Annotated in this window: 49 protein-coding genes (1 of these 49 running past the window's edge); 25 read left to right on the top strand and 24 right to left on the bottom strand. The window is 59.7% G+C overall.

The window, feature by feature from the left end:
* Positions 1–627 carry the 3' portion of a response regulator gene (locus ACRER8_RS19815; protein WP_431747899.1) on the top strand. Its footprint begins 33 nt before the window's first position, so 627 of the gene's 660 nt are visible here — the last part of the coding sequence; its start codon lies beyond the left edge, outside the window; the stop codon is at positions 625–627.
* A 143-nt stretch (positions 628–770) separates the two neighbouring features.
* Here ACRER8_RS19815 and yegS read toward each other — a convergent pair whose 3' ends face one another.
* Positions 771–1,679 (bottom strand): lipid kinase YegS, encoded by a 909-nt coding sequence (gene yegS / locus ACRER8_RS19810; protein WP_431747898.1) that lies wholly within the window; start codon positions 1,677–1,679, stop codon positions 771–773.
* 511 nt (positions 1,680–2,190) lie between these two features.
* Between yegS and ACRER8_RS19805 the strand changes: the two genes are divergently transcribed.
* On the top strand, positions 2,191–3,645 hold the full coding sequence (locus ACRER8_RS19805; RefSeq protein WP_431747897.1) for a mannose-1-phosphate guanylyltransferase/mannose-6-phosphate isomerase: 1,455 nt from the start codon (positions 2,191–2,193) through the stop codon (positions 3,643–3,645).
* 221 nt (positions 3,646–3,866) lie between these two features.
* A complete protein-coding gene (locus tag ACRER8_RS19800) occupies positions 3,867–5,180 on the top strand; it encodes a cellulase family glycosylhydrolase (RefSeq protein WP_431747896.1) in 1,314 nt (437 codons plus the stop codon).
* Between the two features lie 137 nt (positions 5,181–5,317).
* Here the strand turns inward: ACRER8_RS19800 and ACRER8_RS19795 are convergent, their stop codons facing one another.
* The 4 genes from ACRER8_RS19795 to moaB form a co-directional block, all read right to left on the bottom strand.
* On the bottom strand, positions 5,318–5,695 hold the full coding sequence (locus ACRER8_RS19795; RefSeq protein WP_431747895.1) for a VOC family protein: 378 nt from the start codon (positions 5,693–5,695) through the stop codon (positions 5,318–5,320).
* A gap of 19 nt (positions 5,696–5,714) precedes the next feature.
* Entirely contained in the window at positions 5,715–6,905 is a 1,191-nt protein-coding gene (locus tag ACRER8_RS19790; protein ID WP_431747894.1) for a CaiB/BaiF CoA transferase family protein, read from the bottom strand.
* Positions 6,906–7,106: 201 nt separating this feature from the next.
* Positions 7,107–8,315, bottom strand: coding sequence for a molybdopterin molybdotransferase MoeA (locus tag ACRER8_RS19785; RefSeq protein ID WP_431747940.1), 1,209 nt, complete (start codon positions 8,313–8,315; stop codon positions 7,107–7,109).
* 12 nt (positions 8,316–8,327) lie between these two features.
* Positions 8,328–8,867: a molybdenum cofactor biosynthesis protein B gene (moaB, locus tag ACRER8_RS19780; RefSeq protein WP_110947195.1), complete on the bottom strand. Its 540-nt coding sequence runs from the start codon at positions 8,865–8,867 to the stop codon at positions 8,328–8,330.
* Positions 8,868–8,945: 78 nt separating this feature from the next.
* On the opposite strand from moaB, the gene mobA reads away from it, so the two are divergent.
* Both mobA and ACRER8_RS19770 read left to right on the top strand, forming a co-directional pair.
* Positions 8,946–9,539 (top strand): molybdenum cofactor guanylyltransferase MobA, encoded by a 594-nt coding sequence (mobA, locus tag ACRER8_RS19775; protein ID WP_431747893.1) that lies wholly within the window; start codon positions 8,946–8,948, stop codon positions 9,537–9,539.
* 145 nt (positions 9,540–9,684) lie between these two features.
* Positions 9,685–9,909, top strand: a complete 225-nt coding sequence (locus tag ACRER8_RS19770; RefSeq protein WP_431747892.1) for a YgdI/YgdR family lipoprotein — start codon at positions 9,685–9,687, stop codon at positions 9,907–9,909.
* A 249-nt stretch (positions 9,910–10,158) separates the two neighbouring features.
* On the opposite strand, the gene ACRER8_RS19765 is transcribed toward ACRER8_RS19770, so the two are convergent.
* Complete coding sequence (locus tag ACRER8_RS19765; protein ID WP_431747939.1) at positions 10,159–12,300, bottom strand: TonB-dependent siderophore receptor; 2,142 nt, start codon at positions 12,298–12,300, stop codon at positions 10,159–10,161.
* A gap of 320 nt (positions 12,301–12,620) precedes the next feature.
* Here ACRER8_RS19765 and ACRER8_RS19760 point away from each other — a divergent pair, with 320 nt between their 5' ends.
* Positions 12,621–14,366 carry an OPT family oligopeptide transporter gene (locus tag ACRER8_RS19760; RefSeq protein ID WP_431747891.1) on the top strand — a complete coding sequence of 582 codons (1,746 nt, stop codon included), beginning with the start codon at positions 12,621–12,623 and terminating at the stop codon, positions 14,364–14,366.
* Positions 14,367–14,731: 365 nt separating this feature from the next.
* On the opposite strand, the gene ACRER8_RS19755 is transcribed toward ACRER8_RS19760, so the two are convergent.
* Positions 14,732–15,658 (bottom strand): Gfo/Idh/MocA family protein, encoded by a 927-nt coding sequence (locus tag ACRER8_RS19755; protein ID WP_431747890.1) that lies wholly within the window; start codon positions 15,656–15,658, stop codon positions 14,732–14,734.
* A 244-nt stretch (positions 15,659–15,902) separates the two neighbouring features.
* On the bottom strand, positions 15,903–17,081 hold the full coding sequence (locus tag ACRER8_RS19750; protein ID WP_431747889.1) for a XylR family transcriptional regulator: 1,179 nt from the start codon (positions 17,079–17,081) through the stop codon (positions 15,903–15,905).
* Positions 17,082–17,241: 160 nt separating this feature from the next.
* Between ACRER8_RS19750 and xylA the strand changes: the two genes are divergently transcribed.
* The 4 genes from xylA (at position 17,242) to ACRER8_RS19730 (ending at position 22,616) form a co-directional block, all read left to right on the top strand.
* Complete coding sequence (xylA, locus tag ACRER8_RS19745; RefSeq protein ID WP_431747888.1) at positions 17,242–18,558, top strand: xylose isomerase; 1,317 nt, start codon at positions 17,242–17,244, stop codon at positions 18,556–18,558.
* Between the two features lie 217 nt (positions 18,559–18,775).
* Positions 18,776–19,777 carry a D-xylose ABC transporter substrate-binding protein gene (xylF, locus tag ACRER8_RS19740; RefSeq protein ID WP_431747887.1) on the top strand — a complete coding sequence of 334 codons (1,002 nt, stop codon included), beginning with the start codon at positions 18,776–18,778 and terminating at the stop codon, positions 19,775–19,777.
* Between the two features lie 130 nt (positions 19,778–19,907).
* Positions 19,908–21,479: a D-xylose ABC transporter ATP-binding protein gene (xylG, locus tag ACRER8_RS19735; protein WP_431747886.1), complete on the top strand. Its 1,572-nt coding sequence runs from the start codon at positions 19,908–19,910 to the stop codon at positions 21,477–21,479.
* Positions 21,480–22,616: a sugar ABC transporter permease gene (locus ACRER8_RS19730; protein ID WP_431747885.1), complete on the top strand. Its 1,137-nt coding sequence runs from the start codon at positions 21,480–21,482 to the stop codon at positions 22,614–22,616.
* Between the two features lie 161 nt (positions 22,617–22,777).
* Here the strand turns inward: ACRER8_RS19730 and dusA are convergent, their stop codons facing one another.
* A complete protein-coding gene (gene dusA, locus ACRER8_RS19725; protein WP_431747884.1) occupies positions 22,778–23,779 on the bottom strand; it encodes a tRNA dihydrouridine(20/20a) synthase DusA in 1,002 nt (333 codons plus the stop codon).
* 540 nt (positions 23,780–24,319) lie between these two features.
* Here dusA and tal point away from each other — a divergent pair.
* Positions 24,320–25,246, top strand: a complete 927-nt coding sequence (tal, locus tag ACRER8_RS19720) for a transaldolase (RefSeq protein ID WP_431747883.1) — start codon at positions 24,320–24,322, stop codon at positions 25,244–25,246.
* 96 nt (positions 25,247–25,342) lie between these two features.
* On the opposite strand, the gene rssC is transcribed toward tal, so the two are convergent.
* Both rssC and rssB read right to left on the bottom strand, forming a co-directional pair.
* Positions 25,343–25,825, bottom strand: coding sequence for an anti-sigma factor antagonist RssC (rssC, locus tag ACRER8_RS19715; RefSeq protein ID WP_074749420.1), 483 nt, complete (start codon positions 25,823–25,825; stop codon positions 25,343–25,345).
* Positions 25,825–27,006 (bottom strand): two-component system response regulator RssB, encoded by a 1,182-nt coding sequence (gene rssB / locus ACRER8_RS19710; RefSeq protein ID WP_431747882.1) that lies wholly within the window; start codon positions 27,004–27,006, stop codon positions 25,825–25,827. Before rssB ends, rssC begins: the two co-directional genes overlap by 1 nt.
* A 268-nt stretch (positions 27,007–27,274) precedes the next feature.
* Here rssB and ACRER8_RS19705 point away from each other — a divergent pair, with 268 nt between their 5' ends.
* The gene (locus tag ACRER8_RS19705; RefSeq protein ID WP_431747881.1) at positions 27,275–27,574 is read left to right on the top strand and encodes a PilZ domain-containing protein; all 300 of its coding nucleotides are present in this window, start codon (positions 27,275–27,277) and stop codon (positions 27,572–27,574) included.
* 99 nt (positions 27,575–27,673) lie between these two features.
* Here ACRER8_RS19705 and ACRER8_RS19700 read toward each other — a convergent pair whose 3' ends face one another.
* Positions 27,674–28,375, bottom strand: a complete 702-nt coding sequence (locus ACRER8_RS19700; RefSeq protein WP_431747880.1) for an MlaA family lipoprotein — start codon at positions 28,373–28,375, stop codon at positions 27,674–27,676.
* A 216-nt stretch (positions 28,376–28,591) separates the two neighbouring features.
* Between ACRER8_RS19700 and ACRER8_RS19695 the strand changes: the two genes are divergently transcribed.
* The 3 genes from ACRER8_RS19695 to ACRER8_RS19685 all read left to right on the top strand — a co-directional run bounded on the left by ACRER8_RS19695 (position 28,592) and on the right by ACRER8_RS19685 (position 31,041).
* Complete coding sequence (locus ACRER8_RS19695; protein ID WP_431747879.1) at positions 28,592–29,227, top strand: HAD family phosphatase; 636 nt, start codon at positions 28,592–28,594, stop codon at positions 29,225–29,227.
* A gap of 108 nt (positions 29,228–29,335) precedes the next feature.
* Positions 29,336–29,599, top strand: coding sequence for a DUF4404 family protein (locus tag ACRER8_RS19690; RefSeq protein WP_431747878.1), 264 nt, complete (start codon positions 29,336–29,338; stop codon positions 29,597–29,599).
* Between the two features lie 197 nt (positions 29,600–29,796).
* Positions 29,797–31,041: a glycosyltransferase gene (locus tag ACRER8_RS19685; RefSeq protein ID WP_431747877.1), complete on the top strand. Its 1,245-nt coding sequence runs from the start codon at positions 29,797–29,799 to the stop codon at positions 31,039–31,041.
* Positions 31,042–31,167: 126 nt separating this feature from the next.
* On the opposite strand, the gene queF is transcribed toward ACRER8_RS19685, so the two are convergent.
* Positions 31,168–31,998, bottom strand: coding sequence for an NADPH-dependent 7-cyano-7-deazaguanine reductase QueF (gene queF, locus ACRER8_RS19680; protein WP_431747876.1), 831 nt, complete (start codon positions 31,996–31,998; stop codon positions 31,168–31,170).
* Positions 31,999–32,082: 84 nt separating this feature from the next.
* Complete coding sequence (locus ACRER8_RS19675) at positions 32,083–32,595, bottom strand: cupredoxin domain-containing protein (protein WP_431747875.1); 513 nt, start codon at positions 32,593–32,595, stop codon at positions 32,083–32,085.
* Between the two features lie 173 nt (positions 32,596–32,768).
* Between ACRER8_RS19675 and ACRER8_RS19670 the strand changes: the two genes are divergently transcribed.
* The gene (locus ACRER8_RS19670) at positions 32,769–33,449 is read left to right on the top strand and encodes a heavy metal response regulator transcription factor (protein ID WP_431747874.1); all 681 of its coding nucleotides are present in this window, start codon (positions 32,769–32,771) and stop codon (positions 33,447–33,449) included.
* Complete coding sequence (locus ACRER8_RS19665) at positions 33,449–34,813, top strand: heavy metal sensor histidine kinase (protein WP_431747938.1); 1,365 nt, start codon at positions 33,449–33,451, stop codon at positions 34,811–34,813. Before ACRER8_RS19670 ends, ACRER8_RS19665 begins: the two co-directional genes overlap by 1 nt.
* 858 nt (positions 34,814–35,671) lie before the next feature.
* Here the strand turns inward: ACRER8_RS19665 and ACRER8_RS19660 are convergent.
* From ACRER8_RS19660 to ACRER8_RS19650, 3 genes are all read right to left on the bottom strand, one after another.
* The gene (locus tag ACRER8_RS19660; protein ID WP_431747873.1) at positions 35,672–36,916 is read right to left on the bottom strand and encodes a lipoprotein-releasing ABC transporter permease subunit; all 1,245 of its coding nucleotides are present in this window, start codon (positions 36,914–36,916) and stop codon (positions 35,672–35,674) included.
* Positions 36,917–36,981: 65 nt separating this feature from the next.
* The gene (gene lolD, locus ACRER8_RS19655; protein WP_431747872.1) at positions 36,982–37,665 is read right to left on the bottom strand and encodes a lipoprotein-releasing ABC transporter ATP-binding protein LolD; all 684 of its coding nucleotides are present in this window, start codon (positions 37,663–37,665) and stop codon (positions 36,982–36,984) included.
* A 7-nt stretch (positions 37,666–37,672) separates the two neighbouring features.
* On the bottom strand, positions 37,673–38,923 hold the full coding sequence (locus tag ACRER8_RS19650; protein ID WP_431747871.1) for a lipoprotein-releasing ABC transporter permease subunit: 1,251 nt from the start codon (positions 38,921–38,923) through the stop codon (positions 37,673–37,675).
* Between the two features lie 126 nt (positions 38,924–39,049).
* Here ACRER8_RS19650 and ACRER8_RS19645 point away from each other — a divergent pair, with 126 nt between their 5' ends.
* Both ACRER8_RS19645 and ACRER8_RS19640 read left to right on the top strand, forming a co-directional pair.
* Positions 39,050–39,637: a PilZ domain-containing protein gene (locus ACRER8_RS19645; protein WP_431747870.1), complete on the top strand. Its 588-nt coding sequence runs from the start codon at positions 39,050–39,052 to the stop codon at positions 39,635–39,637.
* A 36-nt stretch (positions 39,638–39,673) separates the two neighbouring features.
* Positions 39,674–40,396, top strand: a complete 723-nt coding sequence (locus tag ACRER8_RS19640) for a glycerophosphodiester phosphodiesterase (RefSeq protein WP_431747869.1) — start codon at positions 39,674–39,676, stop codon at positions 40,394–40,396.
* A gap of 42 nt (positions 40,397–40,438) precedes the next feature.
* On the opposite strand, the gene sthA is transcribed toward ACRER8_RS19640, so the two are convergent.
* The 3 genes from sthA to ACRER8_RS19625 form a co-directional block, all read right to left on the bottom strand.
* Positions 40,439–41,833, bottom strand: coding sequence for a Si-specific NAD(P)(+) transhydrogenase (sthA, locus tag ACRER8_RS19635; protein ID WP_431747868.1), 1,395 nt, complete (start codon positions 41,831–41,833; stop codon positions 40,439–40,441).
* 160 nt (positions 41,834–41,993) lie between these two features.
* Positions 41,994–42,254: a hypothetical protein gene (locus tag ACRER8_RS19630; protein WP_431747867.1), complete on the bottom strand. Its 261-nt coding sequence runs from the start codon at positions 42,252–42,254 to the stop codon at positions 41,994–41,996.
* A gap of 118 nt (positions 42,255–42,372) precedes the next feature.
* Positions 42,373–46,623: a dermonecrotic toxin domain-containing protein gene (locus tag ACRER8_RS19625; protein WP_431747866.1), complete on the bottom strand. Its 4,251-nt coding sequence runs from the start codon at positions 46,621–46,623 to the stop codon at positions 42,373–42,375.
* A 298-nt stretch (positions 46,624–46,921) separates the two neighbouring features.
* Here ACRER8_RS19625 and ACRER8_RS19620 point away from each other — a divergent pair, with 298 nt between their 5' ends.
* Entirely contained in the window at positions 46,922–48,208 is a 1,287-nt protein-coding gene (locus ACRER8_RS19620) for an MFS transporter (RefSeq protein ID WP_431747865.1), read from the top strand.
* Positions 48,209–48,294: 86 nt separating this feature from the next.
* On the opposite strand, the gene norR is transcribed toward ACRER8_RS19620, so the two are convergent.
* Positions 48,295–49,854 carry a nitric oxide reductase transcriptional regulator NorR gene (gene norR, locus ACRER8_RS19615; RefSeq protein ID WP_431747864.1) on the bottom strand — a complete coding sequence of 520 codons (1,560 nt, stop codon included), beginning with the start codon at positions 49,852–49,854 and terminating at the stop codon, positions 48,295–48,297.
* Positions 49,855–50,161: 307 nt separating this feature from the next.
* Between norR and ACRER8_RS19610 the strand changes: the two genes are divergently transcribed.
* From ACRER8_RS19610 to ACRER8_RS19590, 5 genes are all read left to right on the top strand, one after another.
* Positions 50,162–51,613, top strand: coding sequence for a UbiA family prenyltransferase (locus ACRER8_RS19610; RefSeq protein WP_431747863.1), 1,452 nt, complete (start codon positions 50,162–50,164; stop codon positions 51,611–51,613).
* Positions 51,610–52,926, top strand: a complete 1,317-nt coding sequence (locus ACRER8_RS19605) for an FAD-binding oxidoreductase (RefSeq protein ID WP_431747862.1) — start codon at positions 51,610–51,612, stop codon at positions 52,924–52,926. The genes ACRER8_RS19610 and ACRER8_RS19605 overlap by 4 nt, the downstream gene beginning before the upstream one ends.
* 11 nt (positions 52,927–52,937) lie before the next feature.
* Positions 52,938–53,678 (top strand): SDR family oxidoreductase, encoded by a 741-nt coding sequence (locus tag ACRER8_RS19600; RefSeq protein WP_431747937.1) that lies wholly within the window; start codon positions 52,938–52,940, stop codon positions 53,676–53,678.
* A complete protein-coding gene (locus ACRER8_RS19595) occupies positions 53,675–54,646 on the top strand; it encodes a lysylphosphatidylglycerol synthase transmembrane domain-containing protein (protein WP_431747861.1) in 972 nt (323 codons plus the stop codon). Before ACRER8_RS19600 ends, ACRER8_RS19595 begins: the two co-directional genes overlap by 4 nt.
* Positions 54,647–54,721: 75 nt before the next feature.
* Complete coding sequence (locus ACRER8_RS19590) at positions 54,722–56,149, top strand: DUF2723 domain-containing protein (protein WP_431747860.1); 1,428 nt, start codon at positions 54,722–54,724, stop codon at positions 56,147–56,149.
* A gap of 181 nt (positions 56,150–56,330) precedes the next feature.
* Here ACRER8_RS19590 and ACRER8_RS19585 read toward each other — a convergent pair whose 3' ends face one another.
* The 3 genes from ACRER8_RS19585 to ACRER8_RS19575 form a co-directional block, all read right to left on the bottom strand.
* Positions 56,331–56,744: a type VI secretion system amidase immunity protein Tai4 gene (locus ACRER8_RS19585; protein ID WP_431747936.1), complete on the bottom strand. Its 414-nt coding sequence runs from the start codon at positions 56,742–56,744 to the stop codon at positions 56,331–56,333.
* Positions 56,745–56,776: 32 nt separating this feature from the next.
* The gene (locus ACRER8_RS19580; protein WP_431747859.1) at positions 56,777–57,271 is read right to left on the bottom strand and encodes a type VI secretion system amidase effector protein Tae4; all 495 of its coding nucleotides are present in this window, start codon (positions 57,269–57,271) and stop codon (positions 56,777–56,779) included.
* Positions 57,272–57,486: 215 nt separating this feature from the next.
* Entirely contained in the window at positions 57,487–57,666 is a 180-nt protein-coding gene (locus ACRER8_RS19575; RefSeq protein WP_431747935.1) for a DUF2945 domain-containing protein, read from the bottom strand.
* Positions 57,667–57,671 lie beyond the last annotated feature (5 nt).

Raw genomic sequence — 57,671 nt, 5'->3', positions numbered from 1 at the left:
GCCTTGATTCGCGCCGGCGTGCGGGCACTGGTGTCCGACATCCCCGGTTATCAGGTGATTGGCGAAGCTGCCGATGGCGAGCAATTGCTGGAGATGACGCTGGACCTCAAGCCGGACATCATCCTGCTCGATATTTCCATGAAGGACAGCAATGGGCTTGATGCCCTGGAACGGCTGCACCATGCCCTGCCCCACAGCAAAGTGCTGATTCTGTCCATGCACACCGATCCACAGATGATCATGCGAGCCCTCGAAGGCGGAGCCCATGGCTACCTGCTCAAGGACGCCACTGCCACGGAGATCGAACAGGCGCTCGACGCGTTACGCAATGACGAACGCTATTTGAGTCCGGCCATTGCCCATACGGTGATCAATCAGGCACTGGTCGGCGCCCAGTCGAGCAAGGTCGAAGCGGCTGAAAACCATAATCTCACCGCGCGACAGCTGGAGATCCTGCGCTTGATCGTGCGCGGAAAATCCACCAGGGAGATCGCCAACGGTCTGGACTTGAGCATCAAGACCGTCGAAACCCACCGCTCGCAGATCATGAAACGCTTGCAGATCTACGACGTGGCGGGGTTGGTGTTGTTTTGCGTCCGGGAGCAGATCATCAGCCTGGATGATTGATGCCTTCCCGCCCGGCGTGCATTTTTCGGCGTAGAAGCGAGGCTCGGGTGTGGGCAACCTGGCTTTGTAGCAACACGGCCTGCAGGTGGTAGCGATTGCGTTGACGCCACGGCTGCAAGCCGAGCTGCTATAGGGGTGTGTAATCACTCGATCCGCTTGGCCCCGCCAAGCAGCGGCGAATGCGCCGGCAGATGAATGCGCAGCGCTGCGGGCCGCGCTTCGAAGCGCAATTTTTCGCCACGTAGCGGCTCGCCATCCAGATTGATATCCAGCCCCTGAACCGATTTCAGCTCAACCCAGGGCAGCCGCGCCCGGACGAACAGGTTATCGATGCCCAGTCCACCCTCGAGCAGGCTCTTCAGTGTGCCGACCACTTCCTGCGGTGCCGGCAGAATACTGATATCGAGCAAGCCATCATCGGCCAGCGCGGTGGGACACAACGGGTGCCCGCCTCCTGCCTGTCGGCCATTGCCGATGCCAAGAGCAAGAAGGTCGCCACGCCAGTGGAAATCCGGACCGTTCAATTCGCCGTAAGCGGCTTTCAATTCGCTGAAACGCGATAAACCGGTGAACAGATATGCGGCCCCACCGAGTACCTTCTTCAAGTCCTCGGACGTATTGGCTGTCACCTGACTGCCGAACCCGCCCGTGGCCATGTTGAGAAACAGCTGGCCGTCCACCGACCCCATGTCAACCGTGCGCGCGGGTACATCCAGAAGGTCCAGCGCCCGCTCGATGTCCAACGGCACGCCGGCCGACCGCGCAAAATCGTTGGCCGTGCCCAAGGGCAGGATGATCAGGCTGGCATCGCTATGGGCCAGAGCCAATGCCTCAGCGATATCCCGAAGTGTGCCATCGCCCCCGCCCGCGATGATCTGACGGTGACCGGCGTTCAACGCTTCTGTCACCAGGCGCTGGGCATCACCGGCTTCCCATGTCACGCGTACGTCGAGGTCCCAACCATGCGTGCGCTTGCGCCGCACAGCATTGCGCACGTCATCGTTGAGCGCCTGCTTACCATGAAGAATCAATACTGCCCTGCGCTCCGTCATATGCCTTCCTTCTAGGTTTGCGATTCATTGCGTCAGATGTTGACCCCAAGCCCTCAGGAAAAAGCCCTCGAAGCGATATTTTTTATCTCCAGGGCTTTCCTCTGAGCGCTTGAACCATCGGATCGGGTTCACCGCTTGATGTCCAACGGCGCCGACAAGGACACGCATGTGGGCTCTTTGTGGCTGCCCTCACTATGACAGTGCCTGCCTCAGCGGCTTTACTCTGCTGAACACTCGTTTGAGGGATTACCAAGCTGCATCCGGAGTGATCGAGCGCCGAATCCGGAATGAATGGGATTTTTTCTCATCGGTGGGGATTGAAATCCGGTTCAAAGGAGCGCTTAATCGACAATATATTGGCTTTTCCTGACAAATAACTGGGAAAAGTCATAATTTTGACTTGTATGGCGTCTTCCAGCTTGAATACATCGAAAAACCGGTTCGTCTGGTTCGATCCATACATCCTTCTGCGCACTGTTGCGGCAGTGCTCTTCTCTCGCGAGGCTTATTGATGGGCACTTTAATTCCCTGCATTATCGCCGGCGGCGCCGGCACCCGGTTGTGGCCAGTCTCTCGGGAGGCAATGCCCAAACCTTTCATGCGACTGCCCGACGGCGAAAGCCTGCTGCAGAAAACCTTCAACCGCGCCAGCGGCCTGCCAGGCGTACAGAGCCTGCTAACGGTCACCAACCGCGAAGTGTATTTCCGCACCGTCGACGACTATCGACTGCTGAACAAGCACAAGCTTCACCTGGATTTCATGCTGGAGCCGTTCGGCCGCAACACCGCCCCGGCCATCGCTGCCGCGGCTTTGCATGTGCAAGACTTGCATGGTGACGATGCCCAACTGTTAATCCTCCCCGCCGATCAGTTGATCAACGATCTCGACGCTTTCGCCGACGCCGTCACAGCGGCGCGGGCGCTCTGCGACGACGGCTGGCTGGTGACCTTCGGCCTGATTCCGACCCGCGCCGAAACCGGCTTTGGCTACATCGAAAAAGGCCAGGCGTTGAACGACAGGGGCTATCAGGTCGCCCGTTTCGTCGAGAAACCGGATGCGGCTACCGCCAGGGAATACCTCGACGGCGGCCTGCACCTGTGGAACGCCGGGATGTTCTGCATGCGCGTCGACGTGCTGTTGCGCGAACTGGAAACCCATGCGCCGGAAGTGTTGACCGCCGTGCGTCAGTGTCTGGCGCAGTGCAAAAGCAAGGAAGGCAATAACGAGCTGCAGATGGAACTGGATGCCGCCACGTTCGCCCAAGTGCCCGACATCTCCATCGACTACGCGCTGATGGAACGCTCGCAAAAAGTCGCGGTAGTGCCCTGCGAACTGGACTGGAGCGACATCGGCTCGTGGCAGGCGATTCGCGAGCTGGCCCCGGCCGACGTCAACGGCAACCAGTTCAACGGCCAGGTGGTGCTGCACGATGTCACCAACTGTTATATCGATTCGAAGAAACGCCTGGTCGGCGCCGTGGGCCTGGACAATCTGATCATCATCGACACCCCGGACGCGCTGCTGATCGCCGACGCCGAGCGTACTCAGGAGGTCAAACTGATCGCTCAAGAACTCAAGCGCCAGGGCCACCCGGCATACCTGCTGCACAATACCGTGACTCGTCCCTGGGGCACATACACGGTGCTGGAAGAAGGCAAGCGCTTCAAGATCAAACGCATCGTGGTCAAGCCCCAGGGATCGTTGTCGCTGCAGATGCACCATCACCGCAGCGAGCACTGGATCGTGGTCAGCGGCATGGCCCGGGTCACCAACGGCGAGCGCGAATTCATGCTCGACACCAACGAATCGACCTTCATCAAGCCCGGTCATGTCCATCGCCTGGTCAATCCGGGGGTCATCGATCTGGTGATGATCGAAGTCCAGAGCGGCGAGTATCTGGGCGAGGACGACATCGTGCGTTTCACCGATATCTATGGCCGCGTTCCCGACGCTGCGAACGTCTGATCATCACGTCCACCGGGAAGGGCCGTGCATGTCGCGGCCATCGACCCAGCGAGGCATCCGCGACACCCGACCGTGGCATCGAACGCATTGGATTAGGCAGTACCGCCGACATGACTGCTTTACCCGCAAGGGAGCCGTATTCATGCATGACAGGAGTTTTGGACCAAGGAACGACACGCTGGTGCTGGCCAGCGCCGTGCCGCTATGCGCGAGGATGTTGAATGAAGGGCAAGGCGTTACTGGCGATGGCGGTGCTGAGCGCCTGTGCGTCGGTCTTCCACAGCCCAACGGTGAAGGCTGAAACCGTGCTGCGCGGGCAGCGGGCCGTGACCTGGAAGGATTTTCTGGGTATCAACGTGCAGTTTCAGTACTTCACCCCCGACATCTACCAGAAACAGATGAACCGCCTCGATCAACTGGGCCTGAACTGGATTCGCTGGACCCTGCAATGGCCCGTGCTGGAACCGGCACCCGGGCAGTACAACCTGGCGGATCTGGACGCTGCGATGAGCGCCGCCGGTCCCCACGACTACAACACCGTAGCCTATCTGGTCGGCTCGGCGACTTTCGACAGCAGCGCGCCGCAGGGTGCCAGCAATGCCGATCAATACCCGCCCCGCGACGACAGCATCTTCGCCGAACGCATGGCCGCCCTCGCCCAGCATTATCCGCAGGTCAGCCACTGGCAGGTGTGGAATGAGCCGAACATCGTCTGGCTGCCCCAGGCCGATCCGGTGGCCTATTACAACCTGCTGACCAGCGCCGCCAATGCCATCCGCAGCGCATTGCCGGGCAAACCGATCGTCACCGCAGGTGTTGCGTACTACGGGCAAATACGCGGCTCCACCGGCTATATGTTGCAGTCGATGGTCGATCAGGGGCTGGCCGGCCAGAACATCATCGCCGCCTACCATCCGTACTCCGAATACCCGGAAGGCGACTCAGTGCCCGACCTCGACTTTCTGGTTCGCGCCAAGGCCCTCAACAACAGCCTGCATGACGCTGGCGTAAGGCAGGTCTGGGCCACCGAATGGGGTTGGTCGAGCTACAGCGGGCCGGTGGAAATGCAGCACATCATCGGGCTACGGGGCCAGGCCGATTACACCCTGCGGCGGCTGGCGATGATGAGCACCCTGGATTATCAGCGCATCTTCCTGTTCAACCTCAGCGACCTCGACCAGCGCGCCAGCGCTCGCGACCGTGGCTATGGTCTGCTCGATCTGCACGGCGAACCCAAGCCGGTCTATACCGCGCTGAAGAACTTCTTCGACGTAACGGGCCCGACCCTGCAACCGGCCGATCCACCACCCGCGATGGCGGTGCCGGAGGATCTGTTCGCCATTGCCTGGAACAAACCGGACGGCACCCACCTACTGATGGCCTGGAGCGCCAGTAGCGCAGCTCTGAACTTTCCCGGGATCAAGCACGCAACGCTCTACGATCCCCTGACCGGCAACCACAGCGAGTTGGCCAATGCCAAGGGCGTGGACCTGCCGTTGACCCCTACCCTGCAAATCCTGGCGTGGAAATCCTAGTCACGGGAATTCTCCGGACACTGCTCTACCTACCCTGGCCCACCATCAGCGGCCCGCGAGGGCTTTTACGCCAGGCCCCGGCATGGCGCTCATCAGCGGTGATGCCGGTCTGTTGGCGGTCTGGCGTAGCCAGCGTCTCAAACCAACTCTGAAAGCTCGATCAGATTCAGATCCGGATCGCGCACATACACCGAGCGAATCGGCCCTGTCGCGCCGGTGCGCATGACCGGGCCTTCGAGGATCGGCCATTGCGCAGTGTTGAGGCGGGCGATGACTTGTTCCAGCGGGATCGAAGCGATGAAGCACAGGTCCAGCGCGCCTGGCACCGGCACGTGGGCCTTGGGTTCGAACTCCTTGCCACGTATATGCAGATTGATCTTCTGATTGCCGAACGTAAAAGCCATGCGTCCGCCGCCGAAGGTTTCCAGTTGCATGCCCAGCACGCGGGTGTAGAAGTCTACCGTGGCGTCGGCATCCACCGCGGTCAGGACCAGATGGTCGAGGTGATCGATCATGATGCTCTCCCAATATGCTTCAAATCAGACCACGTGCCCGCCACGCCTGACGCTGCTGCGCATCGATGCCCAACTCGGCCAGGACTTCGTCGGTATGTTGTCCCAAGGTCGGCGCCGACCGAATAACCCCGCCTGGCGTGCTGCCCAGCTTGGGCACGATGCCCGGCAATGTGACGGGCGTTCCGTCGTCGAGCTGGCTGTCGAGGAGCATGTCCCGCGCTTTGTAATGAGGGTCGCTGGCGATGTCGGCGGCGTCGTAGATCTTGCCCGCTGGAATCCGCGCGGCAGTCAGCTTGGCCAGCACGTCGTCGAGGTCCAGACTCGCGGCCCAAGCTGAAATTGCCGCATCGATCAGTTCGACCTGCTTGACCCGCCCATCGTTATGCGCCAGAGCCGGATCGGCGGCCAGATCGGGCCGCTCGATCAAGGCCATCAGACGCTGATAAATGCTGTCGCCATTGCCGGCGATCAGCGCGTAACGGCCGTCGCGACAACGATAGGCGTTGGACGGCGCTATCCCCGGCAGGCTGCTCCCCGCAGGCTGACGCACGGCACCGAATACCGAGTACTCAGGGATCAGACTCTCCATCATGTTGAACACCGACTCATACAGCGCGACGTCGATTTGCTGGCCTTCGCCGCCGTTCTGATCACGATGACGCAGGGCGAGCAACACGCCGATCACGCCATGCAGCGCCGACAGCGAATCGCCGATGGACACCCCCACACGCACCGGCGTGCGCTCAGGCTCACCCGACAGATGCCGCAAGCCGCCCATGGCCTCGCCTACCACCCCGAAACCGGGTCGGTCGCGATACGGCCCGGTCTGGCCGTAACCGGAAACCCGCAGCATCACCAGCTTCGGATTCAGCGCATGCAGTTCCTCCCAGCCCAAGCCCCAGCCTTCCAGCGTGCCGGGACGAAAGTTTTCCACCAGTACGTCGGCTTCGGCGATCAGCCTGCGCACCACGTCCTGGCCTTCCGGCTCGCGTAGATCGAGAGTCACCGAACGCTTGTTGCGCGACGACACCGCCCACCACACCGACGTACCTTCGTGCAGCAGGCGCCATTTGCGCAGGGGATCGCCGGTGCCTGGCGGCTCGATCTTGATCACATCGGCGCCGAACTCGCCAAGAATTTTTGCCGCGAATGGGCCGGCGATCAGCTGCCCGAGTTCGATGACCCGAATTCCTTGCAGTGGCTTTTGCATGACGTGTCCTTTCTTTTTTAAAAAGTCGTTATGGGAAAAGTCGCGTCATTGTCTGCTATCCAGACAGGAAATCCAGCATCGATTCATCAGCCACGAGACGAGCACCCGTACGTTCCATAGGCAGTTTTCACCGCTCGTTGATCGGTATTCCAAGCCATAAAAAAGCAGCGGCCTGATCATCCATATTTCTCGGAACGTCGGTCAGCCCAGCACCTCGCTCAAGGGGATGAAGTTGAGCAGGTCACCTTCGGCCACGGTGGTGCCTTCGATGACCTCGATCAACCCGTCGGCCCACGCGGCGCTGCGCAATACGCCGGAACTTTGATTGCGATAGGCGATTAGACGGCCCTGCTCCAGACGCCCGCGCAGGTATTCGCGCCGATTGCCGGGCTTGTCCCAGACAAAACCGGCGGGCACCTTGAACTGCAGAGGGTTCACATCGCGTGCCCCCAGCCGTCGCAGCAGATAGGGTCTGGCGAGCAGCGCGAAGGTCACCAGCGTCGACGCCGGGTTACCCGGCAGACCGATCACCGGAACACCACGAAAATGCCCGAAGGTCAGTGGTTTGCCCGGTTTGATCGCCAGTTTCCAAAGCGAGATCTCGCCTTCTTCACGCAAGGCATGGCCGAGGAAATCCGCCTCGCCAACAGACACGCCACCGGTTGACAGAATCAGGTCGACATCCCCAAGCGCTGCCAGCGCGGCGCGGGTTTTCGCCAGATCATCGGCCAGAATGCCGGCGTCCACCACTTCGCAGCCCAGACGCCTGAGCCAACTGCACAGCAACACGCGGTTGCTGTTGTAGATCTGCCCCGGCCCCAGCGGCTGGCCCGGTTCGATCAGTTCGTCGCCCGTGGACAGCACCGCCACCCGCGCGCGGCGCACCACCGGCAAGTGAGCCAGGCCCATGGTCGCGGCCAGACCCAGTTCGATCGGCCTCATCACGGTGCCCGCGTCCAGCACCTTGTCGCCAATCGTGGTCTCTTGACCTTTGGGCCGAATGTTCTGATTCAGGCTCAGCGGCTCCAGGAAACGCACGCGCTCATCGGCCTGTACTTCGGCGTTTTCCTGCATTTCCACGCAATCGGCGCCTTCAGGCACCGGAGCGCCGGTGAAGATCCGAGCACAGGTACCAGGCTGTAAAGGCAGTGGTGCCTGGCCGGCGAAGATGCGCTGGCTGACCGGCAATGGCTCGCCAGTCCAGTCGGCGACCCGCAGCGCGTAGCCGTCCATGGCGCTGTTGGGCCATGGCGGCAGATCAAGTGTGGAGACCAGGTCTTCGGCGAGAATCCGGCCCTGCGCATCGGCCAGGGCGACTGTTTCACGCCCCGTGATCGGCGCGGCTTCGGCCAGGTTCATCAAGCGTTCCATGGCCTCTTCCACCGGAATCAGGCCGCGCGGTTCAGGCATGCTCATCGGTATTCACCCACGAGTTGCGCACGGCTCGGCCTTTTTCAGGTGCGGCACGAAATTGCAGGGACGGAAGCTGTTGTTCAACTGGTCGGCAAGAATCCCGTCCCAGCCGGTGCGCACAGCATTGGTCGAGCCCGGCAGGCAGCAGACCAGTGTGCCGTTGGCCAGGCCAGCGAGCGCACGGGATTGAATGGTGGAGCTGCCGATATCCGGCACCGAGATCTGGCGGAACAGCTCGCCGAAACCGTCGACCTGTTTGTCCAGCAGGCACGCCACCGCTTCGGGCGTGCTGTCGCGACCGGTGAAGCCCGTGCCGCCGGTGATCAGCACCACCTGGACTTCATCGTCGGCAATCCAGGTGGCGACCTGGGCGCGAATCTTGTAGAGGTCATCCTTGAGCAAGACGCGCTCGATCAAGCCGTGGCCGGCGGCGGTGAGGCGATCGACGAACATCTGCCCGGAGGTATCGTTTTCGAAGGTACGCGTGTCGCTGACGGTGAGAACGGCAATGTTCAGCGGCACGAAAGGTGTGTCAGCCTTGGCTTTCATCGGCTAGGTCCAGTTGTCGGGGAAACAGTGCGGTGTTATATCACAGCACCCCTCTTTTCTCCGCTGAACGAGTTTGCCATGACTACACCCGACACCCTCGCGCCTTGTTCGATCCTGTTGCTGGCTGGCGGCCAGGGCCAGCGTATGGGCGGGCGGGACAAGGGCTTGATTGCCTGGCGCGGCGAGCCCCTGATCCGGCACTTACAACGCCTGACCCGGCCGCTGACCGACGACCTGATCATTTCCTGCAACCGCAATCGCGAGCAATACGCAGCCTTGGCCGATCAAGTGGTGCAGGACGATCAAAGCGATTTCCCGGGCCCTTACGCAGGCATTCGCGCTGGATTGGCCGTGGCCCGGCACGCATGGCTGCTGGTGATGCCCTGCGACACGCCGCTATTGGACCTGCAACTGCTACAGGGCCTGAGGCAGACCGCTGCCGCCCACCCCGGTAAACCGGTGATGGTGCGCCAGGGCGAGCAATGGGAGCCGCTGCTGTGCTGTATCCCAACGATTCATCGGCAGGTCTTCGAGCAGCACTGGCAGCAAGGTCAGCGCAGCCCGCGGCGGACCATGGCCGAGCTCGGGGCAGTGGCGCTGCAGTGTGAGGCGGGCGATCCGCGGCTGGCGAATCTCAATACACCGGATTTATTGATCGATATCAGGCAGTGAAGTTGTGGGCGGTGTTTCATAAGGCTTTGCATGCAGAGGCTTTTCACGGGCAAACTTTCCATTGCGCGATTATTCATGGAACTTTGCTGACAACCGCTGCGTCAGAAACTGCACTACATAAAGAATCACCCTCGGAGACACAGTAATGAAACAACGGACTATTCCCGCAGCGTTCCTGCTCGCACTTGGCCTCGCCACCCTTGCCGGTTGCTCTTCGCCTACGGTAATCACCCTGAACGACGGCCGTGAAATTCAGGCAACCGATGCGCCCAAGTACGATGAAGAGTCTGGTTTCTACGAGTTCAAACAGCTCGACGGCAAAGAAACCCGCATCAACAAGGATCAGGTTCGTACCGTTAAAGAACTGTGATGCCAGATTGAAGACAAAAAGACCCGCCTACTCAGGCGGGTTTTTTGTGGGCGGATCGGCATGGGACGTTACAGGCAGTGCCGTTAGCGCGCGTGACCTGAATACTGCTGATCGTTCCCATGCTCCGGATGAAACGCCGCCCTTGACACTTCGCGTCGTCCTGATTGAGGCGCAGCGTCAAGGGATGCATTCCCACCCAGCAAGAGAACGTTCAGAGCCGAAGTTCCAAACCGGTTCGACCGTCAGCCGTTACCAGCGAAACGCCACAGTACCCAATACGGTACGTTCTTCGCCCCAGTAGCCACGACCGGCGTTGTTGCAGCCGCTGACGTATTCCTTGTCGAACAGATTCTTCGCATTCACATCCACCGACCAGTGCTTGTCGATGTCATAACCGACCAACGCATCCACCAGCGTCACGTCACCAGTCTTCAACTTGCCGTACAACGTCGGCGCGGTGTAGGCGAAGGTATTGTCGAAGTACCGAACACCACCGCCGATACGCAAGCCACTCAACGGACCATCGAAGAAACGGTAAGTCGCCCACCCAGAAGCCTGGTTACGCGGAATGCCGGTCAACTGATGATCCTTGAACAGCGAACCCGGTGTGTCCTTGGTCACCCGTACATCGGTGTAAGTGTACGAAGCAGTCAGGCTGAGGTTCTTGGTCACATCGCTGTTGACCTCAAGCTCCACGCCCTTGGACTCGCTCTTGCCTACCTGACGGCTGAAACCGCTGGTGTCCGGAACCACATCGTCTTTCTTGGTCAGGTCGAACACGGCCGCGCTGAACATGGTGTTCCAGCCCTTGGGCTCATACTTCAGACCTACTTCGTACTGTTCGCTCAGGATCGGATCGAACAGACCGCCACCGGGCTGAGACGATTGCTGCACCGGGGTGAAGGCCGTCGAGTAGCTGATATAAGGCGAGATACCGTTCTCGAACTGGTACATCAGTCCGGTCTGCCAGCTGAAGCGATGATCCCAGCCATCCAGATCGGTACCCGGAACCGCTGCGCTTCCCGCACGTGCGGCACTGGCACGGTTGCGGTATTCGCTGTGGACCCAGTCCTGACGTCCGCCCAGCAGGAAAATCCAGTTGTCGTACTTGCTCTGCAACTGGCCGTAGGCACCGTACATGTGCTGGTCGAGCTGGGAGTTCTGCACGTATTGCGAAGCATTCGGCTGCACCGGCGAGAAGACCGGATTGAACACGTTATAGGTGCCACCCAGACCGGCGTCCCAGTCCTGGTTGAACGAAGTGCGATCATAGCTCGCACCCAGCAACACGGTATTTTCCAGCGCACCGGAGGTGAAATGACCTTCGAACTGGTTATCGACCGAATACGTGACGGACTTGTTGTCACGGTCATAGGCCGTGCTGCTCAAGGTGGTGCCGAAGCCGCCGTTGTTGAGGTTGTTCGGCCAGGTCTCATGGCGATTCAGACGCGACTCCATGTAGCGTGAGTTCTGGCGGAACTGCCAGTTCTCGTTGAGCTGATGGCTGAACTCGTAACCCAGGGTCCAGGTTTCACGCTCGAAGTCGTCCCAGTTCGGGTTGCCATTGAGCCGATCCTTGCCGATCTTGCCGTTGGGGTTGTTCAACAGCGTACCGGCGGCCGGGTAGCCGAGCAGCAGTTTGGTGCGGTCGCGCTGGTAGGACGACAGCAAGGTCAGGGCGGTGTCTTCGTCGAAGTTGAAGGTCATCGACGGCGCGATGTAGAGGCGATCGTCCGGCACTGAGTCGACTTGCGTATCGGCGTTGCGGCCAAGCATGACGATACGGCCCAGAATGCGGTTGTCGTCGGTCAGCGGGCCGGAGACGTCCAGCCCCAACTGACGGCGGTTGTTGCTGCCGTAGGTGAATCGGGCTTCGCCTTGGGCGACTTCGGTCGGGCGTTTGCTGACCAGGTTGACCAGCCCGCCCGGTGCGTTTTCGCCATAGAGGATCGAGCTGGGGCCACGGAAGACTTCGGTACGTTCCAGGCCAAACGGTTCGGTGGTGGTGTCGTAGCGGTTGCCTTGCAGACGCAGACCGTCCTTGAGCAGACCGTAACCGTAGTCGGTAGCGTTGTAGCCACGGATGGAGAACAGATCACCGGCCAGACCGTCGCCGACCGCGAACGGCGGCGCGAAAATGCCCGGCACATAGCCGAGGATATCGGTCAGGGTTTGCGACGCCTGATCCTGCATGCGCTGACGCGTCACCACCGATACGGAACGCGGTGTTTCCGATAATGGAGTGCTGGTCTTGGTGCCCGCTGTGCTGTTCTTCGCCTGGTAGCCTGCTTCCGGCTCCGCCACTGGCGCTTCGCCTGAGACCACCGAGTTCTGCAATTGAATGGTGGACCCTTTCACCGGCGTTGCGGGGGCGTCATCGGCCCAGGCCATACCGTGGCAAGCGACCGTTGCCACTAGCGCTGCCAAGGCTTTCACCTTGAATTGACTGTTGTCGTTGCTAGCCATCTGAAACTCCCCTCCCTTTGAAATCACACGGGGCCCCAGCCCCAGAATTGACTGCACATGTCAAAAAAAGCGAGAAAATGTAACAAGTAAGCATTCTCATTACCATTCAAATGATCGGCATCGACGAAATGTCCTACGCCATGGCACCCGCAGTACAGCTGGACATTGGACCAAGGCTGAACCTTCCACGCTTACAGGGCTCACTTGTTCAGCACGTTACGCCGACCGTTTGCACAGGAATCGACATGGGCCGTTATGCCGCCACTACCCCTTCAGCCACTCGCATCGAGCGTGAATTGAGCTTGCGCGCGGTGCTGACGGGGGCCGTTCTGGGCGTCCTGCTGACCCCATCGAATGTCTATGCGGGCCTGAAGATCGGCTGGTCGTTCAACATGTCGATCATTGCCCTGCTGGTGGGCTTCGGGGTCTGGCAAAGTCTCGCCCGACGCAACCACAGCCAGCCGGCGTGGACCCTGCACGAGAGCAATATCAACCAGACCGTGGCCTCGGCTGCCGCGTCGATCATTTCGGGCGGTCTGGTGGCGCCGATCCCGGCGTACACCCTGCTCACCGGTCAGCAGCTCGACCCGCTGCCGATGATGGCCTGGGTGTTTTCGGTGAGTTTTCTCGGCATCTGGATCGCCTGGTATCTGCGCCCTGCCCTGCTCAACGATGATGGCCTGAAGTTTCCCGAGGGCATGGCCACGCTGGAAACGCTGCAACACATTTATCGCCACGGTCAGGAGGCAGTGACCCGAATCAAAGTGTTGTTCAGCGCCGCACTGTTATCAGGTTTGGTGAAATGGGTGGATGGCTTCGTCTGGCCCATTCCGCGCTGGGCACCCACCGCGCAACTGGAGCGCCTGACCTTCACCCTCGACCCGTCGCTACTGCTGATCGGGTTTGGCGGCATCATCGGCATTCGCGTCGGGCTGAGCCTGCTGTTCGGCGCGCTACTGGCGTGGGGTGGGTTATCGCCTTGGCTGATCGATCATGGCTGGGTGGTATTGGCGCCAGACGCCAGCGGACCGCAGTTCGCCAAACTGGTGGAGTGGCTGCTGTGGCCAGGAGTGAGCCTGATGGTCTGCTCGACACTGACGGCGTTGGGCATCCGTTTTTTCATGGCACCCCAAACCGCTCGAGCCAACCACGGCCCTCGTGCCCGCGCGCCGTTTTCGCCGGGACCGGCAATCGGCCTGCTGCTTTCCATCGCGCTGGTGGTGAGCTTGCAGGCGGTACTGTTCGGCATTGACGTGTGGATGGCATTGTTGAGCATTCCGCTGGCGATCTGTCTGGCGGTGGTCGCCGCGCGCGTCGTGGGGGCAACCGGCATCGCGCCGATTGGCGCCATTGGCAAGCTCTCGCAGCTGACCTTCGGCCTGGTCGCGCCCGGTCAGGTGCCGATCAATCTGATGAGTGCCAATACCGCAGGCGGGGCCGCCGGGCAGTCGACGGATTTGATGAATGACTTCAAGGTCGGTCTGGCCATTGGTGCGACTCCAAAAAAACAGGTCGTCGCTCAGTGCATCGGGATTTTCATCGGCAGCGTGGTCGGGGTGCTGGTGTATCTGGCGTTGATCCCCGATCCCCAGCACATGCTGCTGACCGAGCAATGGCCCGCGCCTGCCGTCGCCACTTGGAAAGCCGTGGCCGAGACGCTGACCCATGGCCTGCAATCACTGTCGCCGCAAATACGCTGGTCGATCTTCATCGGCGGCTTCTTTGGCGTGTTATTGGGGGCTCTGGACAGCCTGCTGCCGCAACGCCTGGCGCGCTGGCTGCCGAGTTCGGCGGCATTTGGCCTGGCGTTCGTCCTGCCCGCTTCGACTTCGATGATGATGGGGTTGGGTGCGGTGCTGACGTGGGCGGCGAGTCGTCGCTGGCCCGCCGTTACCGAACGATTCGCGATCACTGCAGCCGCCGGTTTGATCGCCGGGGAGAGCATGACCGGGGTCGGCGCGTCGTTCTGGGAGATGTTCAAAAACCTGTAAGCACAGTCGCTGTATCGGACCTAACACAAACCTTCCCGGCGTTTCAAAGCTTGCGGGTATTGATTGTATCGATAACCAACATACACGCGAACGCCGTTCATTTTCACTGCGCAGATCGGGATCATGTCGCCATTGACTAGCCCGAACAAGGATTCACACATGTCCGTCAACCTGACCATTCTGCTGATGCTGATCGTTTCTTTTTCCATCGCTCTGGTGGGTGTGGGGCACTTTTGATTCGCTTTTAACGCTGCTCAAAGAACGTAGCGGCACGGTTTGCCCTTGGTATTGCTACCGCTGGCAAGCCGTGCTGCTACAAGACTTCGCCCCGGGATCACTTCAGCCTGAAGACGCCGACAGCCCATTCACTCATAAAAATCCGCCACGTCTTCCTTGCTGCCCACAAAAAAACTGTCCGCCACGATGCGCAGCGGTTGCAGATCCAGATCGCTTTGGCGATCCGCAATCAGTTGCGCGAAATGCCGGTACATGGCCGGGTATTCGCCCTCTTCCGACACGCTCTGTGCCACTCCGTCGATGCTGACCAGCGCACCGCCCGCATCCAGACGCATCACGCCCTCGTCGCACTGCAATTCAATGCGCCATTGCTCATTGTCGCTATGATCGAAATCGAATTCGGCGCGCACGCCCACCTGAGCCCCAGTGCGGATGTTCAGTGACGCAGCGATGGGCGACTGGCAGTTGCCCGGCACACTCAACACAGCGGATTCAACGAATAGCGCGCCCGGCAGCAGATCGGTAACGATGGACAGTGCGTTGATGCCCGGATCGAATACACCCAGGCCGCCCGCCTGCCAGATCCAGGTCTGGCCGGGATGCCATTTGCGTACCTGCTCTTTCCAGTCGACACGCACCTGTTTCAGGGTCTTGCCCTTGAGCCACGCTTTGGCATGGGCGACACCGGGAGCGAAACGCGAGTGCCAGGCGAACAGGCCGCTGACGCCAGCCCTGCCTACTTCATCGATCAGCGACAGGGCCTCGCCCAGGGTCGAGCATGGCGGCTTTTCCACCAGCACGTGTTTACCCGCCTTGAGCGCCTCCTGAACCAGTGCGAAACGCCCCTGTGGCGGCGTGCAGAAAGCAATCGCATCGACCTGAGGGCCGTGGGCAAGCAGTTCGGTCAGCGAGCGGAAGTTGTCGACGCCCGGACAAGGCTGACCCAACGTCGCCACCGCCACCAGTTCGAACCGCGAGTCGGCGCGGATCGCCGGCACGTGCTGGTCCTGTGCGATCTTGCCGTAACCTACCAGCCCTAAACGAATCGGATGCATCGATGACTCCTGTGATGTTGTCGTTATTTTGCGGCGATTCCCGTGCCCGAAAAGCCGGCGGCCGAGTCGCTGAAGAGTTCGCCGGCATCATAGCTGGCGGCTTCACTGGCAAGAAGCACTTGTGAAGGGAGACGTCGGAGGTTGTAACGTCAGCAAATGCGGTGGGTCTGGTAGAGGCGTGTCGCCTGGCATACCGCGTTCGCCAGCAAGCCGGTTCCTACAGTGGATTGGCTGTATGCCGAATTCAGGCACTCCGCAGAACTTGATATTCGCGAGGCGTGCAGCCGAACTCGCGGCGGAATACCGTGTGCAGGTATTGCGCGGATTTGAAACCACATTTTTCTGCGATGTCGGCGATGGCTGAATCGGACTTCTCCAGCCGCGTCGCCGCGGCGGACAGTTTGAAGCGCAGGATCTCGTCATGCACGCTGCACCCGCGCTCCTTGCGAAAATGCGACTCCAGCGAGGAACGCGAAACACCGACATAGCCTGCAACCTGCGCCGTTTTGATGCCTTGACAGGCGTATTGGCGAATGAAGTGCAATGCCTGCATCACGTAGGGATTGCCCAACGGCTGATGCAGACTCGATGCCTGTACATTGATGGCTTCCGGCGGCACCAGAATCTGACTGGTCGTCGGCGGCATGCCATGCAGCATTTGATGCAGCAAATGCGCAGCCGTGCGGCCCATGCTTTGTGTCCCCTGAATGACCGAACTCAACGGCACGCGCGTCAGGGTGCGGGTCAGCGGGTCGTTGTCGATGCCAATCAGCGCGACCTGCTCGGGGATGGCAATTCCGGCGGTCAAACAGGCCTGCAGCAACTGCCGCGCGCGGGCATCGCTGACCGCGATGATACCGATGGGCTTGGGCAGACTGTGCAGCCAGGCGATCTGCTGCTCGACGGCACTGTCCCACAGCGGCGCGCTGGTGCTCAGGCCGCGATAAATTTCACCGCGCAGACCGTCACGTTGCAGCAGGCGGCGAAAGGCTTTTTCCCGCTCCTGAGCCCAGCGATTGCTCTGCGCTTCCGGCAGGCTGAAAAAGGCGAAACGGGTCAGTCCGGCCTCGATCAGGTGCTCGTAGGCCAGCTTGATCAAAGCGAAATTGTCGGTGGCCACATAAGGGATGTGTCTTGGATAGGCGCGATCGTCCTCATAGGAACCGCCTACGGCGACCACCGGCAGCCTGCTGCCCGCCAGCGCCTCGCCAATCAGCGGATCGTCGAAGTCGGCGATGATGCCGTCGCCCTGCCAACGCTCGATGCCCTTGAGACGACAGAGAAAATCCTCCTCGAGAAACAGATCCCAGGATGCGCGCGTGCTGCTCAGGTAATTGCCGATGCCGGTGATGATGCCGCGGTCGTAGATCTTGCCGCCGTTGAACAACAGGGCAATACGGTGGACGGGCGGAACGGTTTTCATTGTTTTTCTCCGGGCCGATCGGCACAGACTAGGCCTGTGCGGGGTGAATCTCAATACTCAAAATCGAACACTGACTTGGTGATTTTCATAATCGCGGGGCCCAAGGCCGTTGCTAGTATCAGGCCAGACGCAGACCAATCAGAACAACAAGGAATGACCAATGCCCTGCTTCCCCGATATCGACAAGATTCGCTATGAAGGCCCCGGCAGCGAATCACCCCTCGCCTTTCGCCACTATGACGCCGACAAACTGATTCTCGGCAAACCGATGCGCGAGCACCTGCGCATGGCGGCCTGCTACTGGCACACGTTCGTCTGGCCGGGCGCCGACATGTTCGGCGTCGGCACCTTCAAGCGTCCGTGGGTAAAACCGGGAGACGCCATGGAGCTGGCACGCTTGAAGGCCGAGGCCGCATTCGAGTTCTTCTCCAAGCTGGGTATCGATTACTACAGCTTCCACGACACCGATGTAGCGCCTGAGGGTGCGAGCCTGAAGGAGTACAGTCACAACTTCGCGCAAATGGTCGACGAACTCGAACGCCATCAGGAACAGAGCGGCATCCAGTTGCTGTGGGGCACCGCCAACTGCTTCAGCAACCCGCGTTTTGCCGCGGGCGCGGCAAGCAATCCGGATCCGGAAGTGTTCGCCTATGCAGCCGCGCAGGTGTTCAGCGCGATGAACGCCACTCACCGGCTGAAGGGCGCCAATTACGTGCTGTGGGGCGGCCGTGAAGGATACGAAACACTGCTCAACACCGACCTCAAACGTGAACGCGAACAACTCGGGCGTTTCATGCGCATGGTGGTCGAGCACAAGCACAAGATAGGCTTCACGGGCGATCTGCTGATCGAGCCAAAACCGCAGGAGCCGACCAAACATCAATACGATTACGACAGCGCCACGGTGTTCGGCTTTCTACAACAGTTTGGTCTGGAAAAGGAAATCAAGGTCAACATCGAGGCCAACCACGCCACCCTCGCTGGCCACAGCTTCCACCACGAAATCGCCACGGCGGCTTCGCTCGGCATATTTGGGAGCATTGATGCCAACCGCGGCGATCCGCAGAACGGCTGGGACACCGACCAGTTCCCTAACAGCGTCGAAGAGCTGACCCTGGCCACCTATGAAATCCTCAAGGTCGGCGGGTTCAAAAGCGGCGGCTTCAATTTCGATTCCAAGGTGCGTCGACAAAGCCTGGACGAAGTCGATCTGTTCTATGGTCATGTGGCGGCCATGGACGTGCTGGCCCTGGCTCTTGAACGCGCTGCCGCCATGGTGCAAAACGATGTGCTCGAACAGTTCAAGACCCAGCGCTACGCCGGTTGGAATCAGCCATTCGGCCGTTCCGTGCTGTCCGGGGATTTCAGCCTGGAATCGCTGGCGCAGCATGCGTTGGAGAAAGAGTTCAACCCACAGGCGGTCAGCGGGCGTCAGGAAATGCTCGAGGGCGTCGTGAACCGGTTTATCTATCCTTGACGCAGCACTCTGTAGCAGCACGGCTTGCTGGCGGCGACGCACTCAAGGTCGCTACTTCCGGAAAGTCGTACTGCTGAGGAAAAAGCATCACCGATCTCCGGTTACATTCTCGCGACAATTCCCTACGCCGCGGCGCCCGGGCACGCTCTACAGTACTACCGGCAATACGTACACGCTCAGGAAGTGCCTCTAAACAAAAATAAAAGGACGCACCACAATGAAAAACCTGAAAACCACCTTGCTCGCCAGCGCTCTGGCTCTGCTCAGCCTGCCGGTAATGGCCGATTCGGCCCATCCGAAAATCGGCTTCTCCATCGATGACCTGCGCCTGGAACGCTGGTCACGCGACCGCGATTACTTCGTCGCGGCCGCTGAAAAAATGGACGCCAAAGTCTTTGTCCAGTCCGCCGATGCCAATGAGCAAAAGCAGATCTCGCAGATCGAAAACCTGATCTCGCGTGGCGTCGATGTGATTGTCATCGTGCCATTCAACGCCACCGTCCTGACCAATGCCGTCGCCGAAGCAAAGAAGGCCGGGATCAAGGTGGTGTCCTACGACCGGCTGATTCTGAATGCCGATATCGATGCCTACATCTCCTTCGATAACGAGAAAGTTGGCGAGATGCAGGCCAATGGCGTCTTGAAGGCTCAGCCCAAGGGCAACTATTTCCTGCTCGGCGGTGCACCGACGGACAACAACGCCAAGGTGCTGCGCGAAGGCCAGATGAAAGTGCTGCAGCCGGCCATCGACAAGGGCGACATCAAGATCGTTGGCCAGCAATGGGTCAAGGAATGGAACCCGACCGAAGCGCTGAGCATCGTCGAGAATGCCCTGACCAAAAACAGCAACAAGATCGACGGCATCGTCGCTTCCAACGACGCTACAGCCGGTGGTGCGATTCAGGCGCTGGCCGCGCAGAAACTGGCCGGCAAGGTGCCTATCTCGGGTCAGGATGCCGACCTGGCAGCAGTCAAACGCGTGCTCGACGGCACCCAGACCATGACTGTCTACAAGCCACTGAAACTGATCGCGTCTGAGGCCGCCAAGCTCTCGGTACAACTGGCTCGCAACGAGAAACCCAACTTCAGTTCGCAATACGACAATGGCACGAAGAAGGTCGACACCATCCTCCTGACCCCGACACCGTTGACCAAGGACAACATCGACCTGCTGGAGAAGGACGGGTTCTATACGAAGGATCAGATGGCCGGAAAATAGCCGCTGGGGCTGAGTCTTGCCCTGTAGCAGCGCGGCTTGCCGGTGGTGACATCCTTGGGATCGCCACCGCCGGCAAGCCGTGCTGCTACAGGTCGGTTTTTCAACTCTGACTGCTGTGTGAGTCCGTGCAATGTCCGACTATCTGCTGCAAATGAATGGAATCGTCAAAACCTTCGACGGGGTGAAAGCCCTGGACGGCATCGACATCAAGGTCCGTCCCGGTGAATGCGTGGGTCTGTGCGGTGAGAACGGCGCTGGCAAATCGACGCTGATGAAAGTGTTGTCGGCGGTCTATCCCTACGGCACGTGGGAGGGCGAAATTCTCTGGGACGGCCAACCCCTCAAGGCGCAGTCCATCAGCGAGACCGAAGCTGCCGGGATTGTCATCATCCACCAGGAACTGACCCTCGTCCCCGATCTGTCGGTGGCGGAAAACATCTTCATGGGCCATGAACTGACCCTCTCCGGCGGGCGCATGAATTACCCGGCGATGATCCATCGCGCCGAAGCCCTGATGCGCGAGCTGAAAGTGCCGGACATGAACGTGTCGCTGCCGGTATCGCAGTACGGCGGTGGCTATCAACAATTGGTGGAAATCGCCAAGGCGCTGAACAAACAGGCGCGACTGCTGATTCTCGATGAACCCTCCTCGGCCTTGACCCGCTCGGAAATCGACGTGCTGCTCGGCATCATTCGCGACCTGAAGGCCAAGGGCGTGGCTTGCGTCTACATCTCTCACAAGCTAGATGAAGTGGCGGCAGTCTGCGACACGATTTCGGTGATCCGCGACGGCAAACACATCGCGACCACGGCGATGACCGATATGGACATCTCGCAGATCATCACGCAGATGGTCGGACGCGAAATGAGCAATCTCTACCCCACTGAACCTCACGATGTCGGCGAAGTGATTTTCGAGGCCCGACACGTTACCTGTTACGACGTCGACAACCCCAAACGCAAGCGCGTCGACGACATTTCCTTCGTGCTCAAGCGCGGCGAAATTCTCGGCATTGCGGGTCTGGTCGGCGCCGGACGTACGGAGCTGGTCTCGGCGCTGTTCGGCGCTTACCCCGGCCGCTCCGAAGGTGAGGTCTGGCTCGAAGGCAAACAGATCGACACGCGCACACCCTTGAAATCGATTCGCGCGGGGCTGTGCATGGTCCCGGAAGATCGCAAGCGCCAGGGCATCATTCCCGACCTTGGCGTCGGCCAGAACATTACCCTGGCGGTGCTGGACAGCTTTTCGCATCTGACCCGCATCGATGCCGAAAAGGAACTGGGTAGCATCGACAAGGAAATCTCGCGCATGCACTTGAAGACCGCGAGCCCTTTTCTACCGATAACCAGCCTCTCCGGCGGTAATCAGCAAAAGGCCGTGCTGGCGAAGATGCTCCTTACCCGACCCCGCGTGCTGATCCTCGATGAACCCACGCGCGGCGTTGATGTGGGCGCCAAGTACGAGATCTACAAACTGATGGGCGCGCTGGCGGCCAATGGCGTGTCGATCATCATGGTGTCGTCGGAGTTGGCCGAGGTGCTGGGCGTCTCCGACCGGGTGCTGGTGATCGGCGACGGCCAACTGCGCGGCGATTTCATCAATCGCGGCCTGACCCAGGAACAGGTGCTCGCCGCCGCGCTCAGCCAGGCCGACGGACATAACAATAACGATCGACCAGATGTTGTGGAGAGAAGCGCGTAAATGAATCAGGTCAAACAACTGTTCACCCGCTACAAAATGCTCGCGCTGGTGATTGCCATTGCCTTGATCTGGCTGTTTTTCAGCTGGCAGACCGAAGGCGGCTTCTTTACCCCGCGCAACCTGTCCAATCTGCTGAGGCAGATGTCCGTCACCGGCATTCTCGCCTGCGGCATGGTGCTGGTGATCATCAGCGGCGAGATCGATCTCTCGGTAGGTTCATTGCTCGGGCTGTTGGGTGGCATTGCCGCCATTCTGGACGTGGTCTATCACCTGCCGCTACCGCTGAATCTGGCGCTGGTCGCCCTGTGCGGGCTGTTGATCGGCCTGGCCAATGGCTGCATGACCGCTTACCTGCGCATCCCCTCATTTATCGTCGGTCTGGGCGGCATGCTGGCTTTTCGCGGCATTCTGCTGGGCATCACCGGCGGCACCACGATCGCGCCGGTTTCGCCGCAACTGGTCTATGTCGGCCAGGGCTATCTACCCCCGCTGGCGGGAGTGACTCTCGGCGTGCTGCTGTTCGCCCTGACGCTATTGCTGACCTGGCGCCAACGCCGCAACCGCGCCTTGCATGGTCTGGCTGCACACTCACTGCTGCGAGACGTTTTACGCGTGGTGCTGATCGGCGCGGTACTGGCCGGTTTCGTTTATACACTCAACAGCTACGACGGTATTCCGGTGCCGGTCCTGCTGCTGTTGGTCTTGCTCGGCGTCTTCAGCTACATCACTAGCCAGACTGTTTTCGGCCGCCGCATCTATTCGGTGGGCAGTAACATGGAAGCCACGCGCCTGTCGGGCATCAACGTTCAGGCGGTGAAGCTGTGGATCTTCGGCATCATGGGCGTCATGTGCGCGCTAGCGGGTCTGGTCAATACCGCACGCCTCGCGGCCGGCTCACCCTCGGCCGGCAACATGGGCGAACTCGACGCCATCGCTGCCTGCTTCATCGGCGGCACCTCCATGCGCGGTGGCTCGGGCACGGTCTACGGCGCGCTGCTCGGCGCATTGGTCATCACAAGCCTGGATAACGGCATGTCCATGCTGGATGTCGACAGCTACTGGCAGATGATCGTCAAGGGCAGCATTCTGGTGCTGGCGGTGTGGGTGGACGTGAGTACGCGCAGTGGGCGCAGGTGAGCACGGGAATGCTGGCGCGCAAGACCGGCCGAGTATGGCTTTGCCGAATGGATGGTTCCCACGAGTTCAATTCTGGTGCCCTATAACGGGCTCCGATTCAATCCAATGATGGACTGGACCGACCGACAAGCAACAGCGATGGTCCAAAGCCAACGGCTGATTCACCTGCCCTCAAGCAGTTCCCCCGCCTTATCGAGCAGCCCCAATGGATCGTCCGTCTTGTGAATGTCCACCGACAGCAACTGGCGGAACCTGCGGGCACCGGGAAAACCGGTGCCCAGGCCGAGCACGTGGCGGGTAATGTGATGCATCGAACCGCCATCGCGCAGATGGGTTTCAACGTAGGGCCGTAGCTGCGCGAGCGCTTCGGCGCGGGTGATCTGAGGATGACTGCCGCCAAACAGTTCGCGGTCGACTTCCGCCAGCAGGTATGGGTTGTGATAGGCCTCGCGGCCCAGCATCACGCCGTCGAAGATTTTCAAGTGTTCCTGGCACTGCTCCAGGGTCTTGATGCCACCGTTGAGAACGAACTCCAGATCCGGAAAATCCTGTTTGAGCTGCGCGGCGACTTCGTAGCGCAACGGTGGGATGTCACGATTTTCCTTTGGCGACAAGCCTTCGAGGATCGCGATCCGAGCGTGCACGGTGAAGCTTGTACAGCCGGCATCGCGGACGGTTCCGACGAATTCACAGAGTTGCTCGTAGCTGTCCCGGCCATTGATGCCGATCCGGTGCTTTACGGTTACCGGAATCGAAACTGCGTCACGCATGGCCTTGACGCAATCGGCGACCAGTTGCGGGTGCCCCATCAGCACTGCGCCGATCATGTTGTTCTGCACGCGGTCACTGGGGCAGCCGACGTTCAGATTAACCTCGTCATAGCCTGCGGCCTGCGCCAGACGCGCGCTGGCAGCCAGGTCCGCAGGGTTGCTGCCCCCCAGTTGCAACGCCAGAGGGTGTTCGGTCTGATCGTGACGCAGGAAGCGCTCGGCATCGCCATGCAGCAACGCGCCGGTGGTGACCATCTCGGTGTACAGCAGCGCATTCTTCGATAGCAAACGCAGGAAGTACCGGCAATGGCGGTCAGTCCAATCCATCATCGGGGCCACGGAGAAGCGACGAGAAGGTTCGTTTGGCGGGCTGGCGGTAAGTGGGACGGTCATGGGCAGCATGCGAGTGATCGGGCAGTTCAGGCGTAATGGGCGCGTAGTTTATCAGCTTGGACGATCGAGCTGTAGGCGACCCCCTGGTATTGCCCGCCGATTGGCTGGCCAGTCGGCGGTGGCGTTCCTGAGATCGCTGCCGCCGGCAAGCCGGACTGCTACAGCGGGCGGACGCGGGTGCCAAATACAGATGCACCCATAAGAAAAGCCCGCCGAAGCGGGTCATTCATCACCTTCTTCACGGGTTTGGCTCTCTTGCCTGCGTCGCTCATCAGCACAATAGACGACAACGCGGGGAACGACCGTTGGCATTCATGCTCAAACCAGTCTGGATCGAGTATCCGCCCTCCTCGGGAACCGATGATCACCAACCGCACAGACTGAAAAAATGTCATGTCGCATCGGGTTGGTGGCTGAAGTACAGGTCTGCTGTTTGCGCAAATGCAGGCGTCTAAATCAGCGTATTTGTTGCGGTTTACGCCCTTGAGTGACCGGCGGCGCTCGGGTAATGTCATCAAACCCACAGGACAGAGCACGCTCATGACTTCCAAGCTGGAACAACTCAAACAGTTCACCACAGTCGTTGCCGATACCGGCGATTTCGCAGCTATCGAAAAGCTCAAGCCGGTTGACGCTACGACCAACCCTTCCCTGCTGCTCAAGGCAGGTTCGAATGACAGCAACGCTGACCGTCTGAAAGAAGCCTTCAGCGGCGCCAACGGCGATATCAATCTTGCCAGCGACCGCTTTGCCGTGGCGATCGGTCGCGAAATTCTCAAGGTCGTGCCAGGCCGCGTTTCCACCGAAGTGGACGCCCGCATTTCCTTCGACACCAACGCTTGCATCGCTCGCGCCGAACGCCTGGTGGGCTTGTATGAAGACTTCGGTATCGGCCGCGACCGCATCCTGATCAAACTGGCTTCGACGTGGGAAGGCATCAAGGCTGCCGAGCAGTTGGAGAAGAAAGGCATTCAGTGCAACCTGACGCTGCTGTTCTCCTTCGCACAGGCCCAGGCGTGCGCCGACGCTGGCGCATTCCTGATCTCGCCATTCGTGGGCCGCATCTACGACTGGTACAAGAAGGCCGAAGGCAAGGATTACGTCGGTGCGGAAGACCCGGGCGTCAAGTCCGTAACCCGCATTTATAACTACTACAAGGCCAACGACTACAAGACCGTGGTCATGGGCGCCAGCTTCCGCAACCTGAGCCAGATCGAAGAGCTGGCGGGCTGTGATCGCCTGACCATCAGCCCGGATCTGCTGCAAAAGCTGTCGGAAGACAACGGCACGCTGGCTCAAAAACTCAAGCCAGGCAATGGTGGTGAGCCCCGTCAGACGCTGAATGAAAGCCAGTTCCGCTGGGCTTCCAACGAAGACGCCATGGCCACCGAGAAACTGGCCGAAGGCATTCGCCAGTTCGCCCGCGATCAGGAAAAGCTCGAAGCGCTCCTCAGCGCCAAGAAGTAAAGCGCAAAAAGGGCGGCACCCTCACAGGTGCCGCCCTTTTTCATGCCCGCAATTCGCAATCGGGGCTGAAGGTTATCTTGAAGCGGAAGGCTGTACTTACTGATGCTCGAGCGCGTTGACCAGATCGCGGAATGCTTCGCGATTGGAGTCGTTCAGCCCCATCAGGATCTTGTGCGCTTCCAGCACCTTGGCCTTGACCACATCCTCGCATTGATCCTGCGATGGCAGGTCGCTCAAAGTCTCCGGGCGCGGGATCGGCCGGCCTACGATATTGAACACCTGATCGAAGCCCATCGACTGCAACAGGCGCGTGATGTCTTCGTGGGTGGTCACGACAGTGGGCAACAGCCCGGCTTTTTGACGCGACAAGATGGACAACTTGGCAAGTAGGCCAAGCGTTGTGCTGTCAATGCTGCGGGTTTCAGTCAGATCGATCACCACGGTCGAAAAATTCATCGAGGTGAAGATCCGCTCAATCGTCGCATCCAACGCCGAGCAGAGAGTCAGGCGCACTTCACCCACGAACTTCAGGACGAATGTGCCATCTTGCTCGGCAAACTGGATTCTACCGGTACTCATTAAAGGTTCCTGCTCAACACTAACAAGGCGATATCATCCGGCATCTCCCCGAGTGTGGCCAATCCAAACTTACGCCGCAGACCATCCAGGCTGCCGCCCGCCGACTTCACCAATTCAGGCAAGTTGGCTTCTTTCTCTTTGAGTGTATCACCTGGCAACAAGTCCAGAATGCCATCAGACAACAGGGTCAGACTAAAGGACTCAGGCAGATCCAGAACGTGATCCGAATATGTCGCTTCGTTGAACAGCCCCACCGGCAGGCCGCGGCCTTCGAGATAACGGGTTTCGGTCGGCGTAAACAGCACAGGCAAAGGCAAATGCCCGCCGACGCTATAGGTCAGCTTCCCGCTTTGCTCGTCGATCACCCCGCCTACCATGGTCACGTGCTTGCCCAGCTTGCAGCTGATAAGACCACGGTTGATATGGCCCAGAACTTCCGAAGGCTTGAACTCAGGCAAAGTGCCGCCACGCTTGGATTCGAACAGCAGCCGTGTAGTCATGAATTTCAGCAGCACGGTAATGAATGCCGATGAAGCGCCATGACCTGACACGTCTGCCAGATAAAACGCGACTCGACGCTCATCGACACGGAAATAGTCCACGAAGTCGCCTGACAGATACAGCGACGGGATGATTTCGTGTTCGAATTCGAACGAGTCAATGGCCCAGGGGTTGGTCGGCAGCATGTTCATCTGCACCTGGCGACCGGCATCCTGGTCCTCCTGCAGCAAATGCAGGCTGGCTTCGAGCTCGCGGTTGGCGGTCTCGAGCTTCTGACGATACAGCTTGTTTTCCTGCAGCAGCCGCGCGCGATCCAGCGCCCGTTTGACCGAGTGCTCAAGCACCGCGAGGTCTTCCAGGGGCTTGATCAGGTAATCGGCCGCGCCCAGACGCAACGCTTCGACAGCATCGCTCATGACACCCGCGCCGGAGACCACGATGACCGGGGTTTCCGGCGCAAGGCTGGTCACCTGACGAATCAGCTCCAGGCCCCCAACTTGAGGCATGCGCAGGTCGCAGATCACAAGATCAGGCTTTTTTTGCTCGAAGGTCTGTAGACCCTGCAGGCCATTGCTGGCTTGCAAGACGCTGAACCCACTGTCTTCCAAGTAGGCCGCGAGACTCGCGCGCACTACTTCGTCGTCATCGATAATCAGCAGCGTGGCACTGGTTTTTTGCATGTGGGCAAACGGCGCCAGATTAGGTTGGCGTACACGGTCGGATTCGGTCAGAGCCGCATACTGGATTCGCTTCTAGCCTCTCTGGATCAAAGGTAGCGGACTTTTGGTCAAACGCTTCAGTCATCAGAGGTGCCCTTCAAGGCGCAGACGGTACTCCCATCCGCCGGGCGTTTCAAGCTTGCTCCAGCGGTCGGCCAGCGTCTTTACATCACAAATCGCCGGGAGTTATAAGAACTCTTAAATCAGCGACAAAAACAAAGGATGTGTCATGGGCCAGATTGATCACGACTATGCCGAGAAACGAGATTACATCCGCATGCGTGTCGACGCAGACGTCAGCCTGATCTATGCAGGCCAGATTATCCCGGCAGTCTGCGTGGATTTGTCCAGTTCTGGCATGCAGATACAGACACCCCGCTCGTTCAAGGTCGGCGACCGGATAAGCGTGCGCATCGAGTCCGAGCACGCTGCACTCAAGGGTCTGGAAGCCGATACTGAAGTGGTGTGGATCGCCGACATCGACGATGGGGGGCAAAAGCTAGGACTCACCATCCTGACGATGAAGTGATATCAATTCGGAACTACATCACAATTTCGAAAAAATCCGAAAAACGACAAAGGCGACCCGAAAGTCGCCTTTTCTACATCCGAGTACGGGTGCGTCCGATCAGAAATCGTCGACGACCTTGCCATCCTTGACCTTGAACTCACGGTTCTGCAGGAAGGCATTACGAATGAAAATGTATTTGTCGCCGTTGATCAGCTTCTCAGCCGACAACAAGCTGGCACGGGCATCGACAACGCTCGCACCGAGCGCCGTGTTGCGGGTCGGCACATGGTCGACGTAGCGATACGGCAGGGTGTAGGTGTCCGGGTACTTGGCGAACGCATCGCGCACGGTGCTCGGGCCGAAGAACGGCAGCATCACGAACGGACCGCTTTGCACACCCCAGTGGCCGAGGGTCTGGCCGAAGTCTTCTTCATTACGCTGAAGGCCCATCTTGGTGCCGACATCGAAGAAACCCAGCAAGCCAAAGGTGGTGTTGACGATCAGGCGTGCGGTGTCCACACCTGCCGCTTCAGGCTTGGCCTGTAGCACATCGTTGGCGAAGTTGGTTACCTCGCCGATGTTCTTGAACATATTGTGGATGCCGTCTTCAAGGAACTGCGGCGTGATGAACTCATAGCCTTGGGCGATGGGTTTCAAGGCATAAGTGTCGAGGGTGTCGTTGAAGCGAAAGATTGCGCGGTTGACCCCTTCCCATGGATCTTCGTCGGCGGCCTGAGCAGCCATTGGCACCATGGCCAGACCGGCCCAGAAACACGTTCGAGCCAGACGATTGATAAAGCCAGCACCGGTCACGGGCATAGCTGAGACTCCCAGTCAAAGTGATGAAGCGGGCGCTACGCCCCCAAACCAAAGGCGGCAGTATAAAGCCTTCCGTAGGCGTTTAGTTCGCCGAAAACAGAAGGAATTCCGTAAGTAATTAAACATCTGCTCACAATGTCACCTTTCGGTCATCGCACTGTCATGCAAATCCCTTAGCGTCATTGGCATTTGAGAGCCCATGTGAGAGGCAATTTCATGCTCGCCCCCGTCGCCGTGCCTACCCCTTCGTTTACCGCTGTGCTCTTTGGCCTGAGCGGTTGCCTGGTCGACTTCGGCGCGCAGGCGCGCACATTGCGCAGCACAGACGGCAGATCGTTCGTCTCACAGGATGCGAAAGCTTTCTCCACACCGACACCGGGGGCGCTCAATGCGCTGAAAAGCCTCAAACTGCAGGGCATTCCCTGCGCATGGATCGAGGAATATCCAGCCAGCATCGCCCAACAACTGGCGGTATCTCTTCAGGGTCTGGTTCAGCCTACCCCCACCCCGAACAACCACTGGCCGGCACCCGACGCCTGCTGGCAGGCACTGATGGCCCTGAACGTCGCTCAGCTCGACGGCTGCGTGCTGGTCAGCGGCGACCCGAGGCTGCTCATGGCCGGGCTCAATGCCGGCCTGTGGACGGTCGGCCTGGCATCTTGCGGCCGACTGTGCGGGCTGTCTCCGGCACAATGGGAGGCGCTCAGCGATCTACAGCGCGAGCGTCTGAGGGGCCGCGCGACGCTTGAGCTGTACGCCGCCGGGGCGCATTCGGTCATCGATCATCTGGCCGAACTGGAGTCGTGCCTGGCGGACATCGCCCTGCGTCGTCTGAAAGCTGAGAAGCCTTGATTGATCGGTATCATGCAAGCTGCTCTGGAGTGGATTAGTCTTAGCGATAAAGGACCTTTGCCGATGTGCCGCGGTCCATGCAGAGACTATCAATGAAGGGAGCACCCTATGCCTGCCCGCGAACTGCAAGCACAACTCAATACCCTGCGCGAGCAATTGCAGCAAAACCCGCCGCTGACTGAAGAAGAACGCGATGATTTGCATAAGCTGATGGCGCAGATCGAGGCAGAGATCGCCGTCGAAAACGCTACCCCGGATAACAACCTGGCCGATGGCGTGAACCTGGCGGTCGAACGCTTCGAAGTCGAACACCCGACCATCGCCGGGACGTTGCGCAATATCGTGCAGACGCTGGGGAATATCGGGATTTAAATCGACGCAATAAATGCCAGTAACGAAAAGAGCCCGTCATAGTGACGGGCTTTGTGTTTCTGGGCCCTCACGCGACATTGTCGGGAGCATCCGCAGCCGACCGTCTGTGCTACAGACTGGCGATTCCGGCAGCCGCTGATACCCTTACGCTATGGCTATCTCAATTTGGATGATATGCCCATCCCAGGAAGGGAAATATGCTCTCAATCATGCTCCTCGCTCTCATGACTCTGTTTACTCTGGTATTCATGCAGGAGCTGATATTCCTGTTCTGGGCATTCAAATTACCCACTGCTCATTCCATGCCATGCAGAACGCCGGAAATTTGCGTATTAATTCCCTGTTTCAACGAGGAAAAAGTTCTAGAGGCTACCGTCATTGCCATCCTGCAATCTCGCAATGTTCGTTTATCGCGTGTGATTTGCATTGATGACGGTTCGACCGATGGCACTCTGGCACTTATGCATAAGCTCAGCGAGGTGTACCGAGACCCGCTTCGAATTGTGGCCATGGCAAACGGCGGCAAGGCAATGGCGCTGAATAAAGGCCTTTCCGAAGTTAATACACCGCTATTCGTATGCGTTGATGCAGATACATTAGTGTTTCCGGAAACGCTGTCACGCTTATCCAGGACATTATTGTCAACGGGCGCGGCGGCAGTTGCAGGGCACGTAGTAGTGGGCGGAGGAAAACATGACAGCTGGATTCATAATGCTCAAATTGGTGATTACGAGACAGCAGCCAACATTGAACGTCGGGTACTTTCCACGCTGCGATGGCTTCCCGTCGTCCCTGGAGCGGCCGGGGCATTCCTGACAGAGGCAGTCCGAGCTTTAGGGGGCTTCAGCAACAGCACCATGACCGAAGATACCCACCTGACAATGCAGCTACTTTTAGCGGGGCATGACGTTCGCCATCAATCTGAAGCGCCAGCGATGACTGAAGTGCCCAATACAATTGCCCACCTATATAAACAACGCTTGCGTTGGGCAACGGGGGAAATACAAGTTGTGATTCGAACTGCGAAACCGGCGATGTCTCAGCGTGCGCGGATGCGCTGCATCTGGGCTTACATGGCGATCACTCACTGCCTTATGCCTTTGTTTGCTTTTCCCGCCTATATTCTGTTTGCCGGTTGCCTGGTGGCAGCGCTCTTCTCATCGGATGTACCTAACTCGCTAACGATTGTAGGGCTACTGGTCATATTGGCAGGCTCGCTTACTTCATATCTGCGCCAATCTTATGCCAGACAATCTGACGCCAGATATTGGCCTGAAGGAAGTCGCATGCATAGACGACATAGATGGCTAGGTGAAACATTGATCATGTCGTCGATCGCATGGCTGGCAGCTTGGGCGGGGCTGTGTCGAATCCTGTTCCGCCGGACTCGGGCGTGGGGAAAAGTACCCCGGCGTGGGGATGTCAATCTGCCAGACAGCTAAAAAGCACCGTGCCGTTAGCTATGCAGACCAAACCTGGCGATGCCCGGGACGTCTATACCGTTGCCCGGACTACGTCAGTAAAACGTTCTCAATCTGCTGCCAAACGACTTCACTCGCCTCGGCTAATCACTGCCGCGCCAGACGCCCGTTCTCCAGCGTCAGCTTTTCAGTACTTCGGTACGGGTTGATGTCCAGCCCGCCACGACGCACATAGCGCGCGTACACCGTGAGTTTTTCCGGTTTCAGCAAGCGCTGCAGGTCCATGAAGATGCGCTCCACGCACTGCTCGTGAAAATCCGAGTGCTGGCGGAAGCTGACGATGTACGCCAGGAAACTCTCATGATCCAGGGCCGCACCGCGATACTCCACGGCCACGCTGCCCCAGTCTGGCTGACTGGTCACCGGGCAGTTGGATTTGAGCAGATGGCTGTGCAACGCCTCATCCACCACTCGCGAGTCGTCGCAGCGCAGCAGTTCCGGCTGCGGACGGTCGTAGCTGCTGATGCTCAGGTCCAGGTCATCGACGCACACGCCTGGCACCGGCACGATGCCCTCGGCTTCGATGTCCTTCAGCGAGCGAATACGCACGCCCACAGGCCTGCCCGCAGCGGCGGACAAATCCTTCTCCAGCGTCGCGACCAGCTCGGCCTTGGAGGCAAACGGGGTCTGATTCAGCGAGTTGAGGTAGAGCTTGAACGACTTGGATTCGATGATGTTGGGCGAATCGGCAGGAATGCTGAACTCACCTATCGCCACCACCGGTTTGCCTGACGGCAGCAACCAGGACAGCTCATAGCAGTTCCAGAAATCGACACCGCGATACGGCAACGTCTCGGCAGTCAGCCCCAGCTCCGCCCACTTGGCAGCGCGCGGAATCGGAAACAGCAGGGACGGCGTGTAGGTGGCAATATACTCACTGGACTTGCCCAGCGGCGAGTGTTCGGCTGCGGGATGCATGGCGGGACCTGAAAACGGATAGAAATGGCTGATGTGAAAATCCTGACCGCCAAGTTTATAGGTTTTGTCCCGCGCTTTCAGCGATTAGTCGGCGATCACGATTTTTCCGACCATCCCTGCCTGATAGTGGCCGGGAATATTGCAGGCGAATTCGAGATTGGTGACTTTGGTGAACGTCCAAGTCAGCTCGGCGGTCTTGCCCGGCTCCACCAGCACACTGTTGGGGTCGTCGTGCTTCATGCCCATGTCGCCATGATCCATCCCGGCCATGTCGTGCTTCATGCCGGTCGAGGTGAGCATGCCGCTGGCGACCATCTTCAGCATTTCCTGCTGATGAGCAGCGTGCATTGCCGCGTCGCCCAGGTTGAATTCATGTAACAGCTGGCCCTTGTTGACCAGCACGAAATGCACGGTTTCGCCCTCTTTGACGGTCAAGGTCTTGGGTTCGAAGTACATGTCACCCAAAGTCAACTCGACGGTTCGCGTGGCCTGCCCGGCCTTCGCTGGATGGCCGAAATCGAAGTGCTCGCCGGGAGAGGCTTGGGACGACAGGCTCATCCCCAGCAACAGAGCAGCAGCGAAAAAACGAGCAAACATATGAATCTCCAGTCAGCGACGGTCAATGGCTCAAGGTTAAGTCTTCGCCACTGGCAATCAGCTGACCGCAAGATTACAACTTTGTAAGCTTGCGCCCCCGACCGCCCGGTCGCGTTATAAAGTACGACCGCAGCACACAGCCTCGCAGCGTTATCAGGACTGATGAGTCACCCATGAAATTACTGATCATCGAAGATCAAGCGAAAACCGGCCAATACTTGCGTCAGGGTCTGACCGAAGCGGGCTTCAACACCGAACTCGTCGCCGACGGCACCAGCGGCCAGCATCTGGCGCTGACAGGGGATTACGCGTTGCTGATACTGGACGTCATGTTGCCCGGCCGTGATGGCTGGCAGATCCTGCAGACCTTGCGTAATGCGGGTCTGGACACGCCAGTGCTGTTCCTGACCGCGCGCGATGCCGTCGAGGATCGGGTGCGTGGCCTGGAGTTGGGGGCCGATGATTATCTGGTCAAGCCGTTCGCCTTCTCCGAACTGCTGGCCAGGGTGCGCAGCCTGTTGCGTCGCGGCGGCAGCGTCAGTCAGGAAACCCATCTGCAACTGGCCGACCTGCGTCTGGACCTGCTGCGCCGGCGGGTCGAGCGCAACGGTCAGCGGATCGACCTCACAGCCAAGGAATTCGCCCTGCTGGAGCTGATGCTGCGGCGTCAGGGCGAAGTGCTGCCCAAATCGCTGATCGCCTCCCAGGTCTGGGACATGAACTTCGACAGCGACACCAACGTCATCGAGGTCGCCATCCGCCGCCTGCGCCTGAAGGTCGATGACGACTTCCCCAGCAAGCTGATTCATACCGTGCGCGGCATGGGCTATGTCCTCGAAGAGCGCGGCCAGTGATATTCAAGCGCATTTCCCTGGGTAGCCGCCTGGCGCTATTGTTCGCCGCCTGCACTGCGGTGGTTTCATTGACGGCGGGCGTGCTATTCAACCGCGCCAGTGAAACCCACTTCATGGAACTGGATCAGCAATTGCTCGACAGCAAGTTGCCGACTCTGCGCGATGCGTTGATGGGGGTGTCCAGCGCTGACCAGTTGAACGAACATAAACAAGCCTTGCAGGGCGAACTGGCGCACTCGCCGGACCTGGCGCTGCAGGTGCGCGGCGCCGATGGGGCGTTGTGGTTCGACAGCCTGGCACCATCGATGAAACAGACCCGCATGCGTGAAGGGCTGCACACCCTCACCGAAAACGGCATCTCGTATCGTTCCTATACCGCGGCCCTGCGACCGGAGCAGGCGGATTCCCCACAATTGACTCTGCTGCTGGACATCACCCATCACCAGCACTTCCTCGAACGCATGCAGCACCTGATCTGGCTCACCGTCGGTCTTTCGGCGCTGGCCACCGCGCTGCTCGGCGCCTGGGCCGCACGTAGCGGTTTGCGGCCATTGCGGGAGATGAGCGAGATCGCTGCCAGCGTTTCCGCCAGCTCGCTCACCACTCGCCTGCCCCAGACCGAGATGCCCGCCGAACTGGCTGACCTGGGTCAGGCATTCAATGCGATGCTGGCCCGTCTCGATGACGCCTTTCAGCGCTTGTCTGCATTTTCGGCGGACATCGCCCATGAATTGCGCACACCGCTGTCGAATCTGCTGACCCACACTCAGGTCACCCTCACCCGGCCACGGGATCTGGAGGAATATCGCGAGGCATTACTGGGCAATCTGGAGGAACTGCAATGGATGGCGCAGATGGTCAACGACATGCTGTTTCTGGCCAAGGCCGAGCATGGTTTGCTGAGTCCGAATCGCGAGCGCTTGCGGTTGGGCGATGAGGTCGATGCGCTACTGGAATTTTTCCTGCCTCTGGCTGACGAGACGCAAGTGCGCCTGATTCGCGATGGCGAGGCGACGCTGGAGGGCGACCGGCACATGCTGCGCCGGGCTGTGTCGAACCTGCTGGACAACGCCTTGCGCTTCACGCCTGCGGAGGGTGAGGTTTCGGTCAGGCTGGAAACTACGGCGCAGCAGGTGCGGATCAGCATCGAGAACAAGGGGCAGACGATCCCGGCCGAGGCGCTGCCCAGATTATTTGACCGGTTCTACCGCGCAGACCCGGCGCGGCATGAAGGCAGCAGTGAACATGCGGGATTGGGACTGGCGATCACCCAGTCGATCATCAAGGCCCACGGTGGGACGATCAGGTGTGAATCGCGGGAGGGCGTAACGCGGTTCTTGATCGAGTTGCCAATCTCAAGCTAGCGCTAGCGATATTCAGCTGTGGGAGCGAATTAATTCGCGATGCAATCGTTCAAGCTACCGATGTGCGTCGACTGTCCCGCCCTCGCGCGAATGAATTCGCTCCTACAGCGGCTATGCAGACTTCAGCGATCACTCATACCGCAACGCATGCGCCGGCTGACTCCGCGCCGCGCGGTACGCCGGGCAAGCGATATTCAGCTGTGGGAGCGAATTCATTCGCGATGCAATCGTTCAGGCTAGATGTGCATCGACTGTACCGGCCTCTCGCGAATAAATTCGCTCCTACAGCGGCTATGCAGACTTCAGCGATCACTCATACCGCAACGCATGCGCCGGCTGAATCTGCGCCGCGCGGTACGCCGGGTAGAGCGATATTCAACTGTGGGAGCGAATTCATTCGCGATGCAATCGTTCAAGCTAGAGATGTGCATCGACTGTACCGCCCTCTCGCGAATGAATTTGCTCCCACAGCAGCTATGCAGACTTCGGCGATCACTCATACCGCAACGCATGCGCCGACTGACTCCGCGCCGCGCGGTACGCTGGGTAGAGCGCTATTCAGCTGTGGGAGCGAATTCATTCGCGATGCAATCGTTCAAGCTAGAGATGTGCATCGACTGTACGGCCTCTCGCGAATGAACTCGCTCCCACAGCGGTTACGCAGACCTTCGGCGATCACTCATACCGCAACGCATGCGCCAGCTGACTCCGCGCCGCGCGGTACATCGGGCAAAGCGATATTCAACTGTGGGAGCGAATTCATTCGCGATGCTATCGTTCAAGCTACAGACGTGTATCGACTGTACCGGCCTCTCGCGAATGAATTCGCTCCTACAGCGGCTATGCAGACTTCGGCGATCACTCATACCGCAACGCATGCGCCGGCTGAATCTGCGCCGCGCGGTACGCTGGGTAGATCGTCGCCAGGAAGCTCAGAATGAACCCTGCCGCGCAGATCAGCGCCACGTCGCTGCCTTCCAGCTTCGATGGCAGGTTGCTGATGAAATACACGTCGGACGTGAAAATATGCTGCCCGGTGACGCGCTCGATCCAGCCCACCAACTGGCTGACGTTGATCGCGGCAATCACCCCCAGCACACCACCGATGATCGTACCCACCACCCCGATGACAGTGCCCTGAACCACGAAGATGCTCATGATCTGCCGCGGTGTAGCGCCGATGGTTCGCAGGATCGCGATGTCAGCGCCCTTGTCGTTTACCACCATGATCAGCGTGGCAATGATGTTGAACGCGGCGACCGCGACGATCATCAGCAACAGCAGACCGATCATGGTCTTTTCCATTTTCATCGCGCTGAACAGGCTGCCTTGGGTATGGGTCCAGTCGTCGGCCTTGTAGTCGGCGCCCAACCCGCCCGCAATGGCAGCGGAGACTTGCGGCGCGGCGTACAGGTCGGTCAGCGCCAGACGCACGCCCTGCACCTGATTCGGCTGCCAGCGCTTGATGGTGGCTGCGTCGGCGACGTTGACCAACGCCATCGAGCCGTCCAGCTCGGCGCCAACCTTGAACACGCCGACCACGGTCAGGCGTTGCAGGCGCGGAGTGATGCCGCCCGGATCGCTGCTGATCTCCGGCACGATAAGGGTGATCTTGTCGCCGACATTCAGCCGAAAGCGTCGCGCGGTGATTTCACCGATGACCACGCCGAACTCACCAGCCTTCAAATCCTGAAGGCGACCCTGAACGATGTGCTGGGTGACGATGGACACCTGAGATTCCAATGCCGGATCGACGCCGTTGATCTCGATCGGCTGCATCGAGCCTTTGTACGACAGCATGCCGTCCATTTGCGTGAACGGCACGGCAGCGGTGACCTGCGGGTTCTTCAATGCCGCGTCGGCCGCCGGTTTCCAGTCATCCAGCGGTCTGACGCCGTCGATCACCGCATGCGGCACCATGCCAAGGATGCGCGAGCTCATCTCCTGCTGGAAGCCGTTCATCACGGACAGCACCACGATCATCGCCAGGACGCCCAGCGCCAGCCCGATCATCGAGGTCATCGAAATGAACGAGATGAAATGGTTGCGTCGCTTGGCCCGGGTGTAGCGCGTGCCGATAAAGATGGATAACGGTCTGAACATTCGTGGAGCACCGTAGCTAAAAGTGAAAAACCCGAAACCGGCAAACCGGGATCGGGTCAAGTGAGTCAGGCCTGAACCAGACGGCCTTCTTCCAGACGCCACACGCGGTCCATCTGACGGGCCAGCGCCATGTCGTGGGTCACCACCAGAAAAGCCGTGCGCGACGACGTGCTCAGCTCCAGCATCAAGTCCTGGATGCCTTGGGCGGTGTGGGAGTCGAGGTTGCCGGTCGGTTCATCGAGCATCACCAGACCCGGTTGATTGACCAGTGCACGGGCGATCGCCACGCGCTGCCGCTCACCACCGGACAGCTCCGAAGGCTTGTGCGCCAGACGATGCTTGAGCCCTACCCGCTCCAGCAATGCAGTGGCGCGCTGGCGGGCCTCCGGGATCGACGTCTTGCCGATCAGCAGCGGCATGCAGACGTTTTCCAGCGCCGTGAATTCAGGCAGCAGGTGGTGGAACTGATAGACAAAACCCAGCGCCCGGTTACGCAGCAGGCCACGGGCCTTCTCGTTGAGTGCCGACAGCTCTTCCCCCGCCAGCCAGACGCTGCCTTCGGTCGGGGTGTCCAGGCCGCCGAGCAGGTTGAGCAAGGTACTTTTGCCTGAACCTGAACTGCCGACGATCGCCACGCGTTCGCCCGGGTGCAGTTCCAGCTGCAGGCCCGAAAGCACCACCACCGATTCCGGGCCTTCCTCGTAGGATTTGCCCAGGTTGCGGCAACTCAGTACAGCTTTATCACTCATGCCCGACTCACTCATAACGTAGCGCCTCCGCCGGCTGGGTGCGCGCGGCACGCCAGGCTGGATACAGGGTGGCGAGGAAACTCAGGACCAAAGCCGCGCCGCACACCAGCAGCACGTCTTCGGCCATCAATTGCGAAGGCAGATAGTCGATGAAATAGACATCCGCATTGAGAAACTTGTGGCCGATCAGACCTTCCAGCGCCGAAATCGCAGAGCTGACGTTGAGCGCGGCGAGAATCCCGACACCCGCGCCGATCAGCGTACCGACCACGCCGATCACGGTGCCCTGGACCATGAAGATCGCCATGATCTGCCCGGGTGTAGCGCCCAGCGTGCGCAGGATCGCGATGTCGCCGCGCTTGTCGTTGACCACCATCACCAGCGTGGAAATGATGTTGAATGCCGCCACCGCCACGATCAGCAGCAACAGCAGGCCGATGATGGATTTCTCCATGCCGATGGCCTGATACAGGTTGCCGTGGGTGCGGGTCCAGTCGCGGGAGTAATACTGATGCTCGCCCAGGTTCTGCGCGATGTCGTAAGCGGTGCGCGGCGCCTTGAACAGGTCGGTGAACTTCAGGCGCAGCCCCTGCACCTGATCAGGCTTCCAGCGGTGCAGACGCGCCAGATCCTGCAGATTGGTCACGCCCAGGTAGCCGTCCAGCTCACCGGCGCCCACGTGGAAGATGCCGACCACGGTGAAGCGTTTCATGCGTGGAAACATGCCGGCAGGGGTGACTGTGACTTCAGGCGAGACGAAAGTGACCTTGTCGCCGACCCCAACGCCCAGCTTGGTCGCGGCCTTGTCACCAATGACCACGCCGAAGCCGCCGGTCACCAGATCGTCGAGACGGCCCTGTTTCATGAAGCCGTCGATGATCGAAACTTTGCGTTCCTGAACAGGGTCGATGGCATTGAGCAGGATCTTCTGCACGTTGCCGTTATTAGTCAGCAGGCCCTGCATCTGAGTGAACGGCGCGATCGCCTCCACCTGCGGGTTCTGCTTGACCCGGGCGGCCAGGCTTTGCCAGTCGCTGATCGGCTCGCCCGATTCGATGGTCGCGTGAGGCACCATGCCCAGGACGCGGGTGCGCATCTCATGATCGAACCCGTTCATGACCGATAACACGACTATCATCACCACTACGCCAAGGGCGAGACCGATCATCGACGTCAGGGAAATGAAGGAGACAAAATGATTACGGCGTTTTGCACGGGTGTAACGCGTGCCGATAAATACAAAAAGAGGTCTGAACATGTAGGGGCTTGTTCGGAGGAATGGGAACGTCCTTGTGGCGGGCCTGGGCCTGCGGCTTTACACTCGAATCACTGAGTCGCAATCGAGAGCAATCACTCTGACAACCGCTGCTACCTTGGGTTCGCCATGTCGACATTAGATGAAGAAGAACGCCGCGAATACTACCGTATCGAGGACAGCGTCGCACTGGAAATTCAGCGCATTCCAGCGTCCGGCTCGATCGATGAACTCGCTCACCACGACACCTCGACACTCTTCGATTTGCTGACCGAACTGCACGTCGCCGAGTTCGAGTCCCAGCATCTGCTGCGCCAGCTCGACGACCGTGACCGTACCACCAACAGCTTCCTGCGGGCGATGAGCAAACGCATCGATCTGTTGGGTCAAGTGGTGGCCCAGACCGTACTGGGCAAGCTGGGCGCCCCGCAGAAGGTGATCATGTCCGAGGGTGGCCTGCAATTCGAATCCCACCAGCCCTTCCCGGCCGGCAGTCTGTTATCGGTGAAAATGGTGCTGATGCCACAGGCTTCCGGGATGATGCTGCGCGCCAGGGTAACGCAATGCCACTCGCTGACCATCGGTGATTTCGAGGTCGGCACCGAGTGGATCGACCTGAGCGACGCCCAGCGTCAGCTGCTGGCCCGACACATCTTGCAACGACAAGCCGCGCAACGGCGCCTGGCTCGCGAGCAGAGCAACCCCGATCAGAATTGATTTTCAGCCTGTAGGCGCGTTATCGAAGGAGTATTTGTGACGTTGATTTATGGCCACCGCGGCGCTAAAGGCGAAGCACCGGAAAACACCCTGACCAGCTTTCAGGAATGCCTCAAACACGGGGTGAAGCGTTGCGAACTGGACCTGCACTTGTCCCGCGACGGTGAGCTGATGGTAATTCACGACCCTACCCTCAAACGCACTACCGACCGGCGCGGCAAGGTGGTCGAGCACGAAGCAGCGGACCTTGTGACCTACGATGCACGCAAGGGCGGCCCCGGCTGGGTTCAGCCTTGCCCGATTCCGCGCCTTGAAGAACTGTTCGAGAAATGCGCCTTCGATCACTGGCAGCTGGAAGTAAAGAGCGCTTCTCGGACCCGAGCGGCGACCACGGTCTTGGCGATTCGTGAACTGGCCCAGCGTCATGGGCTGCTGGACAAGGTCACCATCACTTCAAGTTCGCGGGAAGTCTTGCGCGCAGCCCTTGAGCTGACGCCGGATATCTCGCGGGGGCTGGTGGCCGAATACGCCTGGCTGGACCCTTTGAAGGTGGCGCAGAGCTACGGCTGTGAAATTCTCGCGCTGAACTGGACGCTGTGCACGCCCGAGCGCCTGAAAAAAGCCCAGAGTCAGGGCTTGCACGTGTCGGTGTGGACAGTCAACGAGCCCGCGCTGATGCGCAGACTCGCCGACTTCGGCGTTGACAGCCTGATTACAGACTTTCCCGGTTTGGCCAGCGCCACCCTCGGGAATTACTGAAATCGGTCTCCCCGGCCGGCTCAGGCCACCGGCCGGAGCCACTCAAAAAAGCCGGTTCAGACCGTCGTATGCCGCTACCCGATAAGCTTCGGCCATGGTCGGGTAGTTGAAGGTGGTGTTGACGAAATACTTGAGGGTATTCGCCTCGCCCGGCTGGTTCATGATCGCCTGGCCGATATGCACGATCTCCGACGCCTGGTCGCCGAAACAATGCACCCCGAGAATCTCCAGCGTCTCGCGGTGGAACAGAATCTTCAACATCCCAACCGGTTCGCCGGAGATCTGTGCACGGGCCATGCCCTTGAAGAAGGCCTTGCCCACTTCGTACGGCACCTTCGCCTGGGTCAGGTCATGTTCGTTCTGGCCGATCGAGCTGATTTCCGGAATGGTGTAGATGCCGGTCGGCACGTCGTTGACGAAACGCCATGCGCCGTTATCCACCGCACTGCCCGATGCCGAACGGCCCTGATCGTAGGCCGCACTGGCCAGGCTCGGCCAGCCGATCACGTCACCGGCGCCATAGATATTCGGCTTGCTTGTGCGGTAAGCCTCGTCCACTTCGATCTGGCCGCGACCGTTGGCCTTGATCCCGACGTTTTCCAGACCCAGCTTGTCGGTGTTGCCAGTACGGCCGTTACACCACAGCAAGGCGTCGGCCTTGACCTTCTTGCCGGACTTGAGGTGCAGGATCACGCCGTTTTCCAGGCCTTCGACGCGCTCGTATTCCTCGTTGTGGCGAACCATCACGTTGTTGTTGCTGAAGTGATAGCTCAGGCCCTGGGAGATTTCCGAATCGAGGAAGCTCAGCAATTGATCGCGGTTGTCGATCAGTTCGACCTCAACCCCCAGACCGCTGAAGATCGAGGCGTATTCACAGCCGATCACGCCAGCGCCATAGATGATCAGCTTGCGCGGGGTGTGGTTGAGGCTGAGGATAGTGTCGCTGTCGTAGACGCGCTTGTGGTTGAAGTCGATATCCGCCGGGCGATAAGGACGCGAACCGGTGGCGATGATGATCTGATTGGCCACCAGCTTTTCCACGACGCCGGTGCTGCAGACCACATCGATGGTGCGTTCATCGGCGAAGCTGCCGGTGCCGACGAACACATCGACACGATTGCGCGCGTAGTAGCCGGTGCGCGAGGCGACTTGCTTGTTGATGACCTTTTCGGCGTTTTTCAACACATCCGGAAACGAAAACCAGCGCGGCTCGCCAATGGCCCGGAACATCGGGTTGGTATTGAACTGGATGATCTGCTTGACCGAGTGACGCAACGCCTTGGACGGGATCGTGCCCAGGTGAGTGCAGTTGCCGCCGACCTGCCGACGACTGTCGACCATGGCTACCTTGCGCCCAGCCTTGGCGGCGTTCATTGCCGCGCCTTCTCCAGCTGGGCCGGAACCCAGTACCACTACGTCGTAGTTGTAGACAGCCATGCGTACTCCTTAGAACAGGCCGAGACGCCACTCTGGCGTCTCTGGCTAACCCATGCCGCGGCCGGCGGCATGAAGAATCGAAACTCGCGGCGCAGTCTAATCGTGCAGCGTCGCGGCGAACATTACCCCTTGGTCGTGTCGCAAGCCAATTTTGTCTGCGTTACGTGGCAGTTTCCTCGCGCGGTAAAAACCGGCGGGATGCCTGACTGGTGCGGATGATAAATGTGTTGGCGTCATGAATCCCATTAAAAGCTGCAATATTTAGGTTCATGCGTGCTCTGTTGGTTTTTTGCGTGGGACATACCACCGCGTCGCGAATGAATTCGCTCCCGCAATGGATCGTGTGTTTGCGCCAGCGCCCGACACGCCATGGAACCTGACTGATCGGCTGATCGCCCCCACATTCCGCATGATCACTCATCGCGGACGCTCCGCGCTCACCAGCCGACTGACGCGAAGCGTCGGGGGGATGCATTCCCACGCAGAGCGTGGGAACGATCAATTGGCTGCCGAGCCGCGTGAAGCGCTGCTTTAATAAGCTACCTGGCCAGGCTCAGGAACAGCCGCTGGGCGATCTCTTTTCCAATCGCGCTGCGATAGACGCTGATGACTTCCTTGTTGTCTTTCGCCGCCTTGACCTGCGCCTTGTAGCCAATGAAGCGCTGCTCAGGCAGTTTAAGATGAGCCGCCGTAAACGCCTCGGCGCCCGCCCCTTCACTGGCGTAGTGAAAGTGCGCCCACCACAGCACGCGCCGATCCTTGTCACGAATGACGTACTCCTGCAGGAAATCGTTGCGCTTGGCGCCGGACATGTTCTTGCGCCCCTCGAAACGGGCAATGTCGACTTCCTGCTCCTGCGCCAGATACCCCAGACGCGCCGCAGTCGGCGGTTGCGCCTTGATCATCGCGATACGCAGCGCCCTGCCCTCTTCGACAAGACGTGAAGCCCCGGATCGCAGCTGACTCACCAGGGTCTGCACAGCAGTCGCGGCCGTTTCCCCATCACCGGCTTGCGCGGCTTGGCTGGTCAGCTTGTCAGCCAGGGCGGTAAACATGTCGGCCTTGTGCGTCAGGATGTCCTGCATGTCTGCCGGCTCATCGGCGCGCCTGGCCTGACGACGGGCAATGTTGATGCTCGACTCGAGTCCTTCGATCGCCGCTGTGGCTTGTCGCTTCAACTCCGCCAGCGCAACTGCCTGTTCACGGCTGACGGGCCTGGGCGCATGCGCATCTTGCACCTCGACCCATTCACCGTCCTCGTGCAGATGATAGGTGCCGACGATGGTGTCGCTCATGGTTTGCGTAATATCGACCACCGCGCCGGAGAGCCCGGACTCTCCTTCTCTGAGACTGCCTACCAGGGTGCGCTGGGCGCGGGTCTTGAACACCCGCTTGCGCGGCTGGCTGACTCTAGGGGCGTATTCAAAAAGCTGCGCGGGCGGCTCGGCATTTTCCCGGATCAGGTCCGAGAGCCGTTTTTCGGCTCGATCCGTGACCCACGCCAAGTCTTCGAGAAAGCGCTCGAACCGCGCAGACACAAAATGTTCGGGCGCGTCTTCCCGGGCGGACATTGCAATCAATTTGCACCGCTGGTATTCACGCAGCGAGCTTTCCAGCACATCGATCTGCTCGGCTGGCGTGTAATCGTTGGGCTTTTCCACCTCCGCGTGAGAGCTGAACGCCCCATGCAACGCCTCGTCGGTGCGCAGGCGCTTGAACTCGCGGGCGATCGAGCCAGACAGAATGATCTTCTTGTCGAAACTCAACTCCAGCAGCGACCACAAGCGATTGACCCGCCACTCCAGATGGGTGAAGACATTGGTGCGCTGTATCTCCAGCACCTCTTCACGCCAGAGCGCGTGCCCTACCTTGGGCACACTTCGCAGTTGTTGCCAGTAACCCTCCCTCACGCCCGACCAATGTACACCTCGATCCTTGAAGGTCACCATTTCCTCGAACAATGCCAAATACGCGTCGAGGTTTTCCGGCGTGACCTCCCCGACACCACCCATCTGCAATTTCGGCAGTCGCACGTGCAGCAGACTAAGCAGACTCGAGACCAGAAGGCCCTCATAAACAGCCACGCGTCGACTGATACCCTGCAGATTCCTGGCAATGGGTTTCTCGCCAACCCGATCCGCAGGGCGAAGTGTCTGCTGAAGTTCAGCCCTCTGCTGGAAGATGGCCCCAAGCTCGTTCAGGTCCGCTTCGATACGCTCGATCAGTGGCGGGGTCAAGGACAGCGATTGATCGCGAAACCCTTTGTCCCAATCGGCAAACTGTTGATAAATCGCCTGCTTGCGCTGCTCCAGCGCGGTATCGCGTTCGATCGCCCGCTTAAGCGCCGCAGCGTTTTCCAGCGCCAATTGCCGGACGTTGCGCTTGGGACCGCCACCGCGAAGCCCCAACGAAAGGTCAAGTGTCCAGACCCGATCGATACATTTGAGCCGCGGCCCTCTCGAGGATGGGTTGCGCGGGTCGACTATATGGACGCCTTCCTCCGCGAAGCCGACTGCATATACTCCGCTGTCCAACTGCACCCACCATTGCCCCTCCTGCTGATAAAGCCCTGCTTTTCCAGGTTCCGCCGACGAGACCTCCAAGACGGGTTGGGGCACGATTTTCAGGCGTTCGAGACTCCGCGTCTGGCTCTCGGTCAGTCGATGGCTCAGGCTGGACCAGGAGAAATCCAGCTGCGGTACATAGCCAGGGCTCGCTTCGGGCGAGGAAGTAGAACCTTCCGCCAGCGGCACAGTGGTTGACGTGACAGGCTCGACCGGCACCGGGTCGACAGCCTCCGCGGCTATTACGCTGTCCGACCGAGTCGCATATCCCTGATGGATAAGAATCATTGAAATCGTCAGCAACAGCGCGTTCCACTCCTGCCCTGCTCCCTGGCCGGTCCCACGCCGCTGTGCCACCAGCACTTGATCAACAACGCTCATCAATTGCACCAGCCAAAGCGCATCGCCGACCGATCCCGGGAGGAACGGCATCACCAGATCCAGCGTCAGCCAGCCACCGCGCTGGATCATCGCCCAGCGGCTTTCGGTATTGGAAACCGATTCGCGATCAGCAAGGTCCACCAGTGCGCGTGCGTTGCCGTTGAACAGGGCCTGCATGATCTCGCCATGGACCTGAGCGGCGCTCAATTGTGCGGGTGCGGGAACCTCCAGCGGAGCAAATTCCGAACCCAGGCCAAAACGCGCGATGTGAGGCTGATCGAAGCCGCCATTAGCGTAGCGTTGCCGACCCTGTTCGCTCATCCACGTGAGCACCTCCTCCTGCAACGCCCCGGGCGCGGCGATGGCATCGCGCAACATCGACCAAGTGACGAATTCCGTCAGCGGCAGTTGGGCGAATGGCCGATAGAGAACGAACGGTCCCACAGCGACGTCCGCAGCACCGATGACAAAAACGTTGCGGACCTCATCGGCGGCCGCGCCCGGCTGAGAGATCCAGCCCAGCGGACGTAGAACGGTTTGCTCGACAGCGCTGTCAAGCGACGGCTCCAGCAGCGAGCAGACCCGTCGATAACCGGCTTCGGTCAGATTTCCCTGGCCACGAATCTTCTGTTCGAGCGCCTTGAGCGGCAACTGTACCCGCAGCTGATCGGCGAACAGGCTTTGACGTCGCGCCGCTTCGCTCGCGTCCATGAGCAGACAGCGACGTACCAGCGCCGGATAGGTACGGCCGATGTCCACGCGAACGACCAGTTGCTTCAGATAGGCGATCGTCAACCAGCCGGGCGGCGGCCCGCCATCACGCATCGACAACCTAAGCGTGCCACTGGGTACGCTGCACAGATTACCCAGCGCGAAGTGGGCGACGCTCATCTGCAGATGCTCGACACTACCGAGGGAAATGATCTGCCCTGCCGACGGCACTGCGGCCGCGACCACTTTCTCGATGTGTACGGTTACATCGTCCAGAGTCAGCCAGCTCGCCTCGGGGTGATCCTCGCGCAAGCAGTCCTGGAGTGCCTTTCCCGCGTATTCGAGAATTGGCGGCAGGCCGTCGTCCCAGGTTTGTCCAGTGGTGCGCTCGGCTACCACCGCCACCGCGCTGATCCTACGGCTGTAATCCAGACGATCGACCGACGAAGCGGTGCTCAGCCAGTGCGGCAGTTGATCGAGCCGCGAGAGATACGGGGCGATCCCGGTCGAATGCTCATCCTTGAGCAACGGGGTGATGTCGGTGATTTTCGCAAGGTAGCGCTCGATCTCGTCGAAGTCGTCCAGGCTCAGCACCGGAACACGCTGAATCGCCGTCAGCTGCCCGTTCAGCACATGCATTGCCTGCTTCTCGAAATCGGGCGCCGGCTCGTGATCAGCTTTCGGCACTGGCTCGCGGCCGAGTTGGGCGAGCGCTTCGGCCAGGCGACCTCCAGGGCTGATACCGTCTGAGCCGGGACGGTCCCAGAAACTGACCAGCGCCTGCATGAACGCGTCCAAAAGCCCCAGCGAAACACTGTCGATAAGCACGGCCAATTCCTCGATGTCCACCGTTGCGGCAACCGGCGTCGGCAATGTCGGATCGGGGAGCAACACACTCAGGCCTTTTTTCCAGGTAGGAGTCTTGCCAGTGGCGAAATTGTTGCGCAGGCACGCACTCAGCGTTTCAGTCATTTGTTGTCCGGACTCAGTGGTCTGGGTGACGGCGGCGACATCGGGATCAAGGTTTAACAGCGGGTTTTGAGTCTTGAGTGCCTGTATCAAAGTCGCGCGGGCCAGAGGCGAGAGCGAAGGACGACGGGAAAATGTATCGATCAGGTCAAACTTTATAGTCATTGTGGTTTTAACTCGCAGATGGGTGCCGGGCCCGGCCTGATTCGGCGCATTCAGACCGGACCATTTCAAGCGAGTTAAGGGCAGAAGTGCCTGCGCGGTGACATAAACAAATATTGCGATCGCTAGCCTGTCACGAGCCATCGTCAAAGGATGATGCGTGTCTTCCAATTGCCATCCGCCACTTTTACACATATCGTTACAAATCTGCGCTGCGTGGGTCCAGGCTCAAACAGCGCAGGTGAGGACGCACAAATACAACGGATTCCCCCAGCTAGACAGCCTAAGTGAGTAATTCCAAATGGCCTCGAACACAGGCAAAGGCAAAGCGATTTTTCGCGTTGTCAGCGGCAACTTCCTTGAAATGTTTGACTTTATGGTTTACGGCTTTTACGCCACGGCCATTGCCAAGACCTTCTTCCCTGCCGACAGTGAATTCGCATCGCTGATGCTCTCGCTGGCGACCTTCGGCGCAGGCTTCCTGATGCGCCCACTGGGTGCCATCTTCCTCGGCGCCTACATTGACCATCACGGCCGTAAAAAAGGCCTGATCATCACCCTGGCCATGATGGCAATGGGTACGGTTCTGATTGCCTGCGTGCCGGGTTACGCCACCCTGGGCGTCGTCGCGCCGCTGCTGGTGTTGCTGGGCCGCCTGCTACAAGGCTTTTCAGCCGGCGTGGAGCTGGGTGGCGTGTCGGTGTATCTGGCGGAAATCTCGACTCCGGGCCGCAAAGGATTCTTCGTCAGCTGGCAGTCAGCGAGTCAGCAAGCCGCTGTGGTATTTGCCGGACTGCTGGGCGTTGCTCTCAATCACTGGCTGAGTCCGCAGGACATGGGCCAATGGGGCTGGCGCGTGCCGTTCCTGATCGGCTGCCTGATCGTTCCGGTTATCTTCGTGATTCGCCGCTCGCTGGAAGAAACACCCGAGTTCGAAGCCCGCGCCAGACATCACCGCCCAAGCCTGAGCGAAGTGGTGAAATCGATCGGTAAGAACTTCGGCCTGGTCATCGCCGGTATGGCATTGGTAGTCATGACCACCGTGTCGTTCTACCTGATCACCGCCTACACGCCGACCTTCGGCAAGAACGAACTGCACCTGTCTGACCTGGACGCCCTACTGGTAACCGTCTGCGTCGGTATTTCAAACTTCATCTGGCTGCCGGTGATGGGCGCCGTGTCCGACAAGGTCGGTCGCAAGCCACTGCTGTTGGCCGCGACCATCCTGGCTATCGTCACGGCGTACCCTGCGCTGTCCTGGCTGACTGCCAACCCGAGCTTCGTCAACCTGCTGGTCGTCGAGCTTTGGCTGTCGTTCCTGTATGGCTCGTACAACGGCGCGATGGTGGTCTCCCTGACCGAGATCATGCCGGTCGACGTGCGTACCACCGGTTTCTCGCTGGCCTACAGCCTGGCGACCGCGACCTTCGGCGGCTTCACTCCGGCAGCCTGTACTTACCTGATCCACGTGTTGGACAACAAGGCAGCCCCGGGCATCTGGCTGAGCGGCGCCGCCGTTCTGGGCCTGATCGCGACGCTGGTGCTGTTCCGCAAGGGCCAGACCCGCATGGAAGCAGTGACAAGCTAAAGCTGCACGCTCGACACAAAAACGCCCCGACTGGTTCGGGGCGTTTTTTTGTGTCGAGATCGCGTCTGACGAAGATCACCTGTTCCTCACCGTATTCCCAACCGTCTGGCCAATCGACTGAGGTTGGCCCGATCCAGGTTGAGTTCGCGCGCGACGTCGGCCCATTTGCCCTGATGCCGACTCAAGGCATCGGTGATCAGCAGCGTCTGAAACCCATCGACCGTTTCCTTCAGCCCATCGCCCGGTTTCACAACCGGGGAGATGCCCGCAAGGATCGGTGCGGCGGCAGCGCGTGGCTGTACCTCTTCATTCAGCCCAAGCGCGTGGGGTTCGATGGTGAGGATGCGTGGCCGCTCACGGTGATCCGACAGCGCTTTGAGCACCGCGCGGCTGATCAGATGCTCCAGTTCACGCACATTCCCCGGCCACGAATACGCCAGCAGCACCTTCTGCGCCTCAGGGCTCATGCGCAGGCTGCGCAAGCCCATGCGCGCGCGATTCTCTTCGAGAAAATACCCCGCCAGCAACAGCACGTCCCGCCCCCGTTCCCGCAGCGGCGGCACGACCAACGGGTACACGCTCAGACGGTGATACAGGTCAGCGCGAAATCGCCCGGCACGCACTTCCTCGGCCAGATCGCGGTTGGTGGCGGCGATGATCCGCACATCAACACGGTGTTCCAGATCAGAGCCGACCCGCTGCAGCTGTCCACTCTGCAACACCCGCAGCAACTTGGACTGCACCGGCAGCGGCAACTCGCCCACTTCGTCAAGAAAGATCGAGCCGCCATCGGCCAGTTCGAATTTGCCGCTGCGACCGCTGACCGCCCCCGAAAACGCGCCCTTGACGTGACCGAACAGCTCGCTTTCCACCAACAGCTCGGGCAACGCCGCGCAGTTGAGACTGATCAGCGGTTTCTGCGCCCGAGGCGATTGCAGATGAATGGCTTCGGCCACCAGCTCCTTGCCGACCCCGGTTTCACCGGTGATGAGCACGGTCAGCGGGCTGTTGCCCACCAGCTGGATTTCCTGTTGCAAACGGCGATGCACCGCGCTTTGTCCGATCAGCTCGCGCGGCCCTCGACCGCCCGCGGCACGCTTGTAGACTTCAGCCAGCTGCCGCTGATCTTCCACGCTGCGGGCCAGATGATTGATCCGTTCGCTGGCCATGACCGTGGCCGCCGCAAGACTGGCAAACGCCTGCAGATTGCCCAGATCGACACTGCCGAACCTCGATGGGTCCAGGGAGTCCAGAGTGATCAGTCCCCAGAGCTTGTCCTGCACGAACAGCGGACAGCCTAAACAGTCGTGAACTTCCAGATGACCGTGCAGGCCGTCCACCAGACCGTCATAGGGGTCAGGCAGATCGCAGTCGGTGGAGAACCGCGTCGGCTCACGGTTCTGCACGATAATGTCCAGCCGCGGATGTTCCCCCAGCCGGAAACGCCGGCCCAGCGTGTCAGGGCTCAGGCCTTCCACCGATAACGGCACCAGCACATCGTCCTCGAGCTTGAGCAACGCCACTGCATCGCAAGGCAACAGCTGGCGCAGCGAACGCAGCAGGCGCCGATAACGCTCCTCGTCCGGCAAATCGCGGGACAGGTCGGCCACCAGCGGCACAAGCGCCAACAGCAAGGGATTGGTCATAAGGCTCCAGAGCACGATCGGACGCGAAAAACGTGGTCATTATGACACCCGCGCTGGGCACGACGGCAACCGATAGCAGAGCGTCCCCCCTGCCTTTGAAACTCAAGATAAGTCATTAGTTGGTCGCCAATTAATCGGCACCCGTTGTTTCAATCCTGAAGCGGCTCACTTTTAAAGTTATTCACCAAAGCGCTGTTTTATTCTGGCGCCAAGTGCCCGGCGGCCGCGGTCCGACCCTTTAATTTATATGAAGTTGTAAAAAAATATTTTTGTTTATAGTCAGGCGATCCCAAGAGGAGCATCCGACATGGCGAGAATTCAGGGACGAGTTCAAGAAACTTTCCCACCCCTGGTTGTTGATCTGGACGGCACGCTGCTGCGTTCTGACTTGCTGATGGAAACCGCAATGGCCTTCGTCCGAAGCAAGCCGTTGAAGGCTTTCAGCGTGTTCGGCTGGCTGCTCAAGGGCAAGGCTGCGCTCAAGGAAGGTTTGGCGCTGGAGACGGAAATAGATGTTTCGGTATTGCCGTATGACCCGCAGATCATCGAGATGATTCAGGCCGAAAAAGCGAATGGGCGGCTGATCGTGCTGGCTACCGCCAGTCATGTAAGTCTGGCCGAGCGGATCGCCGAACATTTACAACTGTTCGATCTGGTGTTGGCCTCTAACGCCAATCGCAACTTGTCGGGCAATAACAAGCGCGACCTGTTAGTTGCTCATTACGGCGAAGGCGGCTTCGACTATATCGGCAACTCCAAAGATGATTTGCCGATCTGGAAAGTCTCGCGTCAGGCCTATGTGGTCAATCCGGATTCTGGGGTCGAGTCGCGCGTCGAGGCGATGACTGGGGTCGAGCCGACCATCCGCACCAACACCGCCAGCCTGCGCGACTGGCGCAAGGCGCTGCGCATGCATCAGTGGCTGAAGAATGCGCTGATCTTCGTGCCACTGCTGGCCTCTCATCGCCTCGCCCAGCTCGACCTGACGCGCGACGGGGTTTTCGCGTTTTTCTGTTTCGGCCTCTGCGCTTCCAGCGTGTATATCCTCAACGACCTGCTGGACCTGTGCGACGACCGATACCACAAGAGCAAATGCAACCGGCCGTTCGCCAGCGGCCGACTGTCGATCAAGGCCGGGCTGATTCTGGTCCCGACCCTGCTGATAACGGCGTTCGGTTCAGCGCTGCTGCTATTGCCCTGGCAGTTCTCGGCGGTCATGGCCGCCTACTACGGCCTGACCCTGGCCTATTCGCTGAAGCTCAAGCGGTTGATGGCCTGGGACGTAATCGTCCTGGCGATGCTCTACACCGCACGCATCATCGCCGGGGTCGCGGCGTTCAACCTGACGCTGACCTTCTGGATTCTGGCGTTCTCGATGTTCATCTTCCTCAGCCTGGCCATGGTCAAGCGCTACGCCGAGCTGCGCGATGCCCGCGCCCGAGAGGTGAACACTTTTGCCCGCGGTCGCGGTTATTACCCCGGCGATCTGGACATGATCGCCTCGCTCGGCGCGTCGTCCGGATACTTGGCGGTGATGGTCCTGGCGCTGTACATCCAGGACGCCAACACCACTTCGCTGTATGTCACTCCGCATGTGATCTGGCTGGCCTGCCCGCTGCTGCTGTTCTGGGTCACCCGCGTATGGATGCTGACCCACCGCGGGCAGATGAACGAAGACCCGGTGGTGTTCGCCATCCGTGATCGCACCAGTCAGTTGATCGGCGCGGTGTTCCTGTTGATGTTCTGGATCGCCGCATGACTACACCCCTGTATTCCTGGGGACGGTTTCCCCGTAGTCCGCAGCGCGGTCATAGCTGCGTCTGGCTTGACGAACTGCCCGCGCACCTTGATCGAGTGATTGACCGCCACAGCAGCAGCCTGCCTTACGGCAATGGTCGCAGCTATGGCGACAGCTGCCTGGCGGCGAGTGATCAGGTGTTGCACATGCGCTCGCTGGATCGACTGATCGAGGCCGACTGGGAAAGTGGTGTGCTCAAGGTCGAGGCCGGCATCACCCTGGCAGAAATCCTGAGCGTCGCCATTCCCCAGGGCTGGTTTTTGCCGGTGACGCCGGGCACCCAGTTCGCCACGGTCGGCGGCGCCATCGCCAACGATGTGCACGGCAAGAATCATCACGTACGCGGCACCTTCGGCCGTCACCTGCGCAGCTTCGGCCTGTTGCGCCACGGTCAGCCCGAGATGGTCTGCGCCCCCGGCGTCAACGCCTCGCTGTTTTCGGCGAGCATCGGCGGTCTGGGGCTCACTGGAGTGATTCACTGGGCGGAACTGCAATTGATGCCAATCCGTGCCAGCCAAATCGATACCACTACGGTGCGTTTCAACAATCTCACGGAATTTTTCGCGCTGTCCGACGAACTCGACAACAAGCATGAGTACAGCGTGGCCTGGGTCGATTGCCTGGCCAAAGGCGCCGAGACCGGACGCGGGGTGTTCATCGTCGGTGATCACGCGCAGTACGGCTCGCTGGAAGTCGGCCGCCGGGCGAAGCTGAGCGTCCCGCTCACACCCCCGGTTTCGCTGATCAACAAACTGTCGCTCAGTGCCTTCAACAACCTGTATTGGCGGGTGCATCCGAGCCAGCGCAAGACCGGTCGCAGCGCCTATGAGCCATTTTTCTACCCGCTCGATCGCATCCTGCACTGGAACCGCATCTACGGTCGCCGGGGCTTTCAGCAGTACCAATGCGTGATTCCGACAGCCAACGCCGAAGCGGCGATGGCTGAGTTGTTGCGGGCCATTGCCGATGCCGGGCAAGGCTCGTTTCTGGCGGTGCTCAAGCGCTGTGGCGACGTCCGCTCGCCGGGCCTTTTGTCGTTCCCCATGCCGGGCACCTCGCTGGCCCTGGATTTCCCGCAGAGCGAGCACCTGCAAGATGTTGTATTCCCGCGTCTGGACGACATCGTCCGCGCCGCGGGAGGCCGCTTGTATCCGGCCAAGGATGCCCATATGAGCGGCGCGGACTTTCGTCAGGCGTACCCCGCCTGGGAGCGACTGGAAGCGCTGCGCGATCCCTCCCTGATGTCCCGTTTCTGGAGCCGCGTGCTGCTATGACCACAACCGCTATGAAAAGAGTGCTGATCATCGGCGCCACATCGGCCATCGCCACCGCCTGTGCCCGTTTGTGGGCCAGCGAAGGCAGTGATTTTTTCCTCGTCGCGCGCAACGTCGACAAACTGCAGCAGACCGCCGCCGATTTAAAAGCCCGCGGCGCGAAGAACGTCACCCTGCATGAAATGGACGCCAACGACATCGACGCTCACCCATTGATGCTCGGCCGCTGCCTGACTGCGCTGGGTCAGATCGACATCGCGCTGATTGCCCACGGCACCCTGCCCGATCAGAAAGCCTGTGAACGCGACGTCAATCTGGCTCTGCGCGAATTCGCCAACAACTGCACGTCGGTGATCGCCCTGCTGACCGTGTTGGCGATGCAGTTCGAGACTCAGCGCTGCGGGAGTCTGGCGATCATTTCCTCGGTAGCCGCCGACCGCGGACGCCCTTCCAATTACCTGTACGGCAGCGCCAAGGCAGCGGTCTCGACCTATTGCGAAGGCTTGCAAGCGAGACTGTTCAAGATCGGCGTGCACGTGACCACCATCAAACCGGGCTTCGTCGACACGCCGATGACCCAAGGCCTGTCGCTGCCCGCCGCGTTGCTGGCCCAGCCCGCGCAGGTCGCCCAGCGCATCGTCAAGGGCATCGCCAACAAGGTGCCGACGCTATACGCGCCGGGGTTCTGGGCCTTGATCATGCTGGTCATCCGCTCGATTCCGCAGCCGGTATTCAAGAGGCTGAATCTGTGAGCGAGGCACTGCACTTGTCCGGCTGGCGCTATCGGGCCGTGGTGCTGTCGGTGGTGGGCTCGGCGCTGGGCTATCTGGGGTTTTCGCTGTGGGGCGGGTGGCACGCGGTGGGCGCGGCGGTGAGCGAAGTCGGCCTGGTCGGCATCGTCGTCGCGCTGTTCATGTCCTCGGTGAACTACGCCCTGCGCTTCGGCCGCTGGCAGGCCTACCTCAAGGTGCTCGGCCATCCGATGCCGTGGCGTCCGAGCCTGAACATCTATCTGGCCGGCTTCGCCCTGACCACCACCCCCGGCAAGGCGGGCGAAGCCCTGCGCGGTGTGTTGCTCAAACGTTGGGGCGTGCCCTACCCGCAGAGCTTCGCGGCGTTTTTCAGCGAGCGTCTGTCGGATCTCTTCGCCGTGGTCCTGCTGACCCTGTTCGGCCTGTCGCTGTACCCAGAGGCGATGCCGATGATCGTGATCGGTGTCAGCCTGGTGCTGGTCGGCCTGCTGGTGCTATCTCAACGCAGACTGCTGGAACGCCTGATGCAGCTAGTGCCCAGCGAAGGCGGCAAGCTCATCGGCCTGCTACGCCATCTGCTGCAAGTGCTGGTGCATGCCCAACAGTGTCATCGCCTGCGGTTGATGCTCGGGCTGACTCTTCTGAGCGTCATGGCCTGGAGCGCCGAGGCCCTGGCCTTCGACTGGATTCTGCAATGGATGGGCGCCGACATTCCGCTGGCGTTCGCGGTGTTTGTCTACGCGCTGGCAATGCTGGCGGGCGCGGTGAGTTTCATGCCCGGTGGGCTGGGTGGCGCGGAGGCGGTGATGGTCGGGCTGCTGGTCTGGAAAGGCATGAACAGCGCTGACGCCGTTGCAGCAACCGTATTGATTCGCCTGGCCACGCTGTGGTTTGCCGTGGCCATCGGCGCGGTGATGCTGTTCAAGCTCAAAGGCGAAACAGCGTCCGAAGGGCAACCAGCGGGATAGCTGCAGGATTGGATTTGAGGGGCGAACGTTGTGACGCCCGTTTTGATGCGGAAAAAAGGGACAGGAGTGCAGTTCATGGTGGTAGTAGTACGTTCCAAGGCGTCGATTCTGATTCCCTTGTTGTTGGCGATCGGAGCGATCCTTGCCAGCTTTCTCGCTTCGAGCGGGCCGATCCAGTGGATGGACAACGGCATGTTTCTGGCCGACGCCTCCCGGGGTCAGTACTTCAGTCAGACCCTGAGCCCGCTGGATCACCCGCTTTATCTCTTCGTCACCACCGCGCTGTTCGCAGGCTTTGGGCCTTATGTGCTGAGCTTCATGAATTCGCTGCTGTTGATTCCCTTGGCCTGGGCGGTCTACCGACTGGCCAAGGGCGTGGGCGCAACGACCCAGCAGGCGCTGCTGGCAATTGCTGCCGCCGTGCTCTGCCACTGCGTGTTTTGGGTCTCGACCAAAGCCGAGGTCTACGTGCTGCATACCGTGTTGGTGACCCTCGCCTACATGGTCCAGTTCAGGGACAAGCAGCGTTTGGGCGTGGTGCCGGCGCTGTTCCTGATCGGCGTATTGACCGGGCTCGCTGCGGCGATTCATCAGCTGACCTTCATCGTCCTGTTCCCGCTCTACCTGCAGCTGCTGTGGCAGCACAAGGCGCGGATTCTGATCACCATTCCCGGCTTTGTGTTGGGCTTCGCAGTGGCGATTCCAGGGATCCTCAACGAGATGCAAGGCGGCCTGGGGCTGTTCGATATCGTCCACCGCTACCTGATTGGCATCCCCGACCGGACGGCCGAGCAGAGCTGGCAGGGATCGCTGTTCCGCTTCGATGACATGTGGCACGAGAAGAACTCGGTGATGCTGCTGATGCTGTCGCTGATCGGGCCGCAACTGGTGGGCCTGCTGCTGTTCCCGAAAAATCCGGCACTGCGCGTACTGTGGGCCGCAGCGATGATGAACTTCATCTTTGCCGTGTCCTACAACGTCACCGACCGCTTCACGTTCTTCCTGCCCGGTGCGGTGATGTTGAGCATCATTGGCGTGATTCAACTGCAAGCCTTGCTGCCACGCAACGCTGCGAACCTGGTCAATGCCTCGCCGGTCGCTGCACCGGTGGTGATTCTGGCGGTGTTCGCGGTATACGCCAGCGGCGCGATTCAACTGCCGATTCACAAGGAGCCGCTGCCATTCCGCGACGACATCCACTACTTCATGGCCCCTTACCTCAGCGACCGCTCCGCCGAAGAGTTCGTGCGCAGCTACGAGAAATCGGCCCCGCCAGGTGCGCTGATCATCGCCGACTGGACCCCCAACGGCGCCCTGCGCTCGGCTCAGGCCAGCGGCTTGCTCAAGGGCCGGACGTTCGAATTGTGCGAGGAAGTGCAGGACATCAACGCATATCTGAAAGGGCCAGGGGCTTATCTGGCAAGGACGAGTTACTGCGGGATGATTGCGGATAGGTTCATGTTGGAGACGTTGCCAGTGGGGTATGAGCTGAGGGCTAAATAACACCGTTTCGACGGCGACATGATTTCTGTGAAAGCGAATTCAGTCGCCGAAAATGTTACAGGCGATACATCTTTCGTTCGTATCACTTCACGAATGATTTCGCTTCCACAGGTTTATTCCAGGTATCGCAGACGATGCCATGCCTACGCCCGATCTGGGCTATGGAGCTAAAGTAACGGCGCTACCGCGCAGGATTGTCTTGTCGGTACGTATGGTTATGACGAAAAACCAATTGCTTTATCTGTGCATCCAGTTCTTCGCTGTGATAAAGGTCCAGACACTTCAGCAGATCAAAGCGAACGCCCTTAATTTCCGATTCCACGACGGGATTGTGATAATCCCGCAGCAAGTAATCATTCACCAACGCACGAATCGCATAGGGAGCCTGGTCAAGGTCGTAATAGGTCCAGTCACGCAACGCGTTCACGCTGCTGCCTGCGTCTTTGACGACCTCCGCATTCGCTTTATAGGCAGTGGCGATGCAGCTCGCCAGGACCATATCTCGATAGTTCTCAGAGTATGTTCGCCCGCCCGCTTGCGGAGACTGTCGGCCAGGATCTTGCCCATGACACATTGAGGTATAAATACCGACCATCAGCGCTATATATACGCCTGAACATGCTTTTGTCATGGCAGGCTCCAAAAGTTTGCGCGATCCGTGCGATAGGAAGCTTCCGGCTGATTGAAGTAGCAGTGGTCGTAGCAAAACCGTCCATCAAAGAGCGTTGCGTGGCCTTGAGCGTCCGACCATCCGGTAATCTCAAATAGAATCAATCCTCTTTTTCCCCCCATATCATCCGCCGATGTCGGGTATTTAACGATTTCAGGCGCGCCCCATCGACGCTCAAGAAACTTAATCAAATCTCTAACACGATAAAAATACTGGTGCTTGTCTCCCCCCGAAACTGTTTCTCCAGAAACAGGAGGAATCACAAGCCCCGACTCATTCAGTATGTAGCTCAGGCGTACAGCACACGTGTTGCTCCACTGCTGCATCGGATCAGAGTTATTGATATTGACGGCTACGTTCCCGCCAATCATCTGTGCGACTCTCGCGCCCGAGTTGGAAGAATCATAAATTCTTTGAGATGCCGGCCATGCAGAATTAAAAAAGGGTCGCACGGTAGATTGTCCTTGATAGTGACCACAGGGATGGCCCAAGAACCTATCAAGAAATGGATCGCGCTAAAGACGCAGGGAAAAATCAGGACGGAGCCTACACATGGACAATGGCTTTTCCTACGAGCCTAACTTTCAAACCCCGCGATTCATGCAAATCCACTCGTCTACCAGCGTACGAAGAAACCCTGCGTTGCCCTAACATGGCGGGCGCAAAGCTACACCTTTCGCAATGCCCCTTCCTTATGCATCGCCAGATTCCCGGTCTTGTCGCTCTTGACCTCGTACTGCGGCTCTTCCTTCGATGCAGGACGATGCCGTCCCATGAACTCGACATCCTGGGTATGCACCTTGGTGACCACACCAACGACATGCCCGACATCCGAATTCCAGCGCACGTGAT

The sequence above is a fragment of the Pseudomonas sp. genome, from assembly GCF_050739935.1.
Classification (GTDB): domain Bacteria; phylum Pseudomonadota; class Gammaproteobacteria; order Pseudomonadales; family Pseudomonadaceae; genus Aquipseudomonas.
Note: the sequence above shows the minus strand (reverse complement) of the source record. Positions and strands in the feature narration are given on the sequence as shown.

Excerpts from the sequence above, each read along its gene's own strand:
- ACRER8_RS19600 (WP_431747937.1), top strand. The coding sequence starts at position 52,938 with ATGAAAAGAGTGCTGATCATCGGCGCCACATCGGCCATCGCCACCGCC.
- moaB (WP_110947195.1), bottom strand. The coding sequence starts at position 8,867 with ATGAAAGCCAAGGCTGACACACCTTTCGTGCCGCTGAACATTGCCGTT.
- ACRER8_RS19605 (WP_431747862.1), top strand. The coding sequence starts at position 51,610 with ATGACTACACCCCTGTATTCCTGGGGACGGTTTCCCCGTAGTCCGCAG.
- ACRER8_RS19770 (WP_431747892.1), top strand. The coding sequence starts at position 9,685 with ATGAAACAACGGACTATTCCCGCAGCGTTCCTGCTCGCACTTGGCCTC.
- ACRER8_RS19660 (WP_431747873.1), bottom strand. The coding sequence starts at position 36,916 with ATGTTCAGACCGTTATCCATCTTTATCGGCACGCGCTACACCCGGGCC.
- ACRER8_RS19800 (WP_431747896.1), top strand. The coding sequence starts at position 3,867 with ATGAAGGGCAAGGCGTTACTGGCGATGGCGGTGCTGAGCGCCTGTGCG.
- ACRER8_RS19630 (WP_431747867.1), bottom strand. The coding sequence starts at position 42,254 with ATGAGTGATCATGCGGAATGTGGGGGCGATCAGCCGATCAGTCAGGTT.
- mobA (WP_431747893.1), top strand. The coding sequence starts at position 8,946 with ATGACTACACCCGACACCCTCGCGCCTTGTTCGATCCTGTTGCTGGCT.
- lolD (WP_431747872.1), bottom strand. The coding sequence starts at position 37,665 with ATGAGTGATAAAGCTGTACTGAGTTGCCGCAACCTGGGCAAATCCTAC.
- ACRER8_RS19685 (WP_431747877.1), top strand. The coding sequence starts at position 29,797 with ATGCTCTCAATCATGCTCCTCGCTCTCATGACTCTGTTTACTCTGGTA.
- ACRER8_RS19645 (WP_431747870.1), top strand. The coding sequence starts at position 39,050 with ATGTCGACATTAGATGAAGAAGAACGCCGCGAATACTACCGTATCGAG.
- ACRER8_RS19705 (WP_431747881.1), top strand. The coding sequence starts at position 27,275 with ATGGGCCAGATTGATCACGACTATGCCGAGAAACGAGATTACATCCGC.
- ACRER8_RS19785 (WP_431747940.1), bottom strand. The coding sequence starts at position 8,315 with ATGCCTGAACCGCGCGGCCTGATTCCGGTGGAAGAGGCCATGGAACGC.
- xylA (WP_431747888.1), top strand. The coding sequence starts at position 17,242 with ATGCCCTGCTTCCCCGATATCGACAAGATTCGCTATGAAGGCCCCGGC.
- yegS (WP_431747898.1), bottom strand. The coding sequence starts at position 1,679 with ATGACGGAGCGCAGGGCAGTATTGATTCTTCATGGTAAGCAGGCGCTC.
- ACRER8_RS19805 (WP_431747897.1), top strand. The coding sequence starts at position 2,191 with ATGGGCACTTTAATTCCCTGCATTATCGCCGGCGGCGCCGGCACCCGG.
- ACRER8_RS19620 (WP_431747865.1), top strand. The coding sequence starts at position 46,922 with ATGGCCTCGAACACAGGCAAAGGCAAAGCGATTTTTCGCGTTGTCAGC.
- ACRER8_RS19730 (WP_431747885.1), top strand. The coding sequence starts at position 21,480 with ATGAATCAGGTCAAACAACTGTTCACCCGCTACAAAATGCTCGCGCTG.
- ACRER8_RS19795 (WP_431747895.1), bottom strand. The coding sequence starts at position 5,695 with ATGATCGATCACCTCGACCATCTGGTCCTGACCGCGGTGGATGCCGAC.
- ACRER8_RS19590 (WP_431747860.1), top strand. The coding sequence starts at position 54,722 with ATGGTGGTAGTAGTACGTTCCAAGGCGTCGATTCTGATTCCCTTGTTG.
- ACRER8_RS19670 (WP_431747874.1), top strand. The coding sequence starts at position 32,769 with ATGAAATTACTGATCATCGAAGATCAAGCGAAAACCGGCCAATACTTG.
- ACRER8_RS19610 (WP_431747863.1), top strand. The coding sequence starts at position 50,162 with ATGGCGAGAATTCAGGGACGAGTTCAAGAAACTTTCCCACCCCTGGTT.
- ACRER8_RS19675 (WP_431747875.1), bottom strand. The coding sequence starts at position 32,595 with ATGTTTGCTCGTTTTTTCGCTGCTGCTCTGTTGCTGGGGATGAGCCTG.
- rssC (WP_074749420.1), bottom strand. The coding sequence starts at position 25,825 with ATGAGTACCGGTAGAATCCAGTTTGCCGAGCAAGATGGCACATTCGTC.
- sthA (WP_431747868.1), bottom strand. The coding sequence starts at position 41,833 with ATGGCTGTCTACAACTACGACGTAGTGGTACTGGGTTCCGGCCCAGCT.
- ACRER8_RS19750 (WP_431747889.1), bottom strand. The coding sequence starts at position 17,081 with ATGAAAACCGTTCCGCCCGTCCACCGTATTGCCCTGTTGTTCAACGGC.
- norR (WP_431747864.1), bottom strand. The coding sequence starts at position 49,854 with ATGACCAATCCCTTGCTGTTGGCGCTTGTGCCGCTGGTGGCCGACCTG.
- ACRER8_RS19690 (WP_431747878.1), top strand. The coding sequence starts at position 29,336 with ATGCCTGCCCGCGAACTGCAAGCACAACTCAATACCCTGCGCGAGCAA.
- dusA (WP_431747884.1), bottom strand. The coding sequence starts at position 23,779 with ATGACCGTCCCACTTACCGCCAGCCCGCCAAACGAACCTTCTCGTCGC.
- queF (WP_431747876.1), bottom strand. The coding sequence starts at position 31,998 with ATGCATCCCGCAGCCGAACACTCGCCGCTGGGCAAGTCCAGTGAGTAT.
- ACRER8_RS19625 (WP_431747866.1), bottom strand. The coding sequence starts at position 46,623 with ATGACTATAAAGTTTGACCTGATCGATACATTTTCCCGTCGTCCTTCG.
- ACRER8_RS19695 (WP_431747879.1), top strand. The coding sequence starts at position 28,592 with ATGCTCGCCCCCGTCGCCGTGCCTACCCCTTCGTTTACCGCTGTGCTC.
- ACRER8_RS19765 (WP_431747939.1), bottom strand. The coding sequence starts at position 12,300 with ATGGCCTGGGCCGATGACGCCCCCGCAACGCCGGTGAAAGGGTCCACC.
- rssB (WP_431747882.1), bottom strand. The coding sequence starts at position 27,006 with ATGCAAAAAACCAGTGCCACGCTGCTGATTATCGATGACGACGAAGTA.
- xylF (WP_431747887.1), top strand. The coding sequence starts at position 18,776 with ATGAAAAACCTGAAAACCACCTTGCTCGCCAGCGCTCTGGCTCTGCTC.
- xylG (WP_431747886.1), top strand. The coding sequence starts at position 19,908 with ATGTCCGACTATCTGCTGCAAATGAATGGAATCGTCAAAACCTTCGAC.
- ACRER8_RS19650 (WP_431747871.1), bottom strand. The coding sequence starts at position 38,923 with ATGTTCAGACCTCTTTTTGTATTTATCGGCACGCGTTACACCCGTGCA.
- tal (WP_431747883.1), top strand. The coding sequence starts at position 24,320 with ATGACTTCCAAGCTGGAACAACTCAAACAGTTCACCACAGTCGTTGCC.
- ACRER8_RS19585 (WP_431747936.1), bottom strand. The coding sequence starts at position 56,744 with ATGGTCGGTATTTATACCTCAATGTGTCATGGGCAAGATCCTGGCCGA.
- ACRER8_RS19755 (WP_431747890.1), bottom strand. The coding sequence starts at position 15,658 with ATGCATCCGATTCGTTTAGGGCTGGTAGGTTACGGCAAGATCGCACAG.
- ACRER8_RS19790 (WP_431747894.1), bottom strand. The coding sequence starts at position 6,905 with ATGCAAAAGCCACTGCAAGGAATTCGGGTCATCGAACTCGGGCAGCTG.
- ACRER8_RS19700 (WP_431747880.1), bottom strand. The coding sequence starts at position 28,375 with ATGCCCGTGACCGGTGCTGGCTTTATCAATCGTCTGGCTCGAACGTGT.
- ACRER8_RS19760 (WP_431747891.1), top strand. The coding sequence starts at position 12,621 with ATGGGCCGTTATGCCGCCACTACCCCTTCAGCCACTCGCATCGAGCGT.